A 57,025-nucleotide genomic window follows, 5' to 3' on the forward strand; every position below is an offset into this window, starting at 1 on the left:
CCGTCTTATCCGCCGGTGCCGCTGTACGCAGGCGCCCAGGGTTTCTGGAACACCATCTTATTGTAGGCATACTGGGCGGCCAGATCCGTTAGCGCGTAATTTGCGCTGGCCAGGCTTACTTCCGCCGCCAGTACGTCCACCCTGGTCGCCATGCCCAGCCGGAACATGACCTGTTTTTCTTTCAGCTCCTCTTGGGTCGTAGCTGCCGCCTGTTCCGCGGATTTGTACGATTCCTCCAGGCTTTTCAAGGTGTGGTACAGTTCGCGCACCTGCATTTCCAGGGCATCCCTGGCGTTCCGGGCATCCAGTTCGGCCTGCGCCAGTTCCGCCTGTCGTACGTCATAGGGGGTATACTGCCCGCTGGCAAACATCAGGTCGGTGCTATATTTCTTCTGGGTGACTTTTTGTTCGGCAAGCCACACGGACGGGCTATTTTCCAGCACCCGGTTCACCTCGGTGTCCAGGTCTGCCACCTGAAGCGGGGAAAACTCCAGTTTATCGACTAGGACCGGCCGGTCGCCGGGATGCAGTCCCAGCATCTGGTTCAGCTTTAAATAGGCCTTATCCAGCTCATTTTGCGCCGCCGCCAGTGCGCTTTCCGCTTCCGCCACATCTGCAACGGCCTGTTCCAGCCCTTTTACGGAGGCCGCCGAACCGCTGCTCTGCAGCCTGCCGGTTAAACCCAGGCGGTACGCCGATTGGGACTTCTGCAACTCCAGGCGGGCCAATTCCAGGGCCAGTTCCTTTACCTTTACATTTTCCTGAGCCTTCAATACATTCCAGTACAGCTGGCATACAGCCAGGGTGATGCCGTCGAGCCGGGCGTCATAGCTTTTCTTGGACATGCGCCAGGTCAGATCCGCCTGCAAGAGAGAATACCACGCCGCTTCCACCTCCGGGTCATAACCGCTGTCCCCGGTGGGGGTGAAGCTTAGCCGGTCCGCCGCTTCCTCACGCAGCGCCTCCGTACGTTCAATTTCCAGTTCATCTATTTTCAGGGCCTTATTTTGCTTTACAGCCATCTCTATGGCCTTGCTCAATGAAAGCTCGGGCCGGGCGGGCTCCCCGGCCATGGCAGGCTGCAGCACGTTGAAAAAGGCCAGGGCTGCCATAAGAACTGAAAGTACCAGTTTTTTCATCACTAGTTCTCCCCTCGACCGGATATCCATCAAGCGCCACCAACAGGTGGTGAAAGCGGCCGCCCATCACTCACCGCAACCGGAGTTCCCGGTGGTGCCACTGCCAGCCGCCTGCTTTTCAGTTTCCCGTACAGGCACCCGGAACCAATGAGTACCAGAGCAAACGGAGGGCAGAAGCCATTTTTAACCGCTTCTTACTATCCAAAGAACACAATTTACAGTGAGTGTGGGAGCCAGACTGGTCTCGGCTCAAGTCGTTCAATACGAGCCAGAGCAGGGCTCAAAAACTGGGGATACTTCAGGCTTCCTACCTCTCGAAGCGGAGCGCTTCAATGGGGTCCAGGCCCGCCGCCCTCCTGGCGGGGTAATACCCGAAGAATATGCCCACCGCCGCCGAGAAACCCGCGGATAACAATATGGAAGACAGCGTGACATATGCCGGCCACCCGAAAGCTTTGGAGATTACCCTGGAGCCGGCAATTCCCACAAAAATTCCCATAACCCCCCCGATCAGGCAGAGAACCAGAGCCTCCACCAGGAACTGGTTGCGGATATTGCTTTCGGTTGCTCCCACGGCCATGCGCAGGCCGATCTCCCTTGTCCTCTCCGTAACGGAGACCAGCATGATATTCATGGTTCCTATACCTCCCACCAGAAGGGATACCGCCGCCACACTGGCCAGGAGCAGGGTCATGATGGCCGTGGTGTTCTCCGCGGCTTCCAGAACGGAAGTCAGGTTGCGCACGCTAAAATCATCGGAGCTGGAACCGGTCAGGCGGTGTCTCTCCCGCAGCAGGCTTTCAATGCTGCTCTGGACGAAGGCCATGCTTTCCGGCGTTTCGGCCTGTACATTGATCAGGCCGACATGATTGACCCCCAGCAACCTTTTCTGTGCCGCACTCACCGGTATATACACCACATCGTCCTGATCCTGCCCCCCCATGGAAGCCCCCTTGGCGGAAAGAACCCCAACCACTGTAAAGGGCAATTTATTGATCCTGATTGTCGAACCCACCGGGTTGGTACCCGGCAGGAAAAGGTTGTCCACCACCGTTTTGCCCAGAACTGCCACCATGGCGGCACTTCTCACGTCGTCCCCGCTGAAAAACGACCCCGCGCTCACAGGCCAGTCCTTAATTACCTGCATTTCCGGCGTGGTGCCGACAACCCGGGCGGTCCAGGTCTGGCTGCCGTAACTCAGGGTGCCGCTGGCAGGCAGTTCCGGCGCCACATGGGCCACCATGCTGAGCCCGGCTATGGCCTCCGCATCCTCCAGGGTGAGGGAGTTGACGTTCCCCGAAGCGCCGCGCACGGGGCCCTGCCCGGCCCCGGGAAAGACTAAAAGCAAGTTTGAACCCATGCTGGCAATCTGGCTGGTAATTCTCTTGCTGGCGCCCTGCCCCAGGGAGATCATGATGATGACCGCGGCCACACCGATGATGATGCCGAGCATGGTCAGGAAAGATCTCATTTTATTGGCCCGCAAACCGTTTAAGGCCACTTCCAGGTTGTGCAGGAAGTTCAAGCTGGCACCCCCATTTCTTCGGGAATGGCTGCCAGATCATCGCTGGCATTCCCCGGATTCTCCACCGGCGCATCGCTGAGGATACAGCCGTCCCTCATGTTGACCAGGCGGCGGCAGTACAGGGCGATGTCCTTTTCATGGGTGACCATCACCACAGTGATGCCTTTTTCCATATTCAACCTCTGGATTACCGAAATAATCTCTATGCTTGTCCTTGAATCCAGGGCACCCGTGGGTTCGTCGGCCAGGATTATGGACGGGTCGTTTACCAGGGCCCGGGCGATGGCCACCCTCTGCTGCTGCCCCCCCGACAGCTGGCCGGGATAGTGGTGCACATACCGGGACATCCCGACCCAGTCCAGGGCCTCCTTTGCCCTTTCCTCCATCTCCTTCTTTCCCACCCCGGCATAGACCAGCGGCAGCTGGACATTGGCCAGCACCGGAAACCGACCCAGCAGGTTGAAGCTCTGGAAAACAAAGCCTATTTTTTTGTTGCGGACAAGGGCCAGCTGGTTTTTATTCAGCCGGGAAACATCCTCGCCGCCCAGGTAATAGGTTCCCCCGGTAGGCCTGTCCAGGCAGCCCAGAATGTTGAGGAGGGTGCTCTTGCCCGAACCGGAAGGACCCATAATGGCAACCATTTCACCTTCCTGAACGGTCAAGTTTATTCCCTTCAAGGCGATAACCCGGGTTTCCCCCATGTGGTATATTTTTGTGATGTTCTCCAGCACGATTGCCGGCTTCCCGGCCACATCGCATCACCATCCGAAACTGCTTTTTTGTAACATTTCGTGGAATTCACCTGCTGTGTCGCGTCGCGGAACTTTTCGCCAGCCCACGGTACCGGTTAATTACGCTACCCGTTTGCTGCGGACCGTCCTTCCCGGTCAGCGCCTTCCGCCACCACCCCCGCCGGGAGGCATACCGCCGGGCATAAACGGCATGCTGCCGCCCCGGCTGCTCGTACTTCCTGTTTCCTGATCCAGGGAACCTATCACCACCAAATCCCCTTCCTCAAGACCCTCCAGTACTTCATAGCTTGTGAGATCCGCCAGCCCCAAAACCACCCGCCTGGGCGCGGGTTTGCCGGATTTATCCAGGACAAGGACGACGGCCTGCTGTCCCTGTTCATTCGTCCCTGCCGCCCCGGAAGTCCCGCTTTCATTGCCCCCGCCGCGGGCGGAACCGGCTCCACCGGCCCCTGCGCCGCCCGTGTGTCCGCCACCGGAGTCGCTCCCGGACGGCCGCTGCCCCGGGGCACCGCCCTGTCTCATTTTATTCAGGTAACTGACGGCGTAAGTAACGGCGCTTTTGGGCACGGTGAGGACGTTTTCATGCCTGTCGACGATTATATTCACGTTGGCGGGCATTCCGGCCATCAGCCCATCCTGGTTTTTATCCAGCTGGATGACCGCATCGTAAAGCTGCACGTTGGACTCCGTGTACGCCTGGGGGGAGATGCTGCTCACCCTGCCGGTGAAGGTTTTATTGGGGAAGGAGTTGACCGTGAACTCCGCCTTCTGGCCGACCTTCAACCTGCCGATGTCGGCCTCGTTTACCTGAGCCCTGACCTGCAGGGCTTCCGAAATAATGGTGACGACCCCCCCTCCACTGGTGTTGTTGTTGTTGGCCGCAGCCCGCTGGCCCTCGGAACCGTTGACTTCACTTACAATTCCGTCTATGGGGCTGAACAATTTGGCTTCCGCCAGGTCTTTCCTGGCCATCTGGAGCTGCGCCCTGCAGCTTTCCACCCGGGCGGCGGCTGCTGCGATGTCTTCCGGGCGGTTGCCCGCCTGGAGCAGCTTTAGTGATTCCTCGGCCTGCTTCAATTTGGCCTCCGCGGTGGTAAAATCGGAAATTATCTGGTCCAGGTCGGCCTGTGAAATGTACCCCTCATTGAAAAATTGCTTATAACGCTCAAGCTTGGATTTCGCCAGGTCGTAGCTTGCCCGGGCCATTTTGACGTCCGCCTCGGCCCTGGCTACTTCTTCCGGCCTCGAACCTTCTTTGAGCAACTCCAGATTGGCCGTGGCCTCCTTCAAATTCGCCGAGGCCTGGATTACCTGCGCTTCCAGGCTGGCGGTGTCCTGTTCCGCCAGCAGCTGGCCGGCGGTAACCCGGTCACCCACCTTTACGTATATTTTCTTGATTACTTCGGCATTTTCAAAACCCAGGGAAACTGTTTTCACCGGCTCGACCACACCGCTGGCCGGGATACTGCTGGTGATGGTGCTCCTCTTGACGGTACTGGTGAGGTAACTCCCGCTCGCTTTTCTTGTTCCACCCAGAAAATAAAAGCCTGCCACGACCAAAACGAAAATTGCCGCCATACCGATGATTATTTTTTTTCTCCCGAAGACACCGGAAACAATTTTAAGGTGCCTGGTAAAGAAACTCGGCTCGCTTTGCATCCGCTTCCCCCCGTATTTCAGCTGGTAACCGGTTTCAATTAATGTTCCCCAGTGGAATGATAACCGTCGAAGATACACCGCCCCTCTCATTTTTCAAACTGATCTCTCCCTGGTACATCTTAACAATCCGCTGCACTATGGTCAGCCCCAGCCCGAATTTGCCCTCCCGCCCTTTATGGAAGGGCTGGAAAAGTTGCTCGAGAATATGGGGCTCAATCCTGGAACCGTCGTTCCAGAAACGGAGGATTACACCTTTTTTTTCATTGTCCAACCCGAGGTCGATCTCAAGGCGTGAAGACGCATAACGCAGGTGGTTTTCCAGCAGGTTTTCAACCATAACCCGCAGAACCTCCTCATCCCCTGAAATACTTACCGGCTGCAGGTCCATCCGGCACGATATTTCCGGCCTCTGCGGGCATAGACGCTGGACTATATTTTCAACCAGCGTGTTCAATTTTACCTCTTTTTGAACCCTTTCCCGCGTGGCCAGGTAATCAAGCCGTGTCAGGTAAAGCAACTGCTTGACCAGCTTTTCCAGGCGCGCACCCTCCTCGTCAATCACCCGGATGCTGCCGGCCAGATCGCCCTTCGGGTAGACCCCGTCCTGGATGGCCTGGGCATAGCTGCGGATCACCATGACCGGTGTTTTCAGCTCGTGGGAGATATTCTGCAGCATGGATTGCTGCATCTCGTCCTGGCGGACAAGCTGCCGGCGCATAACCTCGATGGAGCGGGCCAGCCGTCCTATTTCATCGCCACGCTTCACCTCCAGGGGTTCGTGCCAGTTGCGGCTGGCAATACGCTTCACATGCCGTTCCATTTGGATCAGGGGCCGGGTCAGGTAGCGGGCAATAAAAAGAGAGGCAAACCAGCTGATTATCAGGGCAATACCGGTGAACACCAGAAAGTTCAGCAGCAGGGATTTTATAAACCTGTCTTCTTCAGATTTCCTGATGAGCGCCACCCGGTAGAGGGGGCGCCCGTAAGCCTGCTCCTTCCTTATGACGTAGCGGATATTTTCCTGGCCGCGGTTATATTCATACAGACGGGCGGATGCTTTCTGGGCCACGGCGTTCTGCAGGATTTCCCGGATAAACGAAGATGAAAACATTTGCCCGGCCTCTGCGGGAATGGTGGTCCCGTCCTCCAGGACGATAAAATCACGGATGCGGAATTCCGGCCTGCCCAGGACAGGGGGACCGGGAGGTGGAGCGGGGGGCGGCGCTTCCCCCCGGGCGTTTTTTTCGGGTGGCTTCTCCGGCGGCGCCTGGGGCCCCATCATGTTGAGCGTAAAAAAGTTGCGGACCAGAAAGGGCATGATCAGCATGACAATCACATACACCAGAAGGCTGACCAGCGAAAGGGCCAGCCACATCTTTACCGTCAGCGAAATTTTTTTCATTTGACCGTCATCCTGTATCCAAAGCCATATATGGTTTCAATGCGGAGGTCAGGCATTTTTTTCCGCAACTTTAACCCGTATCATGCAAGTTATTTTATCTTTCTGTAAATATTTAGCAATTATGTGGCATCACACTTAAATCTATATATACAGGTGAAATACGGAAAAATCATCAAGGAATTATGGGAAATTGTGAAAACGATAACCACCAGCTGATTATCAGAGCAATACCGGTTAAGTTGCAGATTAACAAGGCATGATGAGCATGATAATCACATACACCTGCAGCCCGGCCGGCGAAAAGGCCGGCCGGTTTATCTACTTTAGAAAGGCACGGCGTTGTCCCGCCAGCTACCCTGGGCTTCCGCATGGGACAACGCCGTGCCTTTGTGGTTAACACACAGCGGGTCTACCGGACATTTACCAGTCTATTGATTTGTTTTTAACATCACCTCACGCAATTCCCTGTTTCTTTCCTGCAGTTGTTTCAAAAGCTGCGGCAGCAGCTCTTTAATCCTGGCTTCATCACCGGCCTCCACTGCTTTTCTAAACTCATCCATCAACTGCTTTTCCCCGTTAGCCCGGGACGAACCGGGTCCCGGCACGCGCGGGCCTTCTTTTCCGAGCCCCAGTTTTTTGAATTCTTCCCTCGCCTGTTCCGGCGTCAGCTTGCCGTTCTCGACATCTTTGCGAATGGCTTCGACTTTTTCTTTCACCTCAGCGGGCAGTTGGGGCGGTTCCCCTCTGCCAAGCCCCAGTTTTCTGAACTCTTCCCTGGCCTGTTCCGGTGTCAGCCTGCCGTTCTCGACATCTTTACGGATTGGATGGCCTCGACTTTTTCTTTCACCTCAGCGGATATTTGAGGTCTTTGCCTTTGCACCGGTGCCTTTTCCTTCAACTCACCCCTTAATTGCTCCCGCTCAGCAAGGGCATTTTTCCACTCTTCCAGAATTTCCGGAGTATACTTGCTAACCATTTCCAGCAGCTTTTCCTCATTTTGCTGGCGCTGCTCACCGTTAAGGCGCTGGTGGTAGGCCAATCCCTTTTTAACAGGTATATCTTTTTCAGCCGTGCCGGCATCAGCTGCAAATGCGGCAACCGGGACCAGTAGCGACAATGCCAGGGCAGTTGATATAATTCTCGTTTTCCATTTGTTCATTACTCATTCCTCCCTGTAAATATTTAGTATTTATGTGGCGCCACACTTAAAATATACAGGTGGAATGCGGAAATATTATCAAGGAATTGTGGAAAATAATATAAACCAGTGCCCTCGCACTGGTTTAACCCCTTGCCTTCTGCCGCAAATAGGCGGCAATAAATTCGTCTATTTCCCCGTCCATGACCGCCTGGACGTTGCCCACCTCCACCCCGGTGCGGTGGTCCTTGACCAGGCTGTAGGGGTGAAAGACGTAGGAGCGGATCTGGTTGCCCCAGGCAATTTCCGCCTGCTCGCCCCGCAGGGCGGCCAGTTCGGCCTCCTTTTTCTTCATTTCCAGATCCAGCAGCTTAGCCCTGAGCAGTTTCATGGCCGCATTGCGGTTGGCAATCTGGGAGCGCTCGCTCTGGCACTGGACCACAATGCCCGTAGGCAGGTGGGTGATGCGCACCGCCGACTCGGTCTTGTTTACGTGCTGCCCGCCGGCCCCGCTGGAACGGAAAGTATCTATTTTCAGATCCTCGGGTTTGATTTCCAAATTCACATCCTCCTCCACCTCGGGCAGCACATCCACCGAAGCAAAGGAGGTATGCCGCCGCCCGGCGGCGTCAAAGGGGGATATGCGCACCAGCCGGTGGACACCCTTTTCCGCCCGCAGGTAACCGTAGGCATTGGGACCGGCTACGGAAAAGGTGACGCTTTTTATGCCCGCCTCGTCACCGGGCAGCATATCCATGATGGTCACCCGGTAGCCCTTTTCCTCCGCCCAGCGGGTGTACATGCGCAGGAGCATCTCCACCCAGTCCTGGGCCTCGGTGCCGCCGGCCCCGGCATGGAGGGAGACAATGGCATTCCCCCGGTCGTAGGGGCCGTTCAGCAGCACCTCCAGCTCCATTTTCTCCACCCGCCGGGCCAGCTTCTTCAGCTCCCCGGCCACCTCCCGGGCCACCGTCTCGTCCTCCTCTTCTTCCCCCAGGGCCAGGAGGACGGCCAGGTCCTCGTGAGCCCGGGCCAGCTCCCGGTACTGGGCCACCCGGTCCTTTAAGGCGGCCAGTTTCTGCGTCACCTGCTGGGCTTTTTCCGGATCATTCCAGAAACCCGGGTCCATCATGGTTTCTTCCAGGCGCTTTATTTCCTCTTCCTTCCTGGCGATGTCAAAGAGAAACCCTCAATTCTTCGATGCGTTTGCCCAGGTTCTCCAGTTCCCGGGACAGTTCGGCGTACATAACCTGTTCACCTCTTATTATTTGATGGCTTTAACTTGCCGCCGCCCGGCCGCAGCATTTCTTGTATTTCTTGCCGCTGCCGCAGGGGCAGGGATCGTTGCGGCCCACCTTCTGCTCCCGCCGCACCGGCTGCCGGGGACCTTCTTCCTGGTAGCGGTTTTCCACCAGCTGCCGCTGCTGCGGCTGGGGAGCCTGCACCACGTTAACCCGGTAAATGTAGCGGACCAGGTCCTCCTGGATGCTGGCAATCATATTCTGGAACATTTCGTAGGCTTCAAATTTATACTCCACCAGGGGGTCCTTCTGCCCGTAGGCCCGGAGGCCTATGCCCTCCCGCAGCTGGTCCATAGCGTCCAGGTGGTCCATCCACTTTTCATCCACTATGCGGAGCAAGAGAACCCGTTCCAGTTCCCGCAGCACATCGGCACCCAGTTCGGCTTCCCGGGCCTCGTAGGCGGCGAGAGCTTTTTCTTTTAGCTCTTCCACGATCTGCCGCCGCCCCATATCGGTGAAATCCTCTGGAGTCAGCTTGTGGTCGGGAAGGAAGTGCTGGGCGGCATAATGCAAAAGCCCCGCCAGGTCCCATTCTTCTTCGTGAACTCCCTCGGGGCAGTAGGTATCCACCGCCCGCTCCACGGTTTGTATAATGGTCTGCAGGACAACTTCCTTGAGGTTTTCCCCCATGAGCACCTGCCGCCGCTGGCGGTAGATAACTTCCCGCTGCTGGTTCATCACGTCGTCATACTGCAGGACGTGCTTGCGGATGTCAAAGTTGCGGCTTTCCACCCGCTTCTGGGCCGTCTCGATGGATTTGGTCACCAGGCTGTGCTCGATGGGCATATCCTCCTCAATGCCCAGCCGGTCCATAATGCCGGCAATATTCTCCGAACCGAACAGGCGCATCAGGTCGTCTTCCAGGGAGATAAAGAACTGGCTCGAACCGGGGTCCCCCTGGCGGCCCGCCCGGCCCCGCAGCTGGTTATCAATGCGCCGGCTCTCATGGCGTTCGGTACCGATGATGTGCAGGCCGCCCAGGGCCACCACCTTTTTGTGCTCCTCATCGGTAATCTTCCTGTATTTCTCCAGGGTGGCCCGGTAGAGCTCCTGCACCCGGGGATCCTCATCGGCCGGGTCGTACCCCTGCTGGCGCAGCTCGGCCTGGGCCAGGAATTCCGGGTTGCCACCCAGAAGGATGTCCGTACCCCGGCCGGCCATGTTGGTGGCAATGGTCACCGCTCCCAGCCGCCCGGCCTGGGCCACGATTTCCGCTTCCTTCTCGTGGTACTTGGCATTCAGCACCTGGTGGGGAATGCCCCGCTTTTTGAGCATCCGGCTCAAAAGCTCCGATTTTTCGATGGAGATGGTGCCCACCAGCACCGGCTGCCCGGTAGCGTGGCGGCGGGCGATTTCCTCCACCACTGCCCGGAACTTGGCCTGCTCGGTCTTGTAGACTACATCGGGGAGGTCCCTGCGGATCATGGGCTTGTGGGTGGGGATGACCACCACGTCCAGCCCGTAGATTTTGCGGAACTCTTCCTGCTCCGTGGCCGCGGTACCCGTCATCCCGGCCAGCTTTTCATACATGCGGAAGTAGTTCTGGAAGGTGATGGTGGCCAGGGTCTGGGACTCCCGCTCCACCCGCACCCCTTCCTTGGCCTCTATGGCCTGGTGCAGCCCGTCGCTGTACCGCCGGCCGAACATGAGCCGGCCGGTGAACTCGTCCACAATAATCACCTGACCGTCCTTGACCACGTAATCCCGGTCCCGCTTCATCAGGGCATGGGCCTTTAAGGCCTGGTTCAGGTGATGGGTGAGCTGCAGGTGCTGATCATCGTAAAGGTTTTCCACCCCGAGCATTTTTTCCACCCTGGCCACACCCTCTTCCGTGAGGGTGACCGAATGGGCCTTTTCGTCCACCGTATAGTCGACATCCTTCTGCAGCCTGGGTACCAGGCGGGCAAAGGTGTAGTACAGATCGGTGGCCCTGTCGGCCTGGCCGGAAATGATCAGGGGGGTGCGGGCCTCATCGATGAGAATGCTGTCCACCTCGTCCACGATGGCGTAATGGAGTTCCCGCTGCACCAGCTGGTCCGGGTGGATGGCCATATTGTCCCGCAGGTAGTCAAAGCCGAATTCGTTGTTGGTGCCGTAGGTTACGTCGGCAGCGTAGGCCTTACGCCGTTCGGCCGTGTCCAGCCCGTGTACGATAAGCCCCACGGAAAGGCCCAGAAACTTATAAATCCGGCCCATCCACTCGCTGTCCCGGCGGGCCAGGTAATCGTTCACCGTGACCACGTGAACCCCCCGGCCGGTCAGGGCATTGAGATAGACCGGCAGGGTGGCCACCAGGGTTTTACCTTCACCGGTTTTCATTTCGGCAATTTTCCCCTGGTGCAGGACAATGCCCCCCATAAGCTGCACGTCAAAATGGCGCATGTCCAGGACCCGCCGGCTGACCTCCCGTACCACGGCAAAGGCTTCGGGCAGGAAGTCGTCCAGGGTGGCGCCCCTGGCCAGGCGCTCCTTGAACTCACCGGTTTTGGCGCGCAGGTCATCGTCGGAAAGGGCGGAAATCTCCCCTTCCAGGGCATTTATCTGATCCACCGTCCGCTGCAGGCGTTTGATTTCCCGCGCGTTGTCATCCAGCCAGTTACGCAGCAATTTGAGCATAAAAATCACCTTCGTAAAGAAGAGGAACCATCAAGGTTCCTCTTCCTAAAATAATTCCCGTATTATTGTAGCACCCGCCGGGAACGGTTTCAAGTGCGGGCCGGAGCCGGCGGAACCACCGGCAGGCCTGCTTTTTAAAATTCCGGTTCAATCAGGCCGTACCTGCCGTCCTTGCGGCGGTAGACCACGTTGACCTTTTCCGTGTCCGCGTTGGTAAAGACAAAGAAGCTGTGCCCCAGCAGGTTCATCTGCATTACCGCTTCGTCAACCGACATGGGCTTCACGGCAAACTTCTTGGTACGTACAATCGGCGGGCCGTTTTCTTCCCTGGCTTCTTCCTCCCCGGCCTTCACCTCCATGTTCTGGCGGCCCAGGCGGCGGTACAGCTTGCCCTTGTAGCGATCGATTTGTTTTTCCAGCTTTTCCACCACCAGATCGATGGAGGCATACATGTCGCCGGTGGTTTCTTCGCCCCGCAGAATAATGCCGTTAATGGGGATGGTCACTTCCACCCGGTGGGAATCCTTTTCCACGGTGAGGGTTACCTGCGCCTCTTCAATTAAATCGAGGTATCTTTCCAGCTTACCAAGGCGCTTCTCCACATACTCCTTCAGGGCGTTGGTTACTTCCACGTTTCTTCCCCGTACCTGTACTTTCATCCTGGCACCCTCTCCTTTCTGGTCCCTGGTATTAATATTATTCCCGAAAATGGCCGGAATTCCTGCCTGCAGCCTGCCAAAAATACCAAAAACCCCGGCACCGGGCCGGGGTTTTGCTTCCTGAACCTACAACTTCACCACATTGGCGGCCTGAGGCCCACGGGCACCCTCGACGATGTCAAACTCCACAAGCTGCCCCTCGTTGAGGGTTTTGAACCCTTCTTCCTGGATGGCCGAGAAGTGGACAAATACGTCCTTGCCGTCCTCCCCCTCGATGAAGCCGTAACCTTTCTCGGCACTGAACCATTTGACCTTGCCTTGCATGAACATTCCTCCCAGCATAAAATCCCGTGGGTGCTTGCACACACACGTAGCTGAATACTAACATATTCAGCTCCCATTGTCAAGGGTTGCCATCCGGCCGGTCCGTATCAAGATTCAGTGGTTCTACTCCACCCGCCAGGCAATGGGCATACGCCGGCCCATGCCGAAGGCCCTGGAGGTCACCCGCAGCCCGGGAGCGGCCTGGCGGCGCTTGTATTCGGCCCGGTCCACCTTGCGGATCACTTCCCGCACCAGTGCCTGGTCAAACCCCAGGGCGGCAATTTCATCAGCCGGCTTCTCTTCTTCGATGTATGCCTGCAGGATGGCATCCAGCACCTCGTAGGGGGGAAGGGAATCCTGGTCCACCTGGTTGGGCCTCAGTTCCGCCGACGGGGGTTTCACCAAAACGCTTTCGGGAATGATTTCCCGCTCCCGGTTAATATAGCGGGCCAGCTGGTACACCATCACCTTGGGCACATCGGCCAGCACCGCCAGCCCTCCGGACATGTCGCCGTAGAGGGTGCAGTAACCCACGGCCATCTCGGACTTGTTGCCGGTGGTGAGGGTGAGGTATCCCTCCCGGTTGGAGATGAACATGAGGATGTTACCCCGGATGCGGGCCTGGATGTTCTCCTCCGCCAGGTCTCCGCAGGGGGAACCGTCCCGGTTCATGACCTTTAAGAAGGTGCTGAACACTTCTTCGATAGGTATCTCCCGGAAGGCAATCCCCAGGTTTTCCGCCAGCTTCCGGGCATCGGAACGGCTACCGGGAGAGGAGTAACGGGAGGGCATGGAAACTCCCAGTACATTTTCCGGTCCCAGGGCAGCGGCGGCCAGGGCGGCCGTGACGGAAGAATCAATACCCCCGCTCAGGCCGATAACGACCTTTTTGAAACCGGTCTTCCGCATATAGTCGGCGATTCCCAGCACCAGCGCCCGGTAAACGTAACTGATGTCCTCCTGCAGGAGCACCGCCGCCGGTGCTTCAACGCTGGACGAGGTGCAACCGGCGTTACTGCCGGCATCTACTCCCTCCGGAGAACTGCCGCAGGAATCCGTTGTGCTGGCATGACCGGGGGCACCACCGGCATTTTCCCTCCAGGTGCTGCAGCCGGCACCCGCAGCTTTTCCAACCGGCTTCATCCATGTCGCCCCGGACTTCTGCCGCCCCATTTCCAGCACCAGCAAATCTTCCTCAAAGCTGCCCGCCAGGCAGACCACATTACCCCTGGCGTCCACGGCCAGGCTGGTGCCGTCGAAGATCAGCTCATCATTACCCCCGATCTGGTTGACATAGATTACGGGCCGGTGATACTTGCGGGCGATGCTCTGGAGCATGTCCAGGCGCAGCCCGACTTTACCGTAGTGATATGGGGAAGCGGAAATGTTCACTATCAGATCCACACCCCGGGCCACCAGTTCCTCCACCGGATCCACCTCGTAAAGCTGCCGGTTCCAGTAGTCCTTATCGTTCCAGATGTCCTCGCAGATGGTCAGGCCAAGGCTCCACTCTCCCAGTTGCACCGGAATCCTTCGCCCGGCCGGGCGGAAATAGCGGCTTTCGTCAAACACGTCGTAATTGGGCAAAAGGCTTTTGTCCTGGCGGCCGGCCAGCTTACCTTCCGCATAAAGCAGTGCGGCATTGTAAAGATAATCCCGGTCCGCCTTTTCTCCCCGCACCGGGGCACCGACAATAAGGGCCGCCTCCCGGCTCAAGGGGGCAATCTCTTCTACCAGCACCCTTTCCACCCGCTGCAGAAAATCCCTCCGGCAGAGCAGGTCCCGGGGCGGGTAGCCCGTTACGGCCAGTTCGGGAAAGACCACCAGATCCGCGCCGGCCTGCCGGGCCGCCTCCACGACCTTCCTCATTTTACCCGTGTTGCCGCCCACGTCCCCGATGGTGGGATTCAACTGGGCCAGGGCTATGCGCATTTGACTAAACCCTCTTTCCGCAGCCAAAATAAAACCCCGCCCTCCGCTCGAAAAGCGTATGGCCGGGGCCCCATTGCCCTGATTGTTTCCCTGCCCGTATTGTAACAAAAACAATACTGCCTGGCAAGGGCGGGCTTTAAAACCCGGCGCCCCTGCCCAGGAGCGACAAAATTCGGTCCGGGGCAGAAAGCCCCTTCTTTATATGCTAATCTGTGTTTGTGCGGTCCGGGTTTTCGGCAATGGGTACTATGAAAAGCAGAAAACTGCAGTATATAATAGAAACACAGGAGGCTCGGCTGCCCTTGGTTCCGTAGGTGTCAGGGTATCAGCTGGGAAAAATCACTTCAAGGTACACGCCGGCATTGGTGGGGTGGGGTTTGGCGTATCCCTTGACGTCAGACGTTAAGAAGAGGGTATCGATTTCTTTGAAATTTATTAAGTCATTTCTTATAATTGCTGCAGTGCTAGGTGCTTCTGTTCCTACAGTGCTAACCAAAGGTGATCATCTATACCCGATAAAAAATCATTCCTTCCCATTGGTTCGATGGTAATAATTGATGGTTTCGGGAGGTTATGCTAATGAACCGGACCTCCATTGAGATCCCCCCAAAAGAGTTATACACCTATGAAGATTACGCCAGGCTGCCCGAAGGCGCACCCTACCAGCTGATCGGAGGGAAGCTGGTTATGACACCTTCTCCATCTACATTTCACCAACTCGTCCTGGTCCGCCTGCTGGGCCATTTCTTGAATTACCAGACAAAAGAGAACAGGGGCACCGTTCTGGTTTCTCCCGTGGATGTTTATTTTAATCACGAGGAAACCTTCCAGCCGGATATCATCTTCATATCCAGAGAAAGAACCCATATTATCGAACACAATAAAATTAACGGCGCCCCCGACCTGGTGGTGGAAATTCTCTCCCCCTCCACCGCCTATTATGACCTGCGAAAAAAATACAGGGTTTACGAAAGATACGGGGTAAAGGAATACTGGATCGTGGACCCGGAAGATGAAACGGTGGAAATATACCTGAACAAGGATGGCCGGTTCACACTGCACCAGCAAGTGAGGCGCCAGGGAGTGGTGACCTCCGCTCTTCTCGACGGGCTTAAAATAGAGGTGGCAGAGCTACTTGTACAAATGCCTTAATGTTGATCCGCACAAGAATTCTCATCCCTGCAAGACATTCCCCCTCAAGGCGGGGTTCATTTAATTTCCGTGGTAAAACCCCGGCCGTGCTCGCCGGCCCGGGCCGCTTCTATGGCGGCGTTCAGGGAAAGGAGCCGGGTGTGCTGGGATATCTGCCCGATGCTGGCCACAATTTCGTCCACCTGGTTCACGGCCTGGCTCAACGTGCCGATCTCGCCGGCCAGGCGGGAAAAGTCGGAACGGATGCGGTTGACGGCCTCCAGCACCCTTTGGAGCACTTCCCGGCACTTTTCCACCAGCCGCCGGTTTGCCTCCGCCTCCCGGCCCAGTTCCTGACCGAGTCCGGAGATGGCCCTGGCGGCCTCCTGCAGTTTTTGAAAGGTTGCCACGGCCTGCCGGGCGTTCCGGCTGACCAGGGACATCTGTTCCACGGCGGCGGAAACCTGTTCCGCCGTCACCCGGTAATCCCTGGACAGGATGCGTGCCCTGTCCACCTGCTCCTTTATCTCCTGCCATAAATCATGTACAGCCGGAAGATCCACTTCCGCCTCTTTACCGGCCCGGCGGCTTTTGATCCCGGCTGCTAGTTTGCCTAATAACCTCCTGTTTTCCCGCCTGCAATAAGAAGTAACCACTACCGTAGCCACCAGTGCCCCCAGGAATGCGCCGGCCGGTACGGCCACCGGAAGCGGCCACCACCAGCCCGGAATGATGCCCGCCAACCCGCCAAAGATAACCGGAAGGACAAAGCGCGTCACCGCCAATCCCGTCTTCCTCTCCATTCCCTCCTGCCCCTTTCTCTGATCATAAAAAATCTTTCTTCGTTGAAAGAAGCGGGAAAGAGCGCCTTTGCCCTTCTCCGATTATTTTAGCACCACGGCGAAGGGAAATCTACCACCCGGATACTGTTTTCAAGCGTAACATCCCTGTTTTTCCCCGTATTCCGGGGAGGGCCGCCCGGCGGCCCGGGCCACGAAGCGGCCCAGAAGGGGGAGATAACGGGTGTTCAGTCCCGGGTCCAGACCGTAAAGTCCGGCAATTACCCGGTATAGCTCCTCCAGGGAAGTGTTCCCCGCCCTTTCCCCCATCCCGCCGACGGTAACATCCACCCACTCCACGCCCGCCTTCACCGCCGCCAGGGCGTTGGCCGTGGCCAGGCCGAAGTCGTTGTGGCCGTGGAATTCCAGCTCCAGATCCACCCGCTCCTTCAGCCAGACGAGGCGTTCAAAGGTGGTAAACGGGTCCAGGACGCCCACGGTGTCACAGTACCGCAGACGCTCCGCGCCCAGCTCCCGGGCCAGGCGAGGCGCGGTTTGTTTTTTCAGGTACTCCTCAAACTCAAACAGGTCACCGCCATTACCGCCATTAATGATCAGCGGCGGTTCGCCTTCGTACCCCGCTTCGGCCAGGATGGCCTCCACATCGTGAACGAAGGTCTTGCTGGCCGTACCACCGGCCAGGGCCACCGGCTCCATCACCCCGCGGGCACCGGCAAAAGCTCACCCGCGCTCGGTCATATCCCCCGGAATGGTGGCGATATTACAGGCGGGAATTATGGATTTCTCCTTTTCTGTGCGGTAAATATGCTTATCCCGCTCGGGAATCGTTTCGTTGCACTTCATTCTTACCACAGGCATGATCTCATTCCTCCCCTCACGTCTTTCGCGACAGCCGTCCCCCCGCCAGGTCCGGCGTGTAAGCACCCAGCTCTTCCATCAAACTGATGGCCGTGATCACACCCCTACCGGCACAACCAACACCCGGTTCCGGCCCCCCGGACTCGACACACCTGATCCCGCAAAACCCGGTCTTTACTACCCGCTCGATGGTCACCGCGTCCTCTCCGAATTCCCGCAGGGTATCCATCACCGTCTCCTGCGGCTTGCCGCCAAGAATCAGCCGCGTGCAGTCCGCCCTGGGATCGCAGCCATGGATCAAAACTTTTTTCCCGTAGAAATGGGCCAGGGCGGCAGCGGTATTTTGCTGGGTGGTGATTTAATGTAAAAAGGTGCCGTTTCCCCGGGGGGATACCGGCACCTTTGCCCGCAACAACTTCACTGTTCACTAAATTTAAGAGGCGCCACGGGATTAAGGGAGAAGGGTAGATCCTTTAAACCCGGGGCGCCAATGCCAGTTCTCAAACATCTTTGTTTTAACGCCAGGAAAACCTCACCTGCGAGTAGCAATTGCCTTTTCCAGGGAATCATCAGATGGCGCTTTCACCGGTTTCACCGGTACGAATGCGAATGGCGTTTTCCACCGGATAGGTAAAGATCTTGCCGTCGCCGATTTCACCGGTACGTGCGGCTTCGGTAACCAGCTTTACCACCTCATCTACAAATTTATCGGCAATGACAATTTCCACTTTGATTTTGGGCAGCAGGTTAATGCTGTATTCCGTACCCCGGTAAACCTCGGTGCGACCCTTTTGCAGGCCACAGCCGATGACCTGCGATACGGTCATACCATGTATGCCGAATCTTCCCAAAGCATCTTTAACGTCTTCCAACTTACCGGGGCGGATGATGCATTCAATTTTGGTCATTGAGGTTCCCCCTTTACTTCACGTAGTCCATGTCCCGGGAAAAAGCAGCTTTAATTTATCTTACACACCGGCTTCCCTGGTAGTGACCACGGTAGAATGAGAACCCGATAAGCTTTGAATGTGGCTCACCGGTGCGCCCAGCACCATGTCTGAGTAGGCATCCTCACCATGCTGGGTGATATCCAGACCCTGTACCTCTTCATCTTCGCTGGCCCGCAACTTGAAGAACAATCCCACCACCTTGAGGATGATGAAAGTCATAACGGCGGCAAATAGCCAGCTGGCCAGTACGCTGATAAACTGGATCCACAGCTGATGGGGGTTGCCAAAGAGCAGCCCGTCAACACCGGCAGGGTTAACAGCCCTGGAAGCAAACAGGCCGGTGGCCAGCGCGCCCCACGTACCGCCGATACCGTGCACGCCGAAAGCGTCAAGTGAATCATCATAACCCAGCCGGGTCTTGACCACACTCACCGCCAGGTAGCAGACCACGCCGGCCACCAGGCCGATGATTACGGCAGGAATGGGACCGACAAAGCCGGAAGCGGGGGTGATGGCCACCAGACCGGCCACCAGGCCGCTGGCGCCACCAAGCACGGTAGGCTTGCCGTGACGGATCCACTCGGCAAAGACCCAGGAGAGGGCTGCCGCTGCAGCGGCCGTGTTGGTCACCACAAAGGCGCTGGCCGCCAGGCCGCTGGCCGAAAGGGCGCTGCCGGCGTTAAAGCCGAACCACCCAAACCACAGCAGCGCCGCTCCCAGGACCGTAAGGGGCAGGTTATGGGGCACCATCGGCTCCGAACCGTAACCCTTGCGCCGGCCCAGCACCAGGGCGGCGATCAGGCCGGATACGCCGGAGGAAATGTGCACCACCGTGCCGCCAGCAAAGTCCAGGGCGCCCAGGTTGCGCAACCAGCCGTCAACGCCCCATACCCAGTGAGCCAGGGGGTCGTAAACGAAAGTCGACCAGAGCAGGGTAAAGGCTACAAAAGCCGGGAAACGCATGCGCTCAGCAAAGGACCCGGTAATCAGGGCTGCCGTAATGACCGCAAACATCATCTGGAAGGCCATAAAAGCCATGTGCGGAATGGTAGCCGAATAATCGGCATTGGGTTCTTGACCCACACCGTTTAAGCCAAGCCAGGAAAGGTCACCGATTAACCCCCCTTGATCGGGACCAAAAGCCAGGCTGTAACCCCAGAGCACCCACTGTACTGAAATCAAGGCCATGATAAACAGGCTTTGCATGATCGTGCTGAGGGTATTCTTGCGCCTGACCATACCACCGTAGAACAGGGCCACTCCGGGCAGGGTCATGAGCATCACCAGTGCTGCAGAGATAAGTATGAATGCGGTATCTCCCGTATCAATTTGAGCCTCTTCGGCCCAGGCCAGACCGGGTGCGGCCAGCAATACCAGGGGTAAAAGGTAAAGGCCATTCATGATTCGCCTGTACACTTACACCAACCTCCTATCTAAACCTACCCTGGTTTCTGCACCTCCAGCCACTGCAGTCTCCGGACCCTGCTGTAACGGCTGAAGATGGCCTGTATCTTATCGCCCGGGGTGAACGGCGCCAATTCACCGGCGGGACGTTTCCTGCAAAACGCAAAAAGGGTGCTTTAATGGAGCAACATTGCTCCCTTTAAAGCACCCTTGCTTTGAGCTCACGCTGGTATGATAAAAAGGCGCCCTTCAGAAGACAAACCTTCTGAAAAAGCGCCTTTGCTTGATCTCCACCATTGGATAACCCGTTTGTATGAGATAAACCGCTCCTAACGGAACCTTCCGTTAGAAAGTGCCACTGCCTCCTTAGATACTCCCCTGTATCTGCCTCTGTTCAGATTATAAGTCAGGGAGAATTTGTTGTCAACACCTTTTTAAAGTTTATGTCACCGGACCTGGCCGGCCAAACTGCCCCTTTAACCCAGCTTGACCGAGCCATTGCCGAGTTGGGTATTAATCATATCCCCGCTCGCTCCCCCCAGGCTATAGGACGCATAGAGCGCCTCTGGGGTACTCTACAGAGCCGCCTGGTAGTTGAGCTCCGCTTGGCTGGTGGATAACCTGCCCTGTGGATGAAAATCCTGTGGATAATGTGGATAAACCTGTTAATAACCCGCCGGACAACCTCTGTGGGTTCTGGATAAGTTGTTGGTAAGCTTTCTATCCCCCGGCCGGCGGCCCGGCAGGGGTAGTGGCCGGGCAGTAAGGTGCGGCCACGGTAAGGACGTATACCGCTGCCGCACCCGCAGCCAGGAGAACAGAGGTACACTCCCGGGCCGTGGAGCCGGTGGTGATTACATCATCCACCAGGACCACCACGCGCCCCGGCGGCAGGACACCGGGAACGGCGGCAAAGGAACCGGATAAATTGCTCAAGCGTGCGGCGCGGGACAGGCCGGTCTGGGGGAGGGTTTCCCGCACCTTGCGCAGCGCCGGCACCAGGGGCCAGCCCAGTGCCGTGCACAGCTCCCCGGCCAGCAATTCGGCCTGGTTAAAACCCCTCAACGCCAGGCGCCTGCTGGAAATGGGCACCGGAACCACCAGGGGAACTGTCCCGGGAGGGACCATCTCCCGGGCCACCGCGGCCAGCAGGTATGCCAGGGGCCGGGCCAGCCTCCGCTCCCCGCGGAACTTCAGGCGCAGGACGGCCTCTTTCAGCACGCCTTCGTAGGGGCCGGCAGCCCGGGCCGCTTTGAAAGGCGGGCGATCGCTTCTGCAGTGGGGGCAGAGGGCGCGGGGGAAAGACCTGCCGCCGGGACCGCCGGAGACACCGCCGCCCGTTCCGGGCCGCACCGGAAAGCAGCCGCAAACCGTGCAGCCGACCGGCGCCCTGTGCTCCAGGAACATCTCCCGGCACCGGGGGCAGAACCCTTCCCCTTCCGCCCCGGCACCACACAGGGGGCATCCCCGGGGCGGGGGGAACAACAGGTCCAGAAAATCACTCCACAACTCCCGCAGGGGGATTAAAAGACGAAACACCCCGCTCAGCTCCCCGATCTCACCCGTCCCGCATACTGCCGCCCGGCACAGGAGATACACCCGCCGGCCGGTTTTCACCATTCCTGCCGCGGCAGGTCGGCCAGCTGCCCGTACAGTACCACGCGATCCTTGCCCGTCCTCTTAGCACCATAGAGGGCCCGATCGGCCATTTTTACCAGCATATCCGCATCCCGTGCATCCCGGGGGTAACCCGCCACACCCAGGCTTATCCGCACCTGCCGGGGCATGTCCTTAACCGCAAAATGATGTTCCCGCACCATCCGCCTCAAATCTTCGGCCAGTTCGCCGGCCCGGGCGGCATCACAGCCGGGCAGGAGAATGGCAAATTCCTCCCCGCCGTAACGGCAGACCACACCCCTCTCGCCCACGGCATCCCGGAGGAGCCGGGCCAGTTCCACCAGCACCGCATCCCCGGCAACGTGGCCGAATCGGTCGTTGATTAGTTTAAAATTATCCACATCCAGCATGATCAGCGCCAGGGGCAGGCCCGTTTCCCGGGCGTACCGGAGCTCAACCCCGAGCCGGTAGGTGAAATAGCGGTGGTTATAAATACCCGTCAGGCCATCGGTATTGGCACTGTCCTCCAGCTGCTTCATCAGCAGCGTGCTGGCAATGGCCACCGCTGCCTGGCCGCAAATTACGGATATGGTATGCAGGTGGTTTTCATGAAAAGCAAACGGGCGTTTATCCCCGACCACCAGAATCCCCACCTTCCGGTTGTCGGCCAGGAGGGGAATGATCATAAAGGAGCGCAGCACCTGGAACAACCCCGGCTCGTGGCGAACCCGGGGATCCTCCCGCGCGTTATAAATAATTTCCGGCTCACCTTTTTCCGCCACCCAGCCGGTGAAGCCTTCCCCCTTAAAGATCATGCTCCCGGCTAATTTATCCCTGAACGGGCCGGCAGCGGCCCGGGCTTCATAGCAGCACTTCTCCCCCGACCACAGGTAAACCACCCCGCTGTGGTAGGACACCACCCGCCTGGTCTCCTTCAGCACCAGGTTCAGGATTTCCTGCACATCCAGCTTCTGATTGAGCGCCCGGGCCACGTGGTAAAGGGCCAGCAACTCCCTGTTGGCCAGCTCCGTATGCACGTACAGGCGCAGGACGAACTGGATGACCAGCAGGAGGAGGGAAAGCAGCACCACACCGGACAGGCCCGTTTCGCGGTATAAATAACTCATAAGCAGCCCGGCCGGTATGCAGAACAGGCAGGTCAGCCCGTCCCAGCGCAGGGCATCCCCCCGGGAGAGCAGGGGGTGGCGGTACTTCCCGGAAGTGGTAATGTACAGGGAGACCAGCAGGTGATTTACCAGAAAATACACTCCCGAGAAGGCCAGGAGGCCGGCCACCTGCCCCGTTGAGATCTGATCGCCAGCCGGGCCTGCCAGCCGGTGGCAGGCATAATTGCCCGCCATTACTGCCAGCACATGCTGGGCGGCATTGAACAAAACGGTCCTCAGGGAGTTGCCCCGGGGCCAGAATCCCTGGCTGATCAGGGTGGCCAGGGCTCCCGTCCAGGCGGCTGCCGGTGCGCCAAAAAGGATGAAGGTGGCCAGGACCAGGGCGAACCCCCCCGACAGCTGGCCGTGGGGAAAATTCACCGCCAGCCATTCCGCGGCCACCCCCAGGCCGGCAAAAACAAGAAAATGCCCGCCGTAATCCAGATCCAGGGAAGAAAAAAGGCGTGCCAGTACCCACGCACCCAGGCCAACAACCAGCCAGGTGCAGGCAACGTGGGTAAGGCGACGCATTCCCTTCAAAACTCCTCACCTCAGGGAGTTATTTCGACAGGAAAAGGCCGTTCACCTCCCGGCATCCTCAGGCCGCCCAGCTCACCTGACGCAGTACGGGTGTGCGCAAAAGGTGCTTGCCCTGCAACCCCCGGGCATCGTAATACCAGGTGGGAGGGTCCCCGCCGGCCAGGCCGTTCCGGGGTTCCCCCGGCAGGCGGGCCAGCATGGCCGAAAGGGCAGCTTTTTCCGCCCCGGCCGCTCCTTGAGCCGGTATGACGGTGAAACCCAGCTGACGGCCGAGGATGCGGGCAATACCGGAAGTATCGTCGCTGCTGTCTTCACCCACCACCACGGCCAGCTCCATCCGGGGCAGCAAAAGCTCACACCCGGAGGCCAACCGGCGTAAAAATCCCTCGCAGGCCTGTTCCTGGTTGGAAAGGAGCAGCACCAGTTTTCCCCGGCTTCTCCCGGCATAACGGCGGTAAACCAGGACCAGGCGGCATACCTTCACCACAACCGCCACCAGCCACGCCAGCCAGAGCGCCAGGAGAAACTGCACCAGCAAGACAATCACCCCCGTTTTCGCTCCTGCTCCACCATATGCAGGACCGCCGGCGGGGGTGAAAGGGTCAGCGGCGTTTTAAAGGCGTTTTAAGGCGTTTTTAAATCGTATTAAATAATATTCCTAATATTCCCGGAGTTCCCGGATGCTCTTATTATGTGCCCGCCTTTCTACGCTCCCGCTTCTTTGCGCAGGATTTCCGCCTTGTCGGTACGCTCCCAGGGGAGGTCGATATCGGTGCGGCCGAAGTGGCCGTAGGCGGCGGTGCGGCGGTAAATGGGCCGGCGCAAATCGAGGGCCTTAATGATTCCGGCCGGCCGCAGGTCAAAATGTTCCCGGATCAGCCTGACCAGCAGCTCATCACTGACCTTACCGGTACCGAAGGTGTCCACCATGATGGATACCGGGCGGGCCACGCCGATGGCGTAGGCCAGCTGTACCTCGCACTTATCGGCCAGCCCGGCAGCCACAATATTTTTGGCCACATAGCGGGCGGCATAGCTGGCGGAGCGGTCCACCTTGGTGGGATCCTTGCCGGAAAAGCAGCCGCCGCCGTGGCGGGCCATACCACCGTAGGTATCCACAATTATCTTGCGCCCGGTGAGGCCCGTATCGCCCTGCGGGCCGCCGATGACAAAACGGCCGGTGGGGTTGATGAAGTAGCGGGTGGTGGAGTTGAGCAGTTCCGGCGGTATGACCGGCCGGATAACCTTTTCAATCAGGTCCTCCCGGATCTGGTCCAGGGGTACCCGCGGGTGATGCTGGGCCGAAATGACCACCGTATCCAGGCGCACCGGCCGGTCGTCCTCATATTCCACCGTCACCTGCACCTTGCCGTCGGGACGCAGGTAGGGCAGTTCCCGGGTCTTCCGCACCGTGGCCAGCCGGCGGGCCAGCCGGTGGGCCAGGGCAATGGGCAGGGGCATGAATTCCTTTGTTTCATTGGTGGCAAAACCAAACATCATGCCCTGGTCCCCGGCGCCAATGGCCTCGATCTCCGAGTCGGTCATCTCCCCCGAGCGGGCCTCCAGGGCTTTGTTCACGCCCATGGCAATATCCGGCGATTGCTCGTCAATGGAAGTTATCACCGCGCAGGTGTCGCAGTCAAAGCCGTATTTGGCCCGGGTGTAGCCTATCTCCCGCACCGTTTCCCGGGCAATCCGGGGAATATCCACATAGCACCTGGTGGTAATCTCACCGGCTACCAGAATCAAACCGGTGGTGACCAGCGTTTCGCAGGCCACCCGGGCATTCGGGTCCTGGGCAATAATCTCATCCAGGATGGCGTCAGAAATTTGATCGGCCACCTTGTCCGGGTGACCTTCGGTTACCGATTCCGAAGTAAATAGTCTCCTGGTCAATCCAAACACCTCCATAACTGCGGGCAAAAACTGCCACGACTATTCTAGCAGAAAGCCCGGAGCAGTGTCAAATTAATTCCAGAACCGGGCTGAAAAGAGCTAATTCACCCGGCCCTTACACCCAGAATATGACATATATTTACATATTCTGGGCTTGACGGCATCTCCCGGCCGGGGTATAATAGGGTTACTCGAACACGTGTTCGATGGTTAGTTCTATGAGGAGGTGTTCCTTTATGGCTGTAAACAGAGTTCCCGGTACCACTGTCCTGCGGCTGGTCCTGCAGACCGGAATGGATGATGAGGGCAACCCGGTTTACCGCAACAAGAACCTGAACAACATCCGTCCCGACGCCGCCGATGAGGATCTTTTCGATGTGGCCCAGGCGCTGGCCGGCCTCCAGGAATACCCCCTGGCGGGAGTAAACCGGATCGATAACGTCCGCCTGCTCCAGGCCTAACGGCCGGTGTTTGAAGCGGGACCCGTGTTAAACAGGTCCCGCTCATGACCCAAATCCGTGTAACAGAACGGCTGTTATCATTTAAGACCACAAGGAGGTGCTTTTAAGTGGCCATCACCACCACCCAGACCCTGCGCATGGTTTTTAAGAATGAAAGCGGCTCCAACTTTACCATCAGCCTGGACAACCCCCGGGACAATATTACCGCCGCCGAAATTGAAGCCGTCATGGACCTGATCATCAGCAAAAACGTCTTCCAAACCGGCGGCGGCGCCCTGGTATCCAAGCAGGATGTGCAGATTGTCGACCGCACCACCAACGACCTGTACGACCCGGCCTAGACCATCCCCTTCAACATCCCGGCCCCCGGCAACACTGCCGGGGGCCGGCCTCCCCGAGATAAGAAGGGATTCTAAGGTTGGTATTCGGCTTTAGCCGAATACCTTCTAAATCCCACTTCTCACCTCTCACTTCTCATATCCGGAGGTGCTGCCTTGTGGAAACCATTTTGCAGGCTGTAGGCAACCTGGGTTTTCCCATTGTGGTCACCGCCTACCTGCTGGTGCGCATTGAAGCCAGGCTGGAGAACCTGGCCGCCAGCATCGCCGGGCTTGCCCAGGCGGTGAACGCCCTGCGGAAGTAGCAAACCCGGCCGGAAAACTACAGGACCGCTCACTTTTACCGCCGGCACTTTGCCATTAAGATTCCACCCCGTACAGATCAAAGCCAAACTGAATGAAATGGCGATCAAAAGCGAAAGCACTGCCTATTCCCAGGCGCTCCATGACTGCAAAGGTAGTGGCACCGCTTAATTTCTCCTTCGGCAAGATAGGAATCGTGGTTTACGGAAATATCCTTTTTCCCGCTTTCTCCCACGCCAACGAGCCGCCAGATGGGGTCTTCGGCACTCAATGGCCGGACCGGTTCAATCTTTTTCATGCGTATCTCATTGTCCTCCAGATAGACCTGCAGGTAATCACCTTCGCGAATATTTAGCTTTTTTCTGATCGAGACTGGAATTGTCAACTGCCCTTTGGCAGTAACACGCATTACTTCACAACTCATAATAGAATCCCCCATTGTGGTTTGATTTTCTTACTACAAGTATACCACAGTTACGTGCCGGAATTGAGCAAAGCCGGGCTAAAGATTGCCCGGCTTTACCTCCCATAATGCTTATATTAGCAGCCCTCCTGCAGCCCCAGCATGGCCCGGACCTCCTGCTGGAGCCGGCGCAGCTCGCCCTCCGTACCGGCCTCCACGTAGACACGGAAAAGGGGTTCGGTGCCCGAAGCCCTTATCAGCACCCAGGAACCGTTCTCCAGCACCAGCTTGGTCCCATCCACGGCAATGCGCCGCTCCACCTTCAGGCCGCCAATTTCCCGGGGGTGAAAATCTTCAAGCAGCTCCAGGATCCTCTTTTTATTTTCCGCCGGGGTATGTACATCCAGCCGCTCGCTAAGCAACCGGCCGTAACTGGACCAGACTTCAGCAGCCAGGTCGCCCAGGCTCCTGCCGTGGGCGGCCACCATTTCCGCAGCCAGAAGCCCGGCCAGGATGCCATCCTTTTCGGGGATATGCCCGCGGATGGACAATCCCCCGCTTTCCTCCCCTCCCAGAAGACAATTTTCTTCCCGCAGGTACTGGCCAATATACTTGAAGCCCACAGGTGTTTCATAGGCCTCCTGCTCATGGGCCCGGGCCAGGCGGTCCAGCAGGTGGGTGGTGGCCACCGTGCGCACCACCGGCCCCCGTTCACCACGGGTCTTGAGCAGGTGATAATACAGCAGGGGCAGGAAGAGGTTGGGCGCTATATAGGTGCCGTCCCGGTCAATGATGCCGAAGCGATCGGCATCCCCGTCCAGGGCCAGGCCCAGGTGGGCCCCGCGTTCCAGAACCAGGGAGCGCAGCTCGCCCAGGGATTTACCGGTGGGCTCGGGGAGGCTGCCGCCAAAAAGCGGATCCCGCCGGTTGTGAATGGTTTCCACCTCCACCCCCTCACCGGCCAGGATATCCTCCAGGTAACCGATACCCGCCCCGTACATGGGGTCCACGATAACCTTCAACCGGGCCTTTCTGATGGCCTCGAAGTCAACCAGCCCTTTTATATGCTGGATGTAGGCGGCCCGGGGGTCAATCCGGCGAACGGAACCAGCGGGGAGCCCACCCGGCTCATCCCGTTCCCCCGCATCCTGCAGGCGGTGAATTTTATCCTCAATTTCCCGGGTGATGTGGGGCAGGGCGGGCCCGGCATATTCGGGGATAAACTTGAACCCGTTGTACTCCGGCGGGTTGTGGCTGGCCGTCAGCATAACGGCCCCCCCGGCCCGGTGCTCTTTAATGGCAAAGGCGGTAACCGGAGTGGGGGTGGCCCCTGCGGTAAGGTAGACGGGAATGCCCCGCCGGGCAAAAACGCCGGCCACGGTGTCGGCCAGGTGTTCCGACAGGAAACGGTTATCGTAGCCCACCACCACCCCCCGCCCGGCCAGCCGGTGGTCCTCCAGGTAGCCGGCCACCGCCCGGGCCACCAGGGCCACGTTATCAAAGGTGAAATCCCGGGCCAGCACCCCCCGCCAGCCGTCGGTGCCAAAGGAAATTCTGGTAGCCAGAATAATCCCCCCTTCTCAATACTTGGCAGTATTAATTTACCCGGCCAGCCTACTGGGGCATTTTGCCGGGAAGCTTATCGGTAATGTCGGTTACGTTCTGCATGGTGTCCTCTTTTTTATCCACATACAGGTTGCCTTCTGAATCCAGGCTGGCATATACCACATCCTTGACCGACTTGACGCCCTGCTTTTCCAGCTCCCGGTAGAGCCAGTCTTCGGTCAGGTTGTTCTGCTTCAGGTTCTGCTGGATAACCACACCGTCCACAATTAATTCCGAGGGAATGCCCTGATACCTGGTGGGAATCTGCATATGCTCCGGGGTAAGGGGCTGCTTATGGCTCTTCAACAGCACGCTCAGCTTCCCGTTGGGTTCGGCCACGGCAAACTCCACATCGGCAATGTTAAACACGTTTTTTTCCCGCAGCTGCATCATCAGGTTATCCAGGTTGTAGGTCAATTTCTTCATGTTGTGTTCCAGGATCTTGCCATTGTGGATGATTACCGTGGGTTCACCTTCCAGCAGTTTGCGCAGGGGACGGGATTTTAACGAACCATATTCGCAAATAAGTGTTAAAAGGCCGAACAGGACGAGCCCAAAGGCATAGTACCAGCCGTTTTCTTTCAGATCCGTAACCAGGGAGGCGGCAATGGAGCCAAGGACAATGGCGTTGACAAAATCCGCCACCGTAAGCTGTCCCACCTGGCTCTTACCCACCACCCGGGTAATTACCAGGACCGCCACAAAAGCACCCACCGCCCGGATAAGAATTTCCAGATAAGGATTCATTTTCCCTTCCCTCCATCAGTATTAATTTACAAGCCTTAGTTTACCGGGGGACAGGGAAATTATACCGTGTTCCGGGAAGGGGGTTTACTTATTCCATTTACTGGCAATACTGGTACCGGGAGGGGTAAATCATGGACAGCAAAAAGCTGCTCACCAGGCTGGAGAAAAGGCAAAAGATGTTTGAAGAATACCTGCGCCGGATCCGGCAGGGCCGTAAAAATAAGGTTCCGGCAGGCTGCAGGATCGGCTGCAGGGGCGCGGGCAAGAATTGAACCGGGGAGCGGTTTCAGCCGCTCCGGTCCGGGCTCAGGTTATACCTGTACCACTCCACAGTCAATTTCAAACCGGTAACCAGGTCCGTGCGGGCCTGCCAGCCCAGGTTTTTTTGCGCCAGGTCACAGGACAGGTAGCTGTGGCGAATGTCCCCCGGGCGGGGCGGGCAGTAGCGGGCTTTTATTTTGCTCCCGGTAATTTGTTGCAACAGCTGGAATAGATCGTTCACCGACGTGGCCCGGCCGGTGCTTACATTAAGGACCCGTCCGCTTCCCCTTTTGATGGCGGCGAGGTTGGCTGCGGCCACATCCCCCACGAAAACGAAATCCCTGGTCTGCTCGCCGTCCCCAAAGATACAGGGAGCTTCACCCCGCAGCAGGCGGCGGGTAAAAACGGCCACCACCCCCCCTTCCCCCGTGGCATCCTGCCGGGGGCCGTACACGTTGGCATAACGCAGCACAGTGTAATCCAGCCCGTAAAGGGCGCGGTATACCTGCAGGTAATGTTCCACCGTATGCTTGGATATGCCGTACCCCGCCAGGGGGCGAACGGGATGTTCCTCGTCCACGGGCAGGTAGAGGGGATCCCCGTAAACCGCCGCCGAGGAAGCGTAGATCACCTTTTCCACCCCGGTGCGCCGGCAGGCCTCCAGCAGGTGGATGGTGCCTTCAATGTTTACCGCGGCATCCCGGGCGGGATCGTCCAGGGAAGTCCGGACATCCACCTGGGCCGCCTGGTGCACGACCACCCGGGGCCGGAAATGCTCCAGGGTTTCCCGTACAAACACCTTATCCCGGATGTCCCCATGGTAAAGGCTGACCCCGGGGGGCAGGTTGGCCAGGCTGCCCCGGGAGAGGTCGTCCAGGACCGCCACCGTCGCCCCGCCCGCCGCCAGCTGCTCCACCACGTGGGAACCAATAAAACCGGCACCGCCGGTAACCAGAACCCGCATGCTTAACCCCTTTCGTCATCCTGCAGAATTTATCGCCCGGCCAACCGGGGCGGCAGTGGCCAACCGGGCAGCGCTGTACATAAGCGGGAGCCGGTCTTAAAACCGGCTCCCACCATGCCGGGCTTCTAGAGGTTCCGCACAACTTCCTTGAGGTAAGAAGCAAATTCTTCGCCCAGGTCCGGCCGGTCCAGGGCAAATTCCACCATGGCCTTCAGGTATCCCAGCTTATCGCCCACATCGTAGCGGCGCCCCTTAAAAGCAAGGCCGTAGACCGGCTGCTCCTGACAGAGCACCTTCAACGCGTCGGTAAGCTGGATCTCCCCGCCCGCCCCGGGCGGCGTCTCGGCCAGAATATCAAAAATGCGCGGGTCAATTATGTAACGGCCCATAATGGCCAGGCAGGAAGGTGCCTCCTCGGGTGATGGTTTTTCCACCAGGTCCCGCACCCGGTAGACGCCATCCCTAATGGGCTCGGCATCCAGGATTCCGTACTTGCTGACGTCCTCACGGGGTACCTCCTGCACTGCCAGGATGGTACCCGGCATCTCTTCGTAAAGGTTCAACAGCTGCTTTAGACACGGTGTCCTGCTGCGCACAATGTCATCGCCCAGCAGCACGGCAAAGGGCTCATTGCCGATGAATTTCCGGGCGCAGTAAACCGCATGCCCCAGCCCCCGGGGTTCTTTCTGCCGCACATAATATATGTCGACCATCTCGCTGATATCCTGTACCAGCTCCAGCAGCCCCAGCTTATCCCTGGCCCTGAGCTGTTCCTCCAGGTCCGGGGATTTGTCAAAGTGGTCCTCTATGGCCCGCTTGTGACGGCCGGTAATGATCAGGATGTCCTCGATACCCGAATGTACCGCCTCTTCGATGATGTACTGGATGGTGGGCTTGTCGACTATGGGCAGCATTTCCTTGGGCTGGGCCTTGGTAGCCGGCAGGAAGCGTACGCCCAGGCCGGCTGCCGGAATGATTGCCTTGGATATGCGCATGCAAGCAACACCCCCATTGAAAAATAAAGTGTAAAAAAGCGGTCCTCCCACCCGGCAGGACCGCTGGTGCTGCTTAATTCTAGAATCTGCTCGATGCCTGTCGATCCCGATCAGGAATTCTGCCAGTTACACCCACCTTGTTTGCCCCGGCGATGATTACAATAGCCATAACAACCAGCAGGGCCAGCGCCTGGTCGGTGGCCACCAGGTTCAATATTACCGCGCTGGCGCCCAGCAGGGCGCTGACGCCGTAAATTACCAGAACGGCCTGCCTGTGGGAAAGCCCCATGGCCAGCAGCTGGTGATGCAGGTGCTCCTTATCCGGCTGGAAAATGGGCCGGTGCCTGTGGCAGCGGCGCAGGATGGCAAAGAAGGTATCCAGCAGGGGGATACCCAGTATAACCAGGGGTACCAGCACCGAAACCGCGGTGACGCTCTTGGTCAGGCCCATAATGGCCATTACGGCCAGGGTGTAACCCAGCAGCATGGACCCGCAATCGCCAAGGAAAATCCTGGCCGGGTGGAAATTATAGCGCAGGAACCCCAGCAGGGCTGCCGCCAGCATCAGGGCCAGCATGATTATTTCCCGCTGCCCGGCGGCACCAAAAACCTGCCACTGCGTCCAGCCCACCACCGCCATGGTCACGGCGGCAATGCAGGACACACCGCCGGCCAGGCCATCCAGCCCGTCAATCAGGTTCACAGCATTGGTAACGGCCACCACCCAGAAAATGGTGACGGGAATGCTCAGCCATCCCAGGTCGACAATATGACCGTTAAAGGGGTTGGTAATAAAATGCACCTGCACTCCCAGGGGCAGCAGGACCAGCGCTGCAACCACCTGCCCGGCCAGCTTCACCCGGGGGGAAAGACCCCGGGTATCGTCCCATATGCCCAGAAGCAGGATCAGCGTCATCCCCAGCAGCAGCCCCCGCAGGGCGGGTGTGAGCGGCATGGTAACCAGGACGGCTGTCACAAACCCGGCGTATACCGCCAGGCCGCCCAGCCGCGGCATGACCTTCCTGTGCACCTTGCGGGCCTCCGGCCGATCCACCGCACCCCAGCGAAACGCCTGCTGCCGCACCCACGGCGTGACCGCCAGGGTGATCCCGCCGGCCAGCAGCAGGCCCACCCATAATTTCAGCAAGCTCAATCCCTCCGCAAGCGGCATTATCCCATTTTACCAGTAGTATTGTACCATTATGAACTAATCAACTACAAACCGTGGTTTAATGCGCTGGAGGGCGAAATATGGTGAACAGTGGAATCCGGACAAGCCTATTCAGCATTTTGCCCGCTGAGGAAGAATTTGATTATTTCCCCTGTTCCACGGCGAAAACCAGCTCTGCCTCCGCCGCCAGCTGATCCCCCACCATGGCCCGGCCCGCCGCTTTGCCGATGTTCCCCCGCATTTTAAGTATCTGCACTTCGATGAGCAGCTGATCGCCGGGTACCACCTGACGGCGGAAGCGGGCTTTGTCGATGCCGGCAAATAAGGCCAGCTTTCCTGCAAATTCCGGCACCTGCAGCAGGGCCACCGCCCCCACCTGGGCCATAGCCTCGATTACCAGCACCCCGGGCATCACTGGGTGGCCGGGAAAATGCCCGGCAAAAAAGGGCTCGTTGATGGTTACATTTTTAATGCCCACGGCCCGTTTTCCCGCCTCAACCTCCAGAACCCTGTCCACCAGCAAAAAGGGGTAACGGTGGGGCAAAATTTCTGCAATCGATTTAATGTCCAGCATGAATTTTCCGGCCCCAGCCGGAACAACACTCCTTTCGCAGAATTTAAGCACGCGCCTGCGGACAGGAATATTATACCACAAAAAGCTTCCCGCCCGGCCCTTCGCGCCCAAAATTTTTTCAGCCGGGGCCGGCGTGGGTTCCGGGCCGGCCCCGGTGCACACGATAAATCTGTATGCGCCGCCACCACCGGATATTAGTGGTAGATTGTGCCAGGTTACAGCCGGCGCCCCCGGCGGGCCGGAACTATTGCGCAGCGTCATCCGGTGAGGCAATCACCAGGACACGGGACCGGGAGCTGGTCAGGGTCAGGGGAACAACCACCCTGAACGGGTCCACGGGAGCAGCCAGCCACTGGTTCATCACGGGAAGACCGGCCAGGGCACCCTTCCAGGACCAGGAATTGACAACCCGGCGGTCCGGAGCCACTTCCAGCAGGGTGGAAGTGCCGGCATCGGCAATCAGCGTGTTCCCGTTGGGAAGACGCAGGACACCCGTGGGCCGCTTGAGCCGGACCGGCCGGGGGGCGGCATCAGCGGCCGGGGCGGTACCCGCCGGGCCGGGAAGTACCTGCCGGTCGCCCTGTCCTTCCCCGCTCCCCGCCGCTTCCCCCGGCACCCCCTGTGAAACGGGCGGCGGGTTATATGTACCGTCCCCCACCTGCCATACCACCTGCTTATGAGCGTCTAACTCCAGCACCCGACCCCCGGTAAATCCCTGGTCCACGATCAGGGTGTGGCCGTTGGGCAGCCGCACGGCCTGCACCGGGTTGGCCAGGTGACCGGGGGTGCCCGGCGGCACCGGCCTGCCCCAGCCGTAGGACCAGACCACCCTCTTATCCGGGGTTACTTCGATAATCTTGTAGGGCAGGGTGATCAGGGTATTGCCGCTGGAAAGCCGCTGGGCGTAGCGGGGCGCCTGGGCCAGGGAAGGCAGGCGGTACTCCCAGGCCACATTGCCGGCAGGGGTTACCTCCACCACGCGGGGCGCAAAAGGCCTCCCCGGCGCACCGGAATCGGCAATCAGGGTATTACCGCTGGCCAGGCGGGTGGCCGCAGCAGCCTGGACGCCCCGGTAAGACCAGACTTCCTGGCCGGCAGGGGTGATTTCCACCACAGCCGGTGACTGGTGGCCTACCCGGGTCAGGAGCAGGTTGCCCCCGGGCAACCGGGTCACATAGTAAGGATGGTTGTAGGTAATGTCGTCCCGGTAATCCACCTCCACCACCGCGTCCCCGGCCAGGGCGGGCAGGGGCAGAAGGGTGCTGGCCGCAACCAGGGCGGCAATAAAAGGCGCCAGGAGCCTGTATATTCTTGCCATCACGGTTATCCCTCACCTTTCACGCCGGGCCATTATCCCCGCGGGAGCCCGGCCGGGTTTTTCACTGCTCGATTATTACTGCCGGCGGGTTACCCTGCCAGGTTACCGCCGCCCCCAGGGCCTCGCCCACAAAACGCAGGGGGACCATGGTACGCCCTTCCACCGCCCGGGCGGGAACGTCCAGGGGCAGGGTTTTACCGTTGACAACGGCCTCCTTCTGCCCCAGGGCCAGGCTGACCGTGCGCTCCCCGCGGGTCGCCGTCACGGTCCTGGTTTCTTCATTCCAGGACACTTCCGCCCCCAGGACTTCGAAAATCCTCCGCATGGGTACCAGGGTGCGGCCATTGTCCATCAGGGGCGGAACGTCAAAAAACAGCCGCTCGCCGTTCAGATAAACCGGCACCTGATGGAGCACCAGAATGGCATTGGCCAGCTCCCGCTCCCGTCCCCCCGATGGACGGCTGACCAGCCTGCCCTTCACCCACATGGCGCTGGAACCTCCCCCGTCCAGGGCGGCAGCGCGCACCGCTCCCAGGTCGGCCATCAGGTAGGCCAGTTCCTCCAGGGTAACGCCGGCGCTCCACTCCTTCAGCCGGCCGTCCACTTCCACCAGCAGGAGCCTGCCCTGGCCGTCCACCCCTATGGCCGTGCGGGGGGCCGGCTCCAGCACGCTGCCCCGGAACCCTTCCATAATGGCCTGGAGCAGGGGCTGCCCCTCATCCACCAGCAGGGGCCCGGCCGTAACCAGGTGCTTTAACCCTTCCCAGCCGGCACCCCAGTCGAACTGCACGTCCACCGGTGTGCCCACCGCCAGCACGGCAGCCTGTGCGGCCGCCTCACCCCGGAAGGTGAGCACGTAACCGTCCCGGGGAATCGGGCTGCCCCCGTAACCAATTTCCGAAACTATGTACCGGCTGCTTTTTTCCGTCTCCGGACGTACCACCACATCAATACCGTCACCGGCGGAACCGGCGCGCTCACCCCAGGCCGGGGTATACAGGGTAATCCCCCCGGCCACGGGGGAAGTGTTGACCCCGGCCGCCACCAGGGGTTCCCCATCTCCGGGACGCACCGTCACCCGGGGCGCGAAGTAACCGAACCGGACCCGGTTATCTCCGGTGATCCCGACGGAGGTCCGCAGGATCCCGGAGGTGGCCAGCAGCCGGCCGTCCTGGACCAGGCTGCCGATGGGGTGTCCGGAGGAGGGGTCGAAGTACCCCCCGTTCACGGCGGCCACGGCCCCGTGGCGGGCGGCCAGCCGGCTCAGCGTTTCCTTCCGGCCAAGGGCGTCGCCGCCCACCGCCACCCGCACTTCCAGCAGGGCCTGCCCGGGGTCCACTTCCAGCACATGCCCCTTTAAGGGTTCATCCTGCCAGGTGCGCCCGGAAATGGGATAATAGCAGACACCCGGGGCCAGGGTCTGGATCTGATCGGCCGGCGGCCGGGAAACCAGGGGTTGCGGCGCCGGGAGGCCGGAGATCGAAACCTGGCCGGACCCGGGAGTGCCCGCAGCACTTTCCGCGCCCGCAGGCCGGGCCGCCGGCAAGGCCAGGCCGCACCAGAGAACGGCCCCCCCAACCAGGAGAGAAACCAGCTTTTTTATAACCCGCAAGGAACCTGACAAGAGCATTACCTGCTATGCACCTCACCAGATAAACAATACCTCGTTTACGTTATTTTTCCAGGATGAAGGAACAAAAAAATTTACGCCCGGGGCAATTTTAACTAATCATTTGTTCCAACTTCCGATTTCCGACCTCCAACTTCCATTAATGCACCGGCCATCCGGGCGGTGGCCCGGGCGCGCTCCCTCAACGGCTCTACGGCCCGGGAAAGCCGGGCCCTGAACCCGGCCGGGTCGGCCAGGATTTCATCCACCGCTTTGCTCAATGCACTGCAGTCCAGATCGGCGGCCCGCCCCCCGGGCTCCAGACCCAGCTGTTCCAGGAAACGTTCTATTTTCGGGTCGTAGCTTATGCCCAGCAGCGGCACGCCCATCACCGCGGCCAGGATCAGGGCATGCAGCCGCATGCCGATGAGCAGGTCCAGGCAGCCAAACAGGGACACGGCCTCACCAACGGTAAGCCCCCGCTCCAGGACGATAGCCCCCTCCTGCATCATGGCTGCCACCTGGCGGCTCACGGCCAGGTCTTCCGGATAGTGCAGGGGAATGAAAAGCACCCGGTATCCCCGGCGGCAAAGGTGGTCACCCACCCGGGCCAGGGCCCGCTGCTGTTCCGCCCCGAAGCCGGGCCATTCCCGCACCGATACCCCCACCACGGGCACGGCCGTCCCCGAGCCGCCATCTTCACCGGGGCGGCTATTATTCCCCCCGCCTGTGGCCGGCGGTTCGAGAATGCCCGCCCTTTCCAGGATCTCCATACCCTTTTCCCTGCCCGTCCGGGCCGGGTCCAGGCCCAGCACCGGGTCGGCGGTAACCTCCACCGGAGGCCGGGTGACCCCCATCTCCGCCAGGTCACGGGCGGAAGCCGCGTCCCGTACGGTGATCAGTTGAACGTCGCTGGCCACCAGGCGCACCAGCAGCCGGCCCGTCCTGCTCCGCACGGGGCCGATGCCCTGGGCGTAGAAAACCACCGGCTTGCCCAGGCGACGGGCCAGCCAGACCACGCCCAGGTAGTAGACCAGGCTCTTGAGGCCGGTGACGTCCTGCAGCAGGCTGCCCCCGCCGCTGATCACCAGGTCGGCACCGGCGAGGGCACGGTAAACTTCCGTCACCCGCCAGCGGTTCACGGCCTCCACGCCGTAAAGGGCGCGGGTCCTCTCCGGGGCGTGGGAAAGAACCACCGGCCGGACGGCGGGGCAGACCTCCCGCAGGGCCTCCAGCAGGCTGTAGAGGACCGCCTCGTCCCCCAGGTTGTCGAAACCGTAATAGCCGGAGATGGCCACCACCGGCCCTCCACCAGCCGCCATAACTGCACCCCCGTTTTCACCCGAATTATTCAATCCGCAGAAGACCCAGCACTCACTGGCCATAATGCTATTTCTAAGCTTGCTGTAACAAAATAGTAAGTGCAGGGCTTTCCAGTATAACTTTTTCAGTGAGTGCTGGGCGGCCCGAAGCAAGCCGCGGTGCTGTCGACGCGAAGCACTGGAGTGAACGAGGACCCAGCACTCACTGGGATTACTGGCTCTTTTCGAAACCTGATGTGTCAATTAAACCTGTAACTCCGGGAGCAGAATCATATTTGGGTGAGTGCTGGGCCGCGTCCAACCGGGGTTACTGACTATCCCCCGGGAAGAACCTGCGCCACCATTTCCCGGCCAGATTCACCACCAGGATAACCGCCAGGCCCACCAGCATACCCAGCACCAGGCCGTTGACCAGCCGCACCAGGGATACCAGCAGCGGCGTGTGGATGTGGGCAAAGGTGTTCACCAGGGAGACCTGCCCGATGGCGCCCAGCAGCAGAAGGGGCAGGAAGCGGTTATCCCGGTAGCCGGTATAGAAAAGCAGCATCAAAGCGGGGTGGCCGAGCAAAAATTCCTTGGTTCGCGGGCGCACCCCCAGAAGGGCATCCAGCAATCCCCGGAATTTCAACTCCAGGGCGGTGGTAACCGCTTCCCCTTCGTTGCCCGTGCGCACCAGATAAACGGCCAGCACCACCAGGAGCAGGGCGGTGAGAACGGCCCATTTGACCAGCACCGGCTGGTCCAGCGTCCTGTGGAGGCGCTTTGCCGCAGGTTCAGCCGGGCCGGAAAGGAAGAAAAACACCCCCGCCACCAGGAGCAACGGCGCCAGGTGGGCCACCTTGACCCCGCTGAACTGGTCCAGCTTGAGCATGAACCCGGCATCCGCCAGCAGGCCCACCATGAACAGCGCGCCCAGCAGAGATACCAGGGTGGTGCTCAAAAGGAGGCCCGCGCTTTCCAGGATGGATGAACCCCGGGCGCGCACACCGGTAATCAGGGCCAGGCCGGGGAAGATGATTACCGCGGCCAGGGCCATCAGCTTGCGTGCCGGAACCGGGGCCACCACCAGCAGCCCGGCCCAGGCCGCCGTCAGGAGCAGCAGCCAGATCTCACCCCGGCACAGGCCCAGGCGACCGGCGAGGATCAGAGTGCCGGCGATGACCCCCAGCCCCATCACAAAGAAGCCGATCCGGGAAGTGGGTACGGCCGGCAGGGTAGACGCCCGCCCCACCACCAGGCCCTCCAGTTGCAGGCCTGCTTTTAGCCTGCCGACAAAATCCAGGTTTTCCTGGAGCAGATCCTGCCCACCCGTTGCCGTAAAGGGCCGCACCAGCAGCAGCCTCATGTTGCGCTCGGCCGCGGCCAGCCGGTATCTCTCCAGGGCCCCGGTAGGAGTATACCGGCCCAGCTCACCGGGAGAAATGCTGTGCAGGCGGACCACCTGCTTGTCCAGGAGAATTCCCAGTGTATTCAAGCCTTTCTGGGGGAAGAACTCGATCTGGGCCACCGGCACACCCAGTTGCTCGATCACCCGGGCCAGTGCCCGCAGCTTTTGCGGGTAGCCGGGCAGGGTATCGTCGTTAAACGCCAGAACCGAAAGGTTGGGAATATCCTTCAGAGGTGCCAGGGCCTGCTCAATCCCCCGGGCAGTGGCTCCCGGCCAGCTACGCACCTGCACCGCCACCAGCAGCCCGGCCCGGGCGCTTTCCTGCAGGGGCTCTTCCGGGAACCCCAGGCCCAGCTGGGCAAGCAGCCCGGGATCGGCGGGAGTGCGCACCACGTAAACTCCCGGGGCCGGCCGGTAACCTTGAGCCCCGGAAGTTTTGGCCCGGAGCTGGACCAGCAGGCGCTGGAAAGTTTTTTCCCGCGTGGTCAGCAGGTAAGTGTCTGAGGGCGCCAAACCGCCGTCAGCCTGCAACTGCCCCAGCCAGGGGGGTGACATCAACAGCAGCTCCTGGCCGGTCATGATGGCCATTTCTCCCGCCCGGCGCAGGTCGTCCGCCGTGGGTTCTTTAACCAGCACGGTAGTCAGCCCCCGCTCCCGAAAAAGGCGCATTACCTCCACGGTATCCCGTCCCGATAGCCTGGCCAGCCTGCTCAGCTCATCATAGGGCATGGCCACTTCCACCTGGCGGAAAGCCGCCTCCACCCGGTAGCGCTGCCAGCCCGCCGCCCCCGCCGCGATTATGCCCGCGAGCAGCAAAACCACCAGCAGCAGTGGATACCAGCGTTGCTTCATAAAAAATGACCTCCAGCATAATAAAAATGTTCCCACCAAAGTCCCCTGAAATTAATAAACCTCCTGCAGGCACGGCAGGCGTTCTGCAGGAGGCCCTACAAACCCTCCGGATAATTCATCCTGTGGTCTCGCCTGGACGCGGCGCCATCCGCCGCCCGTTTTATTTCCGGCCCGGATAACTCCGGCCGGCACGTATGGCTAGCTGGCACCTCTACCGGGCAGGGGGATGATTTCTATGGTTGTACCGCCATCCTCACCATACCCCCCACCGTAGGCAGGCGGGGCAGGGCCACCCTGCACCCCGTCATCACCCGTGTGGCTGCCGGGTAGAGGTGAGTTGCCTTCCTCCGGCGTACCTTCCCCGGTCAACCAGCCGCCGGAATCCTCACCGGTCCCCGCATCAAGACCCGGTTCGACCGCTTCCGGGGCGGGAGGAACCGGGGGCGCCGCCGGGACAACGGGCTGGACGTGGTTTTCCACCGGTTCACCCGTTGCCACCTGCCCTCTCTCCGTGCGGGCCGGGGAACTGGAAGGCCCGCCCCCGTTCAGGGTGGGGCCCTGCACCACCTGGCTCACCCGGCCTTCTTCAAAAAGGGCCAGGGCCACTTCATGGGCCTGTGCAGGCTCCACATACCAGTAGCTGATGCCGTTCAGGTTCAAAAAACGCCCCGGCAGGGTCTGGGTGACTATTTCGGCCTGCTCGAAGTCCCGGGCCGCCCGGGCCAGGGCCAGCATCTGCCGGGCACCCAGGTTGGTTTCTATGCTTTTGTTGATCTCCGGCACCAGGCGGGGCAGTTTCAACAGGGTGGACGGCTGCATCACTTCCCCGGCCAGGGCCTTCAAAAACTTCAGCTGCCTTTCCGTGCGGCCGATATCCCCCAGGGGGTCCCCCCGGAAGCGAACGTACTGCAGGGCCTTGCTGCCGTCCAGGCGCTGCACTCCCTTCCTGAGGTTTATGGCATATTCACGGCCGTCATTGCTGTCATAATGATACATATCCTTTTCCACTTCAATGGTTACCCCGCCCAGAACATCCACAATGTTTTTAAACCCCTCCCAGCGGGCCAGGGCATAATACTGGACGGGCATACCGATGAGGTTGGAAACGGTCTCGCAGGTCAGCGCCGGGCCGCCGTAAACAGCGGCAGCATTGATCTTATCCGTGCCGTGTCCGGGAATATCCACCCTGGTATCCCGCGGTATGGACAGCAGGGCAATGCGCTTTTTCTCGCTGTCCACATTGGCCACAATAATGGTATCGGTGCGGCCGCCCTTCTCCCCGGCCCGGGCATCGGTACCCAGAAGCAGTACGGTAAAGGAACCCAGGGGCTCGCTGGCCATGGCCTCGTTGTCCCCCGGTGCGGCAGGTAAAGGCGGCCAGTTCAGGCCCGGGTGCCCCGCCAGCAGGTAGCCCCCTCCCGCCAGAAGCAGCACCATTAAAAGCAGAAACAGGGGCCTGGGCCTCCACCTCCGCCTGCGTTTAGCAACCATACCAACACCCCGCTTTTACAGGACAGGCGGCAAAATGCCCGCCTTATTTGCCGGTGGCACCCCGGTACATGACGATTACATCGGTCTGGGCGCGCAGCCCCCGGCCGTCACTTCTCGGTATGATGTACAGGTGGTTGGGGGCCACTTCCCTGCCGGCAGAAAGATTGGTGCCGGCGGTAACGTCAGGTATACCGCTGCCCGTGGGGTCCACGGCCACGGCCCTGCCGGTGCGCAGGATAAACTCCATCCCCGCACCGCCAGTAAATTCCTGCCCGGCGGGTACACTGGCCACCCGCCACTGGAAATCGCCGCTGCCCCGTCCTTCTCCCAGCGCCTCGCTGACATACCTGGCCACGTATTCTTCGACAAAGCTTTTGCTCACCAGGGGATCGGTTTCACTGCCCGGCTCCCCGCCGGCAGCCCCGGCCAGGTGAGCATAACCACCCAGTGCCAGCATCCCGCAGACCAGCAGGACCGCCAGCACAGGCCATTTTTTCCTCATTTTTTCTATCCCTCCACCGGACGTAATAGGTTAAATCTTCGACAAAAGCGCTCTCTTTCCTCCCGCCAGCTACCATTTTATTCACCTTCCGGCCTGTCGCGCCCTGCGCCAGACGAGCCAGGCAAAGCGGGGCAGCACCAGCATCCGCCGCCAGCGGCGCGGTTCCCGGATCAGGCGGCCCAGCCACTCCAGGTGCAGGCGGCGCATCCATTCCGGGGCCCTGGCCACCCGGCCGGCGATCACGTCAAAGCTCCCCCCGACCCCCATGGCCACGGGTACGCCCAGCACCTCCTTATACCGGTCGATAAATTGCTCCTGCTTCGGGGCCCCCAGGGCGACAAAAAGCAGGTCCGGCCTGGCCCGCCGGATTTGCTCCACCACCTCTCCCTCGGTGGGAACCCGGGGCTCACCCGGCCGGCCGCCGTCCCCGGAAGATGCAACCGGGGCGCGGCCGGGCGCTGTAAATGCCGCCTCCCCTCCTGCCTCCCCGGCACCTGGCCGGAAGTAACCGTGCTGCGTGCCGGCCACCACCAGCCCGGGGTGCTTCTCCCGCAGGCGCCGGGCAGCTTCTTCCGCCACCCCCGGCGCCGCCCCCAGCAGGAAGATGCGCCAGCCCTCCCGGGCCGCCCTTTCCACCAGCGCCAGCATAAGATCGATCCCCGTCACCCGCTCGGGAACGGGGGTGCCGGCCACCTTTGCCGCCCAGACAATACCAATGCCGTCGGCGGTAACCAGGTCGGCCCGGTTGATCAGGTCCAGGAGCTCCGGCTCCTTCTGGGCGCGGTACAGAATTTCCGGGTTCAGGGTTATTACCTGGTGGGGGTGCCCGGCGGCCACAAATGCGGCCACTTTCTCCACCGCCCCGGCCAGATCCACGGCATCCACCCGGGCACCCAGGAGGTTAATATGCATGGACGGCAACTCTCCTTTTGAGTAGACGTTTTACGACAGCCCGGCAGTGACTTAATTTCCAGCACTTCGAGGCCGTCTATTCTATCAGGTAACCCTATCCACCCCTGGCAACCTTCCCCTTCTTCCCCAGGAACAGTGATAGCGGGATGGCCAGGGCCACCATAACGGCACTGACAATGAAGGTGTCGGCAATGGCGCTGGCCATGGCCTGCCGCTGGGCGGCCAGGCTGAAGACAGCCAGGGCGCTGTCCCCGGGGAGGCCCAGGGCCTGCTTGACCTGCTGGAGGGCTCCATAAGCCACCGGGGAAGACCAGGAAAAACCGTCGGCCAGCCAGCTGAAGTGGTAGGCCTGGCGCTTTGTCATAACGTAAGTGAGAAAGGCGATGCCCAGGGAAGCCGAAACCTGGCGCACCAGGTTGTTAAAAGCCGACGCCCGCCCGGAAAGCCTGGCCTCAACGGCCTCCATACCCGCCGTGCCGATGGGCATCATGGCCAGCCCCATACCGAGAGACCGGTACACCATCATCATCTGCAGCCAGTGTGTGGAAATGTCCAGATTTATTTTATGAAGTTCCCACGTGGTATAGGCAACCACCGACAGCCCCACCAGGGCCAGCGGCTTTGCCCCAATTTTATCGTACAACCGGCCGCTGATGGGCATCATCAGGCCGCTGGCCAGTGCGGCAGGCATCAGGAGTAAACCCGTCTGCGTCGGTGTTAACCCGAGCAGGTTCTGGGTAAAAATGGGAACCAGGAAAAGCCCGCCGAAAAGGCCGATGGTCACCACGGCCGTGGTTAAAAGGCTGGCTGCAAACACGGGGTTCGCCAGCAGCCGGACGTCCAGCATGGGTTGATCTTCCTGCAGTTCCCAGAGCACAAACAGGAGCAGGAAAAAGAAGGCCGACACCAGGAGGGTGACGATATACTGGGAAGTCCACCCCTTGTCCTGCCCTTCACTTAAAGCCAGCAGGACAGCTAAGCAGCCGGCCCCACACAGGATACAGCCCACCAGGTCGAACCTGGCCTTTAAGAGCGGGGTTTCCCGCAGGAATACGGCGGCAAGGAACATGCCCAGCAAACCAACCGGCAGGTTGATTAAAAAGATCATGTGCCAGGAAAGTTCATCCACCAGGTAGCCGCCCAGGGTGGGGCCGATGGTGGGGGCCATCATGGCCGATATCCCCCAGACACCCATGGCCATACCCATCTTTCCGCGGGGAACGACTTTAAAAAGCATGCCCATGCTGATGGGGACGAGCATCCCGCCTCCCACGGCCTGGAACACCCGGGCCACCACCAGGGAAGTGTTGCTCCACGACAGGCCGCAGAAAAGGGAACCAAGGGTGAAAGCCGCCAGGGACAGGATGTACATGCGCCTGTACCCCAGGACGTCCCCCAAATACCCGCTGACCGGAATGACAACCCCGGAGGTGAGCAGGTAGGCGGTTAAAACCCACTGCACTTGATCGGTGCCCACGCCAAAAACGGCCATCAGCTTGGGTACGGCCACGTTGACGATGCTGCCGTCCAGTATGGCCATAAAGGGGCCGATGACCAGGATGAACAGTTCCCGCCAGGGAAAACCGTTTCCCTCAGAAACGGCCGGTTTAGCCTTGGACATGATCATACACCCTCCCGCCCGGTCACCGGATATGAATCTTCACCCGGGCATTGGTGCCTACTTCCACATAATTGTCGGGATACTCATCGAACACGATCTTCACGGGCACCCGCTGCACCACCTTGGTAAAGCTACCCCCGGTGTTTGCGGGCAGCAGGGAGAAGGTGGAAAGGGAGGCCCGCCCTATGCGGGCCACGTGACCCGTAAACTTCTGCCCCGGCAGGACATCCAGGGTGATGTCCACCTTTTGACCCGGATGCACCTTCTTCAAGTCGGTCTCCTCGATATTGGCGGTGATATAGAGGGCTGACGGATCCACAACCATGATAACGGGCTGTCCCGGGGCGGCAATCTCACCCACGTGGGCCACTTTTTTAACCACCACACCGTTTACAGGCGAGCGCACCACGGCCAGGTCAATGCTGGCCGCCGGGGAGAGGGTGGTGTCGTCCAGGCGGGCCACAATATCCCCGGCCCTGACTGCCTGCCCCTCTTCCACATTGATCTCCAGCAGTTTACCGGACACCTGGGGACTCACCCGGTAAATATCCCCGTCGATACGGGCATCTTCGGTGGTGACGTAGTAGCGGTTCATATGCCAGTAGTAAAAGGATATGGCGGCAAGGACGGCCACCATCACCGCGGCCACGGCCAGCATAGCCCTTTTGTTTTTCATCCCGCACTCTCCCTTCTCTCTCTCTCTGGCTTCCGGCCTCCAACCTTATTTCCCACTTCCGGCCTCCAACCTTATTTCCCACTTCCGACCTCCAACCTTATTTCCCACTTCCGACCTCCAACCTCTAACCTCTATTCCCGGCCTCCAGGCGGGCGGTCCGTCTCCCGGCCCACCGGGCCTGCCAGCGCTCCTTCCAGTCATCCAGGATGGTGTAAATGACGGGTACCAGCACCAGGGTGATGAGGGTGGAGAAGGCCAGTCCCCCGGCCACCACCGTGGCCATGGGCGCCTGCCCCTCGGAGCCCTCGCCGATGCCCAGGGCCATGGGCAGCATGGCCAGGATGGCCGTGAGCGCCGTCATCAGGATGGGGCGCAGCCGGACGGGGCCGGCCTGCAGGATGGCCTCCCGCCTTTCCAGGCCCCGGCGGCGCAGGGTATTGACGTAGTCCACGAAAACGATGGCGTTTTTCACCACAATACCCACCAGCATGATCACGCCGATGAAGGCAGGTACGGAAAAGGCCCGCCCCGTTACCAGCAGGCTGAAGGTTACCCCCACTATGGTCACGGGCACGGAAAACATGATGATGAAGGGGTAGAGCAGGGACTCGAACTGGGCCACCATCACCAGGTAGACCAGGACCACCGCCAGTATCAGGGCCAGGCTCAGGTCGCCAAAGGTCTCGGCCATCTGCTCCTGCTCACCGCTGAATTCCACGGTGTATCCCGGAGGCAGGGAGAGGCCTTTCAACCCGGCCTGGATATCCTTGATCACACTGCCCAGGTCCCGCCCCGCCAGCTGGGCGGTAACGGTTACCAGCCGGGTCTGGTCCTGCCGGTCAATGGCGTGGGGCCCCCGGGTTTCCACTATTTCCGCCACCTGGCTTAAAGGTACGGACGCACCGGTGGGGGATAAAATGGTCAGGGTTGATAAATCGGGCAGGCGGGTGACCTCACCATCGCGAAGCTGCACCCGGATGTCCACCTCTTCCCCGCCGGTGCGGTAGCGGGTGGCCACAGTGCCTTCAACGGCCGTGCGCACGGTGGAGGCCACCTCGGTCGGGGAAAGCCCGCAGGCCGCCGCCCGGTCACGGTGAACCAGCACCTGCACCTCGGGGCGGCCCTCCTGGAGGCTGCTGGTCACCTCCCGGGTGCCGGGAACCCGGCGCACCAGTTCCGCCACCCGGTCGCCCAGCCGGGTGAGGGTGGCCATATCATCGCCCCGCACCTGGATCTGCACCGGGGCGCTGCCGCCCATCATGCCGCCGCCCTCTTCCACGGCGCTTACCTTGATCTTCGCCCCGGGGATATCTTTCAGCCTCTGGCGTAAAATTTCCGCCACCTCATCGGCGGTAACGCTGCGCCGGGATTTATCCACCAGCTGCAGGATAATCTGGGCCACATCGGTGTTGCTCTCGCCCCACATGCCCTGCATACCGGTGAAGCCCACCCCGGTAAAAACGCTCTCCACCCAGGGGTCCTGCACCATTTTCTCTATGCGCGTGGCCACCCGGTTGGTCTCCTCCAGGGAGGTTCCCCGGGGCATTTCCACGGTAATGTTTACCTGCCCCTGGTCCATGGAGGGCATGAACTCAAAGCCCACCAGGGGGAAAGCCGCCACGCTCAGGACAACAAGCACCGTCACGGTGGCGATCACCCGCCGCCGGTGGTTCAGGGCCCATTCCAGGAGCCGGCGGTAAGCGCTGTTCAAGTTGTTGAACCAGCGCTCGGAAAGCCTGTACAGCCTGTGCCAGCTCCTCTCCCCGGCTGCATCTCCCGCCGGCGCCTCTTCCAGGTGCAGCCAGCGGCTGGACATCAATGGCACCAGGGTCAGGGCCACAATCAGGGAGGTGAAAATGGAGAACGACACCGTCAGGGCCAGGGGGGTGAACACCTGCGCCGCCAGGCCCTGGACGAAAACCACCGGCAGGAACACGGCCATGGTGGTCAGGGTGGAGGCAATTACCGCGCTGCCCACCTCACTGGTGCCCACCAGGGCGGCGTCCACCAGGCTGTAACCCAGCTGGCGGTGGCGGTAAATGTTCTCCAGCACCACAATGGCGTCATCCACAATCAGGCCGACCCCCAGGGCCAGCCCGCCCATGGTGATCAGGTTGAGGGTCATGTCGTTGAAGTAAATGAGCACAAAAGTGCCGATGATGGAAATGGGTATGGACGTGGAAATGATCAGCGTGCTGCGCAGGTTGCGCAGGAATATCCACATCACCAGCATGGCCAGGAAACCGCCCACCATGATTTCCTTGACCACGTGGCTGATGCTCCGCTCCACAAATTCCGACTGGTCCATGACCACATGAAAGTCGACCCCGGGCAGTTCCTTTTTCAGCTCGTCCAGGGCCTCGCGCACCGCCCGGGCCACCTGGACCGTATTGGCGCCGCTCTGCTTCTGGATGTAGACCGTCAGGCCGGGCCTGCCGTCCACCCGGCTGTACTGGGTGACCTCTTTAAACCCGTCTTCGACCCGGGCCACATCCTCCAGGTGTACCGGCTGGCCTCCCGGGGCGCCCACCACCACCCGGCGCACCTCATCCAGATCCCGGAATTCGCCGGTTACCCGCACCAGCAGGTCTTTCGTTCCTTCCTGCACCGTGCCCCCGGATATATTCAGGTTCTCCGCGGCCAGTGCCTGGGTCAGGCTGTTCAGGGTCAGGCCATAACCGGCCAGGCGCTCCGGGTCCACCAGCACCCGGATCTCCCGCTCCATACCGCCGGCAGACCAGACGCTGGCCACCCCGCCGACGCGCTCCAGCCGGGGCTGGATAATATCATCGGTAATCTGCTTCAATTCCCGGGCATCCGCGGCGGACAGGGCCAGCTGCATGATGGGCATCATGTTGGGGTCCATTTTGACGGTCATGGGTGCTTTGGCCCCCGAGGGCAGGTACTGCCGGATCAGATCAACTTTTTCCCGGATCTGCAGGGCAGCGTAGTTCATATCCGTGCCCCAGTCAAACATGAGGACAATGGTGGAAACACCCATGCTGCTGGTGGACCGGATGGTATCCAGGTTGCTCACCGTAGCCAGGATGGACTCCAGGGGCCGGGTGACCTGCTGCTCCACTTCCTCCGGCCCCGCCCCGGGATATTCGGTGACCACCGCGGCCACGGGCAGGTTCATTTCGGGCCACAGGTCGATGGCCAGGCGGCTTAAAGAAACGCCGCCCAGGATCAGCAGTACGGTTACCAGCACGGCCACCAGCATGGGGCGCTGGATGGATACATCGGTAATTTTCATGCCATGAACCTCCTGCGAAAGCACGGCGAGAATTAAAAAATTCGCCTTTAGCACGGGGATGACCGGCGCCTTTGGAACCGTATATTTCCGGTTGGCCCCGTTTGTTTCGCCGGGGCACGGGCGTCGCCGGTGACGGGGGCCGCGCCCGTGACGGCGGGGCCGGCCCCAGTCAGTTCCTGACCGTCACCCTGGCTCCATCCTGCAGGCTCTCCTGGCCGGCGGTAACCACCTCTTCCCCCGCCTTCAGGCCGGAAATAACGGCAATGTACCTGCCGTCCGATTCTCCCGCCTTTATCTCGCAGCGCTGGACTTTGCCCTGTTTGACCACCCACACGTAATCCCGCTCCCCGTCTTTTACCACCGCTTCCCGGGGGACCAGGAGCTGTTTTTGTTCCCCATTGGGCAGCTGAACCTCGGCAAACATACCCGGTTTCAGGACGTGTTTGGGGTTGTCAATTTCCACCTTGATGGGAAACGATTTGGTGGCCGGATCGGCAGCGGGTGCAATACTGGTGATCACACCGGTAAAGGGCCGGTCCGAAACGGCACTGATTCTGACCTGCACTTTATCCCCTTTATTCAACTGATTGATATATGTTTCACCCACCACAGCCCTGACCAGCACCCGGTCTATATTGGCCAGGGTAAGCAGGGGCTGAGTGGCAGCCATTTCTCCCGGATTGATGTTCCGGGCGGTAACCACCCCGCTGAAGGGTGCTTTGATAAAACTGTCTTCATAGCTGGATTGGGCCAGGGCCAGCTGCGCCCGGGCACTGGACACAGCTGCCTGCTGCACTTTAACCACGGCCCGGGCCTGTTCCACCTGCGCGGGAGCAGTGCCCTCCAGCGCCTGCTTTGCCTGCTTGTAGGGAAGTTCATACTGGCCCTCAAAAACAGCCGGTGGAATGGCACCGGCAGCCAGGAGCTCTTTGCCCCGTTTATAGTTGGCCTCCGCATTGGTAAAATTGATCCGGGCGTTCTCCAGGGCCGCCTGCGCCGCCTTCAGCCCCGCCTGCGCCTGGGACAGGGCTGCTTCGGCCTGGGCTAAGGCAGCTTTTGCCTGGGCCACCCGGTCGGCCAGGTCTTTATTCTCCAGGGTGACCAGCACCTGCCCGGCGCTGACCCTGTCCCCCACATCCACATGTACCCTGGCCACCTTACCGGGGACTTTGGTTACAATGCTGGCGGTCTGCACGGCCTCCAGCTTGCCGCTCACCACCACCCGGTTATCCAGCTGCCCCACGGCCGCCTTTGCCGTGCTGACCGTTACGGGGCCCGCGTTGGCCTGACCTCCCTCCTGCTCTTTCCCGCACCCGACCGCCAGCAACAGGAAAATCAGAAAAACAGCCAGGGATATTTTTACACTGCGCATTTTCCCCATCACTCTCCCCAGTCCAAAAATCAAAGCTCAGACAATCCCTGCTTCACAGAATAAATGGAATTATGAGTCCGACTGACGTTTTCCCAGCGCGCAGCCGTCGCCCCCGGAAGCGCCGGCCCCGGCGGGGCCCTGTTGCTCGACAGACCCGGGCTGGCCGCGCCTTTCCCCGGCTGCTCCCGGTTCGTCCCGCTCTAATATGGACAGCAGCTTTTCGTAGATGCGCAGTAACTGCTCCAGATCCTCTTCCGGCAGCTGGCCCAGGTATTTTTCCATCACCCGCCTCCTGGTATTCAGGCAGGAGTGGACGACCTCCCTCCCCCTGGGGGTGAGCTCCAGCCAGACCACGCGGCGGTCGTTCTCATCCCGGCGCCGCTGGACGTAGCCGGCCCGGCACAGCCTGTCCACCAGGGCGGTGATGGCGCTCAAGGACACACCCAGGTTGCCTGCCACTTCGGACACGCTCACGCGCTCACGGCGCAGTATGCACATGAGCACCCCGAACTGGCTGGCGGTCAGCCCCTCCACCAGCTGCTGGTCCATCTTGCTGTGCAGCCGCCTGGACACATGATTTACCACCTGCTCCAGCCTGTCCAGGCAGGCGGATAATTTAGGGTTACTCACCTCCGTCACCCTTCCCACCGAAAAATTTAAAGTCGCAAATTGTTCGTCAAGTTAAGTATATGTATACAAGGAAGACCTTGTCAACTAAAAATGATGCAGTTCATAGCCTCCAAAAGCTATGGTAACCGTAAATATGTCATCAACACCCCGGGAGAAAAATCTTGTGCGATTATACAGGGAAGCAGACCTTATTGACCAAAGACAGCTATAACATTATAATGTTGGCAGAGGTGATGTTTGATGCACCGCACCCAAATTTACCTCCGCCCCGAACAGCACAGGGCACTGCTGGATGAAGCGGCAAAAAAGGGCATCTCGCTCGCCGAGCTAATACGGCAAATCGTTTCTGAACATCTGGAAAGGCAGGAAAGGAAGGCTCCGAAAGAGGCATTCCTGCGGATTATAGGCATGGGGGCAAGCGGCAGAAAAGACGTTTCAGAGCAACACGACTACTGTCTGGCGGAGGTACTGGACCGTGGCCATAATGGTTGATACAGGCGCCTGGTACGCGGTTTGCGACATCTCGGATCGAAACCATGAGCGGGCGAGGAACTTTTATGAAAAGGTAGCCGGCGAAGTCCCGCTTCTAACGACCGTTGCCATCCTGGTGGAAACATGGGCTTTACTGGCCGCCCGCCTGGGCCGTCATGCCGCCCAGACCTTCTGGCAAATGCTGCGCGAAACCGGCACTCCCGTAATCGCCCTGGAACAGCCGGACCTGGAGGCAGCGTGGCAGATAATGCATGCCTTCCCCGACCAGGATTTCAGTTTTACAGATTGCACCACTTTTGCCGTCATGGAGAGGCTGCGCATTGAACAGGTCTTTACTTTCGACCATCACTTCCTGGTCTACCGCTACGGTCCCGGCAGGAGGAAAGCTTTCATTTGCGAACCGTGACCATCACCACGCGGGGCGAGTGTGCCCTGGTTTTAGTCGTCGCTCCCGGTCGTATCGCTGACCGGGCCAGGCCCCGGCTCCGGTCTTCGGCAGGTACCGGCCACATTCACACCTCCTGTGTTCAGGTGGCCCCCGCGGACATCCTGTCCGCGGCATGTGGCCTGGCCCGGCAGCGCTCACTCCAGGCCGCTCCTGCTGTAAAACCGGGGCACATGACGAGATTATTAACACTCTGAAGCCCCCCTGCCCGTATGGGAAAGGGGGGCTTTTAACCACCTGCCTTACCGGCCCTGGGTGCTCCCCGAAGCCCCGCCGCCCGTGCCGCCGCCACCGGCAACAGCCAGGCTGATGTAAGCCCAGGGCTTTTCAAAGGCCAGCTTGAGGTAGGCGTGCTGGCAGGCCGCCTCCAGCGCCTTCTGCCGGGCCTGAGCCAGGGCCGCCTCGGCAGCCGCCACCTCGGCCCGGGTGGCCATGCCCACGTCGTATTTCACCTTCGTCACCCGCAGGTTTTCTTCGGCTGTTTTAACCCCTTCCTGCAGGGATCGGTAGGACTCTTCCAGGCTTTTGGCATTGTAGTAGAGGGACCGGGTGACCTCTTCCAGCATCTTTTTAGCACTGGCGGCGTCCAGCTCGGCCTGCTCCACTTCAATTTTTCTTGCTTCGTAGGGCCGGTACTCGCCGGTATAGAACATCATGTCCTCAAGGTATTTCTGCAGGGTCACTTTTTCATTGGCCAGCCAGACGGTGGGACTTTCCGCCACAATACGGCCCACTTCCACATTCACATCAGGCACCTCCAGGGGGGCGAAATTCACCCCGTCCACCAGCACCGGGCGGTCCTGGGGCCACAGGCCCACCAGCTGGTTGAAAGAGGCATAGGCGTTGTCGAGATCGTTTTTCGCCGCTTCCAGGGCTGCCTTAGCCCCGGCCAGCTGCGCCTCCGCCGCCACCAGGTCGGCCTGCGGGATCATCCCCACCTGGAAACTGACCCGCGCCCGGCGCACATCCCAGTCAGCCTTCTGCAGGCCCGCTTCTGCCACCTTTACCTTTTCCTGAGCTTTAAGAACATCCCAGTATTTCCTGCAGGTATCCAGGGCTACCTCATCCTGCTCGGCGGTCAGATTTTTCTTGGACATGCGCCAGGTCAGGTCGGCCGCCAGCAGGTTGGCCCAGGCCATCTCCACGTACTTGTTACCAGGCGGTGCTGTGGGCACATAATCCAGCTGGTCCGCACTTTCTTCACGCAGCTCATAGGTGCGGTCGATTTCCTTTTCCGCCTTTTTCACGTTTTCGCTGTGTTCCAGGGCCATGGCGATGGCCTGGTTCAGGGTCAGCTCGGGCGTGGCCGGCTCCTTGGCCCAGGCAGAGGGTGGTACGAGCAAAGAAGCTATGAGGATAAACACTGTGAGAATGCGGCCCAAGTTTCAGCCCTCCTTTTTCCTGTTCGGTTTCAACTCGTTAAATTATTGTTAAACCGTTTAACTAATTTTCACCCCCAGTATACCCCTGGCAAACAGGTGCAGTCAAGGTTTTTTCGTCCTCGGGGACCATGATTTTCACACCATTCCGGGGGGCAAGCAATGGTCAGGGAAACCAGCAAGAACAAAAAGGGCGGGCAGATTGTGTTACCACCCATTGCCGTATCTGTTAAAATCAAATTGGTGATATTATGACCGAAAACCTGCCCCGGGACAGATACGATACGACTTGAAGAGAAAATTATCGAACAAATCTTCCAGGAGGTAGAATCCATGCTGAACATCGAAGAATCGGCCGGTTATCAGCGGATTTTCAAAAAGGGTGTCGAAAAGGGAATACAGCAAGGGATGGAGAAGGGCCTGGAGAAGGGTATGGAAAAAGGGAGGCAGGAAACCCTCAGGGAGACTGTTTTGAAGCTTTTGCATAAAAAGTTCAAGAAAATACCCCGCCCCTATGTGGATAAAATCAGGTCCCTGGATGAATACGCCCTGGGGCTGATCCTGGATAACATCTTTGAAATAAACACTCTCTCCGACCTGGAGGAGTACCTGTAGCCGGCACCTACATCCCGTAATTATCCCATGCGGAACTGGGCGTAAACGTGGGCGAGCTGGCCAGGCACAAAAAAAGACAGAAGTGGAAATTAGAAAGCTGGCCAGAGGCCTTGTGGGCGCCAAAACGGAACTGAGTGGGCTGGCCAGAAGTTAGCCTACCTACGCACTGGAATACGAGGCCTACCGGGTCCTACCCGAATACCTGAAAAACTACGGCATCGAGATAACGGATAACGGAAAGGTTTGTGCGCACGGAACACCAACTACGCAAGACCGGCGGTTGTGGAAAGGGCGAAGGAAAAGGGAATAATCGTGGTTCAGAGCTTCGAATGGTTTGTAGCCGACAAATAAAAATTAAAATAAAAATTAGCAAAAGAAAAAGCCGGGCTGAAACATCATGGGTTCCAGCCCGGTTTGCTTTAGAAGCTTACAGGTTCATGGTGACGGTTTGGGTGGTCGGATCCCAGTTAACCTGGGCACCAAGGGCCTGAGCGACGTAGCGGAAGGGCAGCATGGTCCGGCCGCTGGTCACTTCGGCTTTCACGTCCATGGTCACGGCCACGCCGTTGATCAGCATGACGTTGCTGCCGATGGTGAACTGGACCACCTTGTCGCCCTTGATCAGGGTCACCTTACCGCCGTTGTAGAGGATGTTCTCCGCAGCCACACCCACAGCCTGGGCGGAGTAGCGCACCGGGATGTAGGTCCGGCCGTTCTTGATGTACGGAGCCACATCCATGGTCTGCTCCACACCGTTCAGGGTGAACTTGGTGTCGCCGACCTTGAAGACCACAGTGGCCTTCTGTTCACCGGGAGCGGGGGTGACGACATTGGCATTCACCACGGTAGCCACTTCATCATCGCCCGGGAACGCTCCGTCTTCGTCACGCTTGAAGATAATCTGCTCGTCAGTATCTCCGGCACCAAATACATAGTAGTTATCTTCGTTTTGCTTCGTATCGTCGTATGCATAGTAATCATCAAGCGTGTCGATATCATTTACTTCGTTGACGGCCAGCCCGCCAACCTTAACTTTAATCGAACCTACGGGCACAGTCCTGTCGACATCATATTCTATACCGCTAATCTTAATGGTACTGGCCGTTGTACTTTCGGCGTCCACAGGAATGATCAACCTGGAATCGCCATCGGTCAAACTGATATTGTCTTCGTCAATGTCCAGATCGCCAGCGGTAACTTCAACTGTGGGCTCAGCAGAGAAGGTTACACCGCTGGGCAGCCAAAGTTCAATGTTTTCATCATCGGCAATTGCACCTGCGATGCTCTCAACGATCTCAATGTCACCGGCAGCCTGATCATTCAGACCGATCTTTACATCCGGGGTGGCTGCCGCCTTTACTACCACGGGTGGTACAACTTTGGCAACCGTTACGCTACCTTTTACACCAGCGGTCCCGCCGACTTCAATGTTCAGGTCACCGGTAACATCGCCGGATAGGATGACCTCAGCATCTTCTAAAGTAATCTTGCCAGGGTCATCAGACGACTCATCGCCAATCCAGAACTTCAGTGTGCGACCGTCCTTGCCGACAGTAGCGAAGCCGTTATAGCCTTTGCTGTTATCAATATCAATATCGTTTTCCGTGTCAACGGATGGCAATTTACCCCACTTGGCATTGGCCGGCAAGGTAAGAGTGATAGTTCTGCCTTTAATGAGGCTGCCGGGCGCAGTTTCTTCAATTACAATGTCCCCAATTTCCTGCTCGGTCTTACCCGCAATAATTTCAGGCGTTTCAGCGGCACTTACATTTGCGCCCATTTCGCCGTACCTAGCTACCACCAGGGAGGTGGGATCAGTATCAGTAGCACCGCTGATGGTTACCGTCACATCGCCAGTCTTGGCCTTGGTTTCGTCTTCCACAGTAATGCCCAGAGGTACGCTGAAGTACATACCTTTTTCGGCATCTTTTTTCACATCAAGGTACAGATCCCGGCCGTCACGTACAATCTCAAAGCTATTTTTATCATTCAACCAGTTGCTGTCGCCCCAGATTAAGGTCGGGGTACCCACGCTGCTCCACTCGAAGCCATCGGGCAGGCGCAGCTTGATGCTTTCGGAGTCAATTTCAAAAGCGTTCTTAACAGACTCCTTGAACCGGAGAACAACAGTGGTATCGTCGGTGAAGGTCTTAACTTCGTCCACCGAGACCAGGACCACATCACCGCGGATCTTACCGACCACTACTTCCCCGCTGCTAAAACCAGAGGTAGAAGGCGCAGTCGCTACCAGAACAACATCACCGGATTCACCGGCAGGAATTTTTACGTTCTTCAGGTACAGGTAGAGGTAACCGTCATTGCCCATAAGCTTATTCACATCTGAAATGCTTGCTACCACTAATTTGACTTCATTATCGGCAAGCTTATAGGCATCAATGTCGACACCAGCTAAACCGTTATCGTCACCACTATATGTGGGAGGTACGGAGAAAAGGTACGCTTCGTTCTGGATTTTACCATTTGCATCTACATCTAAATTTGCCCAGTCGAACTCGTAATCAGAGGGCAACCTGAAGGTAACCATGTGCCCTTGATATACTGACCCGGCGGTTGTTTTAACCAGCACCGTACCCAGAGTGTCGCGGGTGTCGTCAGTAAGCGATGGAACCGTCAGGGCTTCATATGTGCTCGCTGCCGCCGCCGGGCCGACCATGGGTACCAGCAGGGTCGCCAGCAGGGCCAGGGTGGCCAGGATGGCGATCAGTTTCCTGGATTTACGCATCCAGTTTTAACCTCCTCATCAATTAGTTTAGTTCATTAGTTTGTTTTCGTGCAGATTGATCCCACTACCTGGCAAGGGCCGCTGTGCCGTCCATCCCCCCTTTGCGGGTTTTCCCGTTTCCTGGTGCATCCGGGCTGCGTTGTCTGCTGCCATTTCGTTCCTCCGGGTGCAGCAAGCACCCTCGTTAGCCAGTCAGTCCCGGGGAAGGTATATTCTACACCGCCATCCAGAATTCCTCCTGAACTGGACGGGCCTTCCTCGGTTACCTGGTTAATTAGACAACTGGAAGGGCGAAAAAGTTCCACCCGGCAGAAAAATTTTTTTTGGGGGGCCGCCGGCACATGTTGTAATGCAAACAGCGATTGCCAAATGGTCTAAATCCAGGGACATGTTTTTAAAGATCGTCGCAGCAACACTCTATTTAATGTATAATCAGAGCAGGAGATGGTTTTAATGACCCGTGAAGTTCTTGTAGATGAATTACTCAAGCTCCCGCCCTGTGAGCTGAAGCAGGTGCTGGATGTGCTTGTCGAAAAGCTTGTTGTCAGGCAGGATCTGGAACTGGCCAGGGAGATCATTGAGCAGTACAGGCCGGCTCTGGAGGAGCTGGCTTCCAGATGAAGTGGATAACCCCACAGGCTGTGGAAATGATACACGAAGACGTTATCAGGACTACTGGTGGACCTGGTGGTATCCGCGACCGCGATCCGGGTTGCGCACCTTCTTTCCTATTGTTTACTGTATGAATTCATGCTAGACTATAGTAAGAAAACTACCAAAGGAGAGATGCATGTGGAGTTCGTATCTCCAACTCCTAAAGGTCAGGTGACAATTCCCAAGCCCATCCGCGATGCCCTGGGTCTCACGCCCAAAACCAAACTGCGGGTGTATGCTGATAGGGGCAGGGTGGTTCTGGAACCTGTGTCTCCCCTGGATAGCCTTCTGGAGGAGTTGGAAGCCGAAGCCCGCCAGAAAGGGTATACCAGAGAAGATCTGGAACGGGAAGTCGAGGCCGTGCGGGAACAACTGATCAAGAAACTTTACCCGGCGGGAGATTAACTGTGCGGGTAATGCTTGATACCAACGTGCTCATCTCTGGCATGGTTTTTTCTGGGCCGGAGCGACGCTTGCTGGAAGTCATTCGAGAAGATCATGTTCTCGTGGTTGACGATTTCCTCCTGGCGGAAACCCGGGAAGTGCTGACGCGCAAGTTCCCAGGCAGAGAACAGCTTATTAACATCATGTTGCAATCCTTCAAGGTTGAAAAACATCCGATGCCCCCGGCGGAGAAAATTCGGGAGGCGGCAAGGCACCTTCGCGACCCGAAAGACGCTGCTGTCCTGGCCTCGGTACTGCTCGCGAATCCGGACATCTTCGTCAGCGGGGACAAGGACCTGCATACTCCGGACGTACAGGCCCTGGCCCGTGTATGCACAACAAGACAAGCATTAATGCTGCTGGAAAAGGGATGAAGCTGCTGCTCACGCATTGTTTCTTGCCGGGTGTATTTTGAACTCTTACTTTGATTGTTACGTCTCGTTTGTCCTGGCCGCATCCAGAAACGTAAAGCTGGTCATGGGCGACCGCCGCCTGTTCAACGCAGCCGGCGCGCATCTTTCCTGGATCGTCTGGATTGAAGAATGGCAAAGGGAATAGAGAGGTGGGGAGTGATTTCAGTGACCGAGGCAGCACCCAGGGAATCTTCCCTCCGGGGTACACTGACTTACGGCGATTACCTGCAAATCGACGACGGGCGGCAGTACGAATTGATC

The 57,025-nt window shown here is 59.1% G+C and carries 56 protein-coding genes and 3 pseudogenes (1 of these 59 running past the window's edge); 16 read left to right on the forward strand and 43 right to left on the reverse strand.

Annotated features, from left to right (window positions below; genetic code table 11):
• Nucleotides 1-5: 5 nt before the first annotated feature.
• From BUB44_RS04240 to BUB44_RS04295, 12 genes are all read right to left on the reverse strand, one after another.
• Nucleotides 6-1,139, reverse strand: a complete 1,134-nt coding sequence (locus tag BUB44_RS04240; RefSeq protein ID WP_073163451.1) for a TolC family protein — start codon at nt 1,137-1,139, stop codon at nt 6-8.
• Nucleotides 1,140-1,446: 307 nt separating this feature from the next.
• A complete protein-coding gene (locus tag BUB44_RS04245) occupies nt 1,447-2,664 on the reverse strand; it encodes an ABC transporter permease (protein ID WP_114362073.1) in 1,218 nt (405 codons plus the stop codon).
• Nucleotides 2,661-3,416: an ABC transporter ATP-binding protein gene (locus BUB44_RS04250; protein WP_073163453.1), complete on the reverse strand. Its 756-nt coding sequence runs from the start codon at nt 3,414-3,416 to the stop codon at nt 2,661-2,663. Before BUB44_RS04250 ends, BUB44_RS04245 begins: the two co-directional genes overlap by 4 nt.
• 135 nt (nt 3,417-3,551) lie before the next feature.
• Nucleotides 3,552-5,075 (reverse strand): efflux RND transporter periplasmic adaptor subunit, encoded by a 1,524-nt coding sequence (locus BUB44_RS04255; protein ID WP_073163455.1) that lies wholly within the window; start codon nt 5,073-5,075, stop codon nt 3,552-3,554.
• Between the two features lie 34 nt (nt 5,076-5,109).
• Nucleotides 5,110-6,477: a sensor histidine kinase gene (locus tag BUB44_RS04260; RefSeq protein ID WP_073163457.1), complete on the reverse strand. Its 1,368-nt coding sequence runs from the start codon at nt 6,475-6,477 to the stop codon at nt 5,110-5,112.
• Nucleotides 6,478-6,905: 428 nt separating this feature from the next.
• Nucleotides 6,906-7,193 carry a hypothetical protein gene (locus tag BUB44_RS04265; RefSeq protein WP_073163458.1) on the reverse strand — a complete coding sequence of 96 codons (288 nt, stop codon included), beginning with the start codon at nt 7,191-7,193 and terminating at the stop codon, nt 6,906-6,908.
• A gap of 74 nt (nt 7,194-7,267) precedes the next feature.
• Complete coding sequence (locus BUB44_RS04270) at nt 7,268-7,636, reverse strand: hypothetical protein (protein ID WP_073163460.1); 369 nt, start codon at nt 7,634-7,636, stop codon at nt 7,268-7,270.
• Nucleotides 7,637-7,760: 124 nt separating this feature from the next.
• Nucleotides 7,761-8,862, reverse strand: a protein-coding gene (prfB, locus tag BUB44_RS04275; protein ID WP_114362075.1) for a peptide chain release factor 2 whose coding sequence is annotated in 2 segments (ribosomal slippage) — nt 7,761-8,792 and nt 8,794-8,862 — 1,101 coding nt in all. Because the reading frame shifts where the segments join, the coding sequence is not laid out codon by codon here.
• A gap of 30 nt (nt 8,863-8,892) precedes the next feature.
• Nucleotides 8,893-11,532 (reverse strand): preprotein translocase subunit SecA, encoded by a 2,640-nt coding sequence (gene secA, locus BUB44_RS04280; RefSeq protein WP_073163464.1) that lies wholly within the window; start codon nt 11,530-11,532, stop codon nt 8,893-8,895.
• Between the two features lie 134 nt (nt 11,533-11,666).
• The gene (gene hpf / locus BUB44_RS04285; RefSeq protein ID WP_027355835.1) at nt 11,667-12,191 is read right to left on the reverse strand and encodes a ribosome hibernation-promoting factor, HPF/YfiA family; all 525 of its coding nucleotides are present in this window, start codon (nt 12,189-12,191) and stop codon (nt 11,667-11,669) included.
• 126 nt (nt 12,192-12,317) lie between these two features.
• Complete coding sequence (locus tag BUB44_RS04290) at nt 12,318-12,515, reverse strand: cold shock domain-containing protein (RefSeq protein WP_027355836.1); 198 nt, start codon at nt 12,513-12,515, stop codon at nt 12,318-12,320.
• A gap of 123 nt (nt 12,516-12,638) precedes the next feature.
• The gene (locus tag BUB44_RS04295) at nt 12,639-14,447 is read right to left on the reverse strand and encodes an NAD+ synthase (protein ID WP_073163466.1); all 1,809 of its coding nucleotides are present in this window, start codon (nt 14,445-14,447) and stop codon (nt 12,639-12,641) included.
• 579 nt (nt 14,448-15,026) lie between these two features.
• Here BUB44_RS04295 and BUB44_RS04300 point away from each other — a divergent pair.
• Nucleotides 15,027-15,599 carry a Uma2 family endonuclease gene (locus BUB44_RS04300; RefSeq protein WP_073163468.1) on the forward strand — a complete coding sequence of 191 codons (573 nt, stop codon included), beginning with the start codon at nt 15,027-15,029 and terminating at the stop codon, nt 15,597-15,599.
• Between the two features lie 74 nt (nt 15,600-15,673).
• Here the strand turns inward: BUB44_RS04300 and BUB44_RS15310 are convergent.
• The 6 genes and pseudogenes from BUB44_RS15310 to BUB44_RS04325 form a co-directional block, all read right to left on the reverse strand.
• Nucleotides 15,674-16,381 (reverse strand): annotated as a pseudogene (locus BUB44_RS15310) (methyl-accepting chemotaxis protein); the annotation flags it as partial.
• 129 nt (nt 16,382-16,510) lie between these two features.
• Nucleotides 16,511-17,074 (reverse strand): beta/alpha barrel domain-containing protein, encoded by a 564-nt coding sequence (locus BUB44_RS15080; protein WP_083543085.1) that lies wholly within the window; start codon nt 17,072-17,074, stop codon nt 16,511-16,513.
• Nucleotides 17,075-17,098: 24 nt separating this feature from the next.
• Nucleotides 17,099-17,236 (reverse strand): hypothetical protein, encoded by a 138-nt coding sequence (locus BUB44_RS15315; protein ID WP_165611001.1) that lies wholly within the window; start codon nt 17,234-17,236, stop codon nt 17,099-17,101.
• Nucleotides 17,237-17,282: 46 nt separating this feature from the next.
• Nucleotides 17,283-17,594, reverse strand: a pseudogene (locus BUB44_RS04315) (P-loop NTPase family protein); the annotation flags it as partial.
• Between the two features lie 211 nt (nt 17,595-17,805).
• Entirely contained in the window at nt 17,806-18,144 is a 339-nt protein-coding gene (locus tag BUB44_RS04320; RefSeq protein ID WP_013824337.1) for a P-II family nitrogen regulator, read from the reverse strand.
• A 60-nt stretch (nt 18,145-18,204) separates the two neighbouring features.
• Nucleotides 18,205-19,587: an ammonium transporter gene (locus BUB44_RS04325; protein ID WP_073163540.1), complete on the reverse strand. Its 1,383-nt coding sequence runs from the start codon at nt 19,585-19,587 to the stop codon at nt 18,205-18,207.
• 482 nt (nt 19,588-20,069) lie between these two features.
• Between BUB44_RS04325 and BUB44_RS15755 the strand changes: the two are divergent.
• A pseudogene (locus tag BUB44_RS15755) lies at nt 20,070-20,204 on the forward strand (ISNCY family transposase); the annotation flags it as partial.
• A gap of 106 nt (nt 20,205-20,310) precedes the next feature.
• Here BUB44_RS15755 and BUB44_RS04330 read toward each other — a convergent pair.
• The 4 genes from BUB44_RS04330 to metK form a co-directional block, all read right to left on the reverse strand.
• Entirely contained in the window at nt 20,311-21,207 is an 897-nt protein-coding gene (locus BUB44_RS04330) for a ComF family protein (RefSeq protein WP_131821577.1), read from the reverse strand.
• A complete protein-coding gene (locus BUB44_RS04335; RefSeq protein WP_073163471.1) occupies nt 21,204-22,904 on the reverse strand; it encodes a sensor domain-containing diguanylate cyclase in 1,701 nt (566 codons plus the stop codon). The genes BUB44_RS04330 and BUB44_RS04335 overlap by 4 nt, the downstream gene beginning before the upstream one ends.
• A gap of 67 nt (nt 22,905-22,971) precedes the next feature.
• Nucleotides 22,972-23,451 carry a hypothetical protein gene (locus tag BUB44_RS04340; RefSeq protein WP_073163472.1) on the reverse strand — a complete coding sequence of 160 codons (480 nt, stop codon included), beginning with the start codon at nt 23,449-23,451 and terminating at the stop codon, nt 22,972-22,974.
• Nucleotides 23,452-23,618: 167 nt separating this feature from the next.
• Entirely contained in the window at nt 23,619-24,809 is a 1,191-nt protein-coding gene (metK, locus tag BUB44_RS04345) for a methionine adenosyltransferase (RefSeq protein WP_242655838.1), read from the reverse strand.
• Nucleotides 24,810-25,045: 236 nt separating this feature from the next.
• On the opposite strand from metK, the gene BUB44_RS04350 reads away from it, so the two are divergent.
• The 3 genes from BUB44_RS04350 (at nt 25,046) to BUB44_RS04360 (ending at nt 25,913) form a co-directional block, all read left to right on the forward strand.
• Entirely contained in the window at nt 25,046-25,270 is a 225-nt protein-coding gene (locus BUB44_RS04350) for a DUF1659 domain-containing protein (RefSeq protein WP_073163476.1), read from the forward strand.
• 107 nt (nt 25,271-25,377) lie between these two features.
• Complete coding sequence (locus tag BUB44_RS04355) at nt 25,378-25,611, forward strand: DUF2922 domain-containing protein (protein ID WP_027355841.1); 234 nt, start codon at nt 25,378-25,380, stop codon at nt 25,609-25,611.
• 155 nt (nt 25,612-25,766) lie between these two features.
• Nucleotides 25,767-25,913: a YvrJ family protein gene (locus tag BUB44_RS04360; RefSeq protein WP_073163478.1), complete on the forward strand. Its 147-nt coding sequence runs from the start codon at nt 25,767-25,769 to the stop codon at nt 25,911-25,913.
• Between the two features lie 104 nt (nt 25,914-26,017).
• Here the strand turns inward: BUB44_RS04360 and BUB44_RS04365 are convergent, their stop codons facing one another.
• The 3 genes from BUB44_RS04365 to BUB44_RS04375 form a co-directional block, all read right to left on the reverse strand.
• Nucleotides 26,018-26,335 (reverse strand): AbrB/MazE/SpoVT family DNA-binding domain-containing protein, encoded by a 318-nt coding sequence (locus BUB44_RS04365; protein WP_073163479.1) that lies wholly within the window; start codon nt 26,333-26,335, stop codon nt 26,018-26,020.
• 116 nt (nt 26,336-26,451) lie between these two features.
• The gene (locus BUB44_RS04370; RefSeq protein WP_073163481.1) at nt 26,452-27,879 is read right to left on the reverse strand and encodes a phosphoglucomutase/phosphomannomutase family protein; all 1,428 of its coding nucleotides are present in this window, start codon (nt 27,877-27,879) and stop codon (nt 26,452-26,454) included.
• Nucleotides 27,880-27,928: 49 nt separating this feature from the next.
• On the reverse strand, nt 27,929-28,666 hold the full coding sequence (locus BUB44_RS04375) for a YetF domain-containing protein (RefSeq protein WP_027355843.1): 738 nt from the start codon (nt 28,664-28,666) through the stop codon (nt 27,929-27,931).
• Nucleotides 28,667-28,797: 131 nt separating this feature from the next.
• Here BUB44_RS04375 and BUB44_RS15320 point away from each other — a divergent pair, with 131 nt between their 5' ends.
• On the forward strand, nt 28,798-28,938 hold the full coding sequence (locus BUB44_RS15320; protein WP_165611004.1) for a hypothetical protein: 141 nt from the start codon (nt 28,798-28,800) through the stop codon (nt 28,936-28,938).
• A 14-nt stretch (nt 28,939-28,952) separates the two neighbouring features.
• Here the strand turns inward: BUB44_RS15320 and BUB44_RS04380 are convergent, their stop codons facing one another.
• From BUB44_RS04380 to BUB44_RS04455, 16 genes are all read right to left on the reverse strand, one after another.
• Nucleotides 28,953-29,891: an SDR family oxidoreductase gene (locus BUB44_RS04380; protein WP_073163483.1), complete on the reverse strand. Its 939-nt coding sequence runs from the start codon at nt 29,889-29,891 to the stop codon at nt 28,953-28,955.
• 125 nt (nt 29,892-30,016) lie between these two features.
• Nucleotides 30,017-30,886 (reverse strand): UTP--glucose-1-phosphate uridylyltransferase GalU, encoded by an 870-nt coding sequence (galU, locus tag BUB44_RS04385; RefSeq protein WP_027355845.1) that lies wholly within the window; start codon nt 30,884-30,886, stop codon nt 30,017-30,019.
• Nucleotides 30,887-30,965: 79 nt separating this feature from the next.
• Nucleotides 30,966-32,033 (reverse strand): MraY family glycosyltransferase, encoded by a 1,068-nt coding sequence (locus BUB44_RS04390; protein ID WP_073163484.1) that lies wholly within the window; start codon nt 32,031-32,033, stop codon nt 30,966-30,968.
• A gap of 166 nt (nt 32,034-32,199) precedes the next feature.
• Nucleotides 32,200-32,631: a 3-hydroxyacyl-ACP dehydratase FabZ gene (gene fabZ / locus BUB44_RS04395; RefSeq protein ID WP_027355847.1), complete on the reverse strand. Its 432-nt coding sequence runs from the start codon at nt 32,629-32,631 to the stop codon at nt 32,200-32,202.
• Between the two features lie 244 nt (nt 32,632-32,875).
• Nucleotides 32,876-33,949 carry a hypothetical protein gene (locus BUB44_RS04400; protein ID WP_242655845.1) on the reverse strand — a complete coding sequence of 358 codons (1,074 nt, stop codon included), beginning with the start codon at nt 33,947-33,949 and terminating at the stop codon, nt 32,876-32,878.
• 61 nt (nt 33,950-34,010) lie between these two features.
• On the reverse strand, nt 34,011-35,573 hold the full coding sequence (locus BUB44_RS15325; RefSeq protein ID WP_242655840.1) for a phosphodiester glycosidase family protein: 1,563 nt from the start codon (nt 35,571-35,573) through the stop codon (nt 34,011-34,013).
• 101 nt (nt 35,574-35,674) lie between these two features.
• On the reverse strand, nt 35,675-36,880 hold the full coding sequence (csaB, locus tag BUB44_RS04410) for a polysaccharide pyruvyl transferase CsaB (protein ID WP_073163486.1): 1,206 nt from the start codon (nt 36,878-36,880) through the stop codon (nt 35,675-35,677).
• Nucleotides 36,881-37,187: 307 nt separating this feature from the next.
• A complete protein-coding gene (locus BUB44_RS04415; RefSeq protein WP_073163488.1) occupies nt 37,188-39,119 on the reverse strand; it encodes a DUF5693 family protein in 1,932 nt (643 codons plus the stop codon).
• A gap of 198 nt (nt 39,120-39,317) precedes the next feature.
• Nucleotides 39,318-40,610 (reverse strand): LCP family protein, encoded by a 1,293-nt coding sequence (locus BUB44_RS04420; protein WP_073163489.1) that lies wholly within the window; start codon nt 40,608-40,610, stop codon nt 39,318-39,320.
• 43 nt (nt 40,611-40,653) lie between these two features.
• Complete coding sequence (locus BUB44_RS04425; RefSeq protein WP_051617794.1) at nt 40,654-41,112, reverse strand: hypothetical protein; 459 nt, start codon at nt 41,110-41,112, stop codon at nt 40,654-40,656.
• Nucleotides 41,113-41,193: 81 nt separating this feature from the next.
• Nucleotides 41,194-42,024, reverse strand: coding sequence for a WecB/TagA/CpsF family glycosyltransferase (locus tag BUB44_RS04430; RefSeq protein WP_073163491.1), 831 nt, complete (start codon nt 42,022-42,024; stop codon nt 41,194-41,196).
• A gap of 94 nt (nt 42,025-42,118) precedes the next feature.
• Nucleotides 42,119-43,645, reverse strand: a complete 1,527-nt coding sequence (locus BUB44_RS04435; RefSeq protein ID WP_073163492.1) for a DHA2 family efflux MFS transporter permease subunit — start codon at nt 43,643-43,645, stop codon at nt 42,119-42,121.
• 22 nt (nt 43,646-43,667) lie between these two features.
• On the reverse strand, nt 43,668-44,321 hold the full coding sequence (locus BUB44_RS04440) for an HlyD family secretion protein (protein ID WP_073163494.1): 654 nt from the start codon (nt 44,319-44,321) through the stop codon (nt 43,668-43,670).
• A 124-nt stretch (nt 44,322-44,445) separates the two neighbouring features.
• Complete coding sequence (locus BUB44_RS04445) at nt 44,446-47,577, reverse strand: efflux RND transporter permease subunit (RefSeq protein ID WP_073163495.1); 3,132 nt, start codon at nt 47,575-47,577, stop codon at nt 44,446-44,448.
• A 169-nt stretch (nt 47,578-47,746) separates the two neighbouring features.
• Nucleotides 47,747-48,949 carry an efflux RND transporter periplasmic adaptor subunit gene (locus BUB44_RS04450; protein ID WP_027355855.1) on the reverse strand — a complete coding sequence of 401 codons (1,203 nt, stop codon included), beginning with the start codon at nt 48,947-48,949 and terminating at the stop codon, nt 47,747-47,749.
• Nucleotides 48,950-49,018: 69 nt separating this feature from the next.
• On the reverse strand, nt 49,019-49,579 hold the full coding sequence (locus BUB44_RS04455; RefSeq protein ID WP_083543092.1) for a MarR family winged helix-turn-helix transcriptional regulator: 561 nt from the start codon (nt 49,577-49,579) through the stop codon (nt 49,019-49,021).
• Between the two features lie 240 nt (nt 49,580-49,819).
• Here BUB44_RS04455 and BUB44_RS04460 point away from each other — a divergent pair, with 240 nt between their 5' ends.
• The 3 genes from BUB44_RS04460 to BUB44_RS15210 are packed head-to-tail and all read left to right on the forward strand — an operon-like array spanning nt 49,820 to nt 50,713.
• Nucleotides 49,820-50,071, forward strand: coding sequence for a ribbon-helix-helix domain-containing protein (locus BUB44_RS04460; protein ID WP_073163497.1), 252 nt, complete (start codon nt 49,820-49,822; stop codon nt 50,069-50,071).
• Nucleotides 50,064-50,477, forward strand: a complete 414-nt coding sequence (locus BUB44_RS04465) for a type II toxin-antitoxin system VapC family toxin (protein WP_073163545.1) — start codon at nt 50,064-50,066, stop codon at nt 50,475-50,477. Before BUB44_RS04460 ends, BUB44_RS04465 begins: the two co-directional genes overlap by 8 nt.
• The gene (locus BUB44_RS15210; protein ID WP_131821578.1) at nt 50,465-50,713 is read left to right on the forward strand and encodes a hypothetical protein; all 249 of its coding nucleotides are present in this window, start codon (nt 50,465-50,467) and stop codon (nt 50,711-50,713) included. The genes BUB44_RS04465 and BUB44_RS15210 overlap by 13 nt, the downstream gene beginning before the upstream one ends.
• A 45-nt stretch (nt 50,714-50,758) precedes the next feature.
• Here the strand turns inward: BUB44_RS15210 and BUB44_RS04470 are convergent, their stop codons facing one another.
• Nucleotides 50,759-51,898, reverse strand: coding sequence for a TolC family protein (locus tag BUB44_RS04470; protein WP_073163499.1), 1,140 nt, complete (start codon nt 51,896-51,898; stop codon nt 50,759-50,761).
• A gap of 330 nt (nt 51,899-52,228) precedes the next feature.
• On the opposite strand from BUB44_RS04470, the gene BUB44_RS04475 reads away from it, so the two are divergent.
• On the forward strand, nt 52,229-52,510 hold the full coding sequence (locus BUB44_RS04475; protein ID WP_083543089.1) for a DUF4351 domain-containing protein: 282 nt from the start codon (nt 52,229-52,231) through the stop codon (nt 52,508-52,510).
• 427 nt (nt 52,511-52,937) lie between these two features.
• On the opposite strand, the gene BUB44_RS04480 is transcribed toward BUB44_RS04475, so the two are convergent.
• On the reverse strand, nt 52,938-54,848 hold the full coding sequence (locus BUB44_RS04480; protein WP_165611005.1) for a copper amine oxidase N-terminal domain-containing protein: 1,911 nt from the start codon (nt 54,846-54,848) through the stop codon (nt 52,938-52,940).
• A 268-nt stretch (nt 54,849-55,116) separates the two neighbouring features.
• Here BUB44_RS04480 and BUB44_RS15330 point away from each other — a divergent pair, with 268 nt between their 5' ends.
• The 6 genes from BUB44_RS15330 to BUB44_RS04495 form a co-directional block, all read left to right on the forward strand.
• Nucleotides 55,117-55,263 carry a hypothetical protein gene (locus tag BUB44_RS15330; RefSeq protein WP_165611006.1) on the forward strand — a complete coding sequence of 49 codons (147 nt, stop codon included), beginning with the start codon at nt 55,117-55,119 and terminating at the stop codon, nt 55,261-55,263.
• A 443-nt stretch (nt 55,264-55,706) separates the two neighbouring features.
• Nucleotides 55,707-55,874, forward strand: coding sequence for a hypothetical protein (locus BUB44_RS15335; protein WP_165611007.1), 168 nt, complete (start codon nt 55,707-55,709; stop codon nt 55,872-55,874).
• Nucleotides 55,875-56,045: 171 nt separating this feature from the next.
• Complete coding sequence (locus BUB44_RS04485; protein ID WP_242655842.1) at nt 56,046-56,312, forward strand: AbrB/MazE/SpoVT family DNA-binding domain-containing protein; 267 nt, start codon at nt 56,046-56,048, stop codon at nt 56,310-56,312.
• Nucleotides 56,313-56,323: 11 nt separating this feature from the next.
• Nucleotides 56,324-56,725, forward strand: coding sequence for a putative toxin-antitoxin system toxin component, PIN family (locus tag BUB44_RS04490; protein WP_242655847.1), 402 nt, complete (start codon nt 56,324-56,326; stop codon nt 56,723-56,725).
• 37 nt (nt 56,726-56,762) lie between these two features.
• On the forward strand, nt 56,763-56,909 hold the full coding sequence (locus BUB44_RS15340; RefSeq protein ID WP_165611008.1) for a hypothetical protein: 147 nt from the start codon (nt 56,763-56,765) through the stop codon (nt 56,907-56,909).
• A gap of 20 nt (nt 56,910-56,929) precedes the next feature.
• A protein-coding gene (locus BUB44_RS04495; protein ID WP_073163504.1) for a Uma2 family endonuclease crosses the window boundary here: on the forward strand, nt 56,930-57,025 show its 5' portion. The gene runs 492 nt beyond the window's last position; 96 of the gene's 588 nt are visible here — the first part of the coding sequence; it begins with the start codon at nt 56,930-56,932; the stop codon falls past the right edge of the window.

Origin of the sequence: Desulfofundulus australicus DSM 11792 (genome assembly GCF_900129285.1) — a bacterium.
Classification (GTDB): Bacteria; Bacillota; Desulfotomaculia; order Desulfotomaculales; family Desulfovirgulaceae; genus Desulfofundulus; species Desulfofundulus australicus.

Coding starts and splice junctions, on each gene's coding strand:
- BUB44_RS04240 (WP_073163451.1), bottom strand. CDS start 1,139: ATGAAAAAACTGGTACTTTCAGTTCTTATGGCAGCCCTGGCCTTTTTC.
- BUB44_RS04255 (WP_073163455.1), bottom strand. CDS start 5,075: ATGCAAAGCGAGCCGAGTTTCTTTACCAGGCACCTTAAAATTGTTTCC.
- BUB44_RS04260 (WP_073163457.1), bottom strand. CDS start 6,477: ATGAAAAAAATTTCGCTGACGGTAAAGATGTGGCTGGCCCTTTCGCTG.
- BUB44_RS04270 (WP_073163460.1), bottom strand. CDS start 7,636: ATGAACAAATGGAAAACGAGAATTATATCAACTGCCCTGGCATTGTCG.
- secA (WP_073163464.1), bottom strand. CDS start 11,532: ATGCTCAAATTGCTGCGTAACTGGCTGGATGACAACGCGCGGGAAATC.
- hpf (WP_027355835.1), bottom strand. CDS start 12,191: ATGAAAGTACAGGTACGGGGAAGAAACGTGGAAGTAACCAACGCCCTG.
- BUB44_RS04290 (WP_027355836.1), bottom strand. CDS start 12,515: ATGCAAGGCAAGGTCAAATGGTTCAGTGCCGAGAAAGGTTACGGCTTC.
- BUB44_RS04295 (WP_073163466.1), bottom strand. CDS start 14,447: ATGCGCATAGCCCTGGCCCAGTTGAATCCCACCATCGGGGACGTGGGC.
- BUB44_RS04300 (WP_073163468.1), top strand. CDS start 15,027: ATGAACCGGACCTCCATTGAGATCCCCCCAAAAGAGTTATACACCTAT.
- BUB44_RS15080 (WP_083543085.1), bottom strand. CDS start 17,074: ATGGAGCCGGTGGCCCTGGCCGGTGGTACGGCCAGCAAGACCTTCGTT.
- BUB44_RS15315 (WP_165611001.1), bottom strand. CDS start 17,236: ATGCCTGTGGTAAGAATGAAGTGCAACGAAACGATTCCCGAGCGGGAT.
- BUB44_RS04320 (WP_013824337.1), bottom strand. CDS start 18,144: ATGACCAAAATTGAATGCATCATCCGCCCCGGTAAGTTGGAAGACGTT.
- BUB44_RS04325 (WP_073163540.1), bottom strand. CDS start 19,587: ATGAATGGCCTTTACCTTTTACCCCTGGTATTGCTGGCCGCACCCGGT.
- BUB44_RS04335 (WP_073163471.1), bottom strand. CDS start 22,904: ATGCGTCGCCTTACCCACGTTGCCTGCACCTGGCTGGTTGTTGGCCTG.
- BUB44_RS04350 (WP_073163476.1), top strand. CDS start 25,046: ATGGCTGTAAACAGAGTTCCCGGTACCACTGTCCTGCGGCTGGTCCTG.
- BUB44_RS04365 (WP_073163479.1), bottom strand. CDS start 26,335: ATGAGTTGTGAAGTAATGCGTGTTACTGCCAAAGGGCAGTTGACAATT.
- BUB44_RS04375 (WP_027355843.1), bottom strand. CDS start 28,666: ATGAATCCTTATCTGGAAATTCTTATCCGGGCGGTGGGTGCTTTTGTG.
- BUB44_RS15320 (WP_165611004.1), top strand. CDS start 28,798: ATGGACAGCAAAAAGCTGCTCACCAGGCTGGAGAAAAGGCAAAAGATG.
- BUB44_RS04380 (WP_073163483.1), bottom strand. CDS start 29,891: ATGCGGGTTCTGGTTACCGGCGGTGCCGGTTTTATTGGTTCCCACGTG.
- galU (WP_027355845.1), bottom strand. CDS start 30,886: ATGCGCATATCCAAGGCAATCATTCCGGCAGCCGGCCTGGGCGTACGC.
- fabZ (WP_027355847.1), bottom strand. CDS start 32,631: ATGCTGGACATTAAATCGATTGCAGAAATTTTGCCCCACCGTTACCCC.
- BUB44_RS04400 (WP_242655845.1), bottom strand. CDS start 33,949: ATGGCAAGAATATACAGGCTCCTGGCGCCTTTTATTGCCGCCCTGGTT.
- csaB (WP_073163486.1), bottom strand. CDS start 36,880: ATGGCGGCTGGTGGAGGGCCGGTGGTGGCCATCTCCGGCTATTACGGT.
- BUB44_RS04415 (WP_073163488.1), bottom strand. CDS start 39,119: ATGAAGCAACGCTGGTATCCACTGCTGCTGGTGGTTTTGCTGCTCGCG.
- BUB44_RS04420 (WP_073163489.1), bottom strand. CDS start 40,610: ATGGTTGCTAAACGCAGGCGGAGGTGGAGGCCCAGGCCCCTGTTTCTG.
- BUB44_RS04425 (WP_051617794.1), bottom strand. CDS start 41,112: ATGAGGAAAAAATGGCCTGTGCTGGCGGTCCTGCTGGTCTGCGGGATG.
- BUB44_RS04430 (WP_073163491.1), bottom strand. CDS start 42,024: ATGCATATTAACCTCCTGGGTGCCCGGGTGGATGCCGTGGATCTGGCC.
- BUB44_RS04435 (WP_073163492.1), bottom strand. CDS start 43,645: ATGTCCAAGGCTAAACCGGCCGTTTCTGAGGGAAACGGTTTTCCCTGG.
- BUB44_RS04440 (WP_073163494.1), bottom strand. CDS start 44,321: ATGAAAAACAAAAGGGCTATGCTGGCCGTGGCCGCGGTGATGGTGGCC.
- BUB44_RS04445 (WP_073163495.1), bottom strand. CDS start 47,577: ATGAAAATTACCGATGTATCCATCCAGCGCCCCATGCTGGTGGCCGTG.
- BUB44_RS04450 (WP_027355855.1), bottom strand. CDS start 48,949: ATGCGCAGTGTAAAAATATCCCTGGCTGTTTTTCTGATTTTCCTGTTG.
- BUB44_RS04460 (WP_073163497.1), top strand. CDS start 49,820: ATGCACCGCACCCAAATTTACCTCCGCCCCGAACAGCACAGGGCACTG.
- BUB44_RS04465 (WP_073163545.1), top strand. CDS start 50,064: ATGGTTGATACAGGCGCCTGGTACGCGGTTTGCGACATCTCGGATCGA.
- BUB44_RS04475 (WP_083543089.1), top strand. CDS start 52,229: ATGCTGAACATCGAAGAATCGGCCGGTTATCAGCGGATTTTCAAAAAG.
- BUB44_RS15335 (WP_165611007.1), top strand. CDS start 55,707: ATGACCCGTGAAGTTCTTGTAGATGAATTACTCAAGCTCCCGCCCTGT.
- BUB44_RS04490 (WP_242655847.1), top strand. CDS start 56,324: ATGCTTGATACCAACGTGCTCATCTCTGGCATGGTTTTTTCTGGGCCG.